Raw genomic sequence first — 41956 nt, 5'->3', positions numbered from 1 at the left:
TGATAGGTTCGAGGTGGAAGTGCAGCAATGCATGCAGCTGACGAATACTAATCGGTCGAGGGCTTAACCTAATATAGGGATCTTTGACGAAAGTCAAAGTCTCTCAGATTCGCCCAGAAAATCTAAGCAATCTAACTTTACGCAAGTTTCGTATCTAGTTTTCAAGGAATAAATCCTTGAATGAAGTATTGTTTCTATTCCCTGATAGCTCAGTTGGTAGAGCACTCGACTGTTAATCGAGTTGTCACAGGTTCGAGTCCTGTTCGGGGAGCCATATGGAGAGGTGTCCGAGCTGGCCTAAGGAGCACGATTGGAAATCGTGTAGGCGTCACAAGCGTCTCGAGGGTTCGAATCCCTCTCTCTCCGCCACTATCTTTCTAGTAAGGCCCGTTGGTCAAGTGGTTAAGACACCTCCCTTTCACGGAGGTAACAGGGGTTCGAGTCCCCTACGGGTCACCATAAATTTTTAGTTTTATCCCATGGAGGCTTAGCTCAGCTGGGAGAGCATCTGCCTTACAAGCAGAGGGTCGGCGGTTCGATCCCGTCAGCCTCCACCATGATTTCTTAAGCAAGACTTGCTTTGCTCGGATTCATCATATATGATTAATGACGCGGGGTGGAGCAGCCCGGTAGCTCGTCGGGCTCATAACCCGAAGGCCGCAGGTTCAAATCCTGCCCCCGCAACCAATCTTCTTAGCCGAAGATATTGTACTTAGCATGGAGCTGTGGTGTAGTGGCCTAACATGCCTGCCTGTCACGCAGGAGACCGCGGGTTCGAATCCCGTCAGCTCCGCCATTTTTTTCCGAATCAAGTAAGGCTTTGTAGCTCAGTCGGTAGAGCAGAGGACTGAAAATCCTCGTGTCGGCGGTTCGATTCCGTCCAAAGCCACCATTTTTCTAAATGAATAAGCCGTTGTAGCTCAACTGGTAGAGCAACTGACTTGTAATCAGTAGGTTGGGGGTTCAAGTCCTCTCGACGGCACCATTGCTTTGTGGAGGCTTAGTGAAGTGGCTAAACACGGCAGACTGTAAATCTGCTCTCTTCGAGTTCGGTGGTTCGAATCCATCAGCCTCCATTTACTTTTTCTAGGGGCATAGTTTAAGGGTAGAACAAAGGTCTCCAAAACCTTTGGTGTGGGTTCAATTCCTGCTGCCCCTGCCAAAAAAGTAAGAAACTTAATATTGTGGCGGTCGTGGCGAAGGGGTTAACGCACTGGTTTGTGGATCCAGCATTCGCGGGTTCAAGTCCCGTCGTCCGCCCATTATTACCCAAGTAACATAATGGGGATTAGCCAAGCGGTAAGGCAACGGACTTTGACTCCGTCATGCCAAGGTTCAAATCCTTGATCCCCAGTTTTATATGCGGAAGTGGCTCAGCGGTAGAGCATCGCCTTGCCAAGGCGAGGGTCGCGGGTTCGATCCCCGTCTTCCGCTCCATTATTACTAAGGCGCCATAGCCAAGTGGTAAGGCAGAGCTCTGCAAAAGCTTTACCCCCAGTTCGAATCTGGGTGGCGCCTCCACATTTATTAGCCGGAGTGGCGGAATCGGCAGACGCACAGGACTTAAAATCCTGCGGTAGGTGACTACCGTACCAGTTCAAGTCTGGTCTTCGGCACCATTATCTTTACAAGTTCATATGCCGGCATGGCGGAATGGCAGACGCGCTCGACTCAAAATCGAGTCCGAAAGGGTGGAGGTTCGAGTCCTCTTGCCGGTATAACGAATAGAAAAAGCTCATGAAATCTAATGATTTCATGAGCTTTTTCTATTTTACTTCCTAGCCTAAATATCAAAATGAAAACAGCTTTGTTAGACAAGACTATTGGTGAAAACAAACAGCTGGATGAATTCTAGCTCTGCGGAAAAATGAGAATTTCGAAAAAAAGTGATAGTTCGAGTAAAATGAATAATACGAGAACAACAGCAGAGGAAGAATAGCCTAAAAGAAGTTGAAAACATGCGCCTTTAGGCGAGCGCCTCTTTTTCCAAAAATGGCTCAAGAATCTGAACAAGAGGCGGCAGCCCTCCATATGGTAGAAAAGAGAATTGTATGCCATTGTGGAGGTGTAAGTGCTATCGAGTACTTAGATATGTTAGCCAAATTAGGAGTGGGCAATGCGCATCCCGGGGGTTTTGGAGAAACGATTGAGCAATTGAAAAAGTATCCCATTGAGAAAGGGAAGCGCGTGCTAGAGGTTGGCTGCGGAACTGGAAGAACGGCATGTTTCCTGGCCGAGCAAGGATGCGAAGTAACAGCGGTCGATATTCGTCCGGAAATGATTGCGAAAGCGATCATAAGAGCTGAGAAGCAGGGGGTACAGGTGAAATTCATGGTTGGGGATGTATGCCAGTTACCCTTTGAAGATCATACTTTTGATGTCGTGATGGTGGAGTCAGTGACGAATTTTGCAGATGCTCAGAAAGCAGTATCCGAGTATTATAGGGTGCTTAAATCCGAAGGCAAGCTCTATGATCGAGAAGTCATCCGAATCAAACAGATGTCACCGGGAGTTCAACGGGCGCTATGCAGCTTCTATGGGGTAAGTAAAATATATAGTATGGATGAATGGCGGGAGCTGTTAGAAAAGGGCAGGTTTAGCCCCGTGGACTTCTCAGGGATACATCCATTCCCGCTTACGATGTTCGAAGATCAAGTTCAACATCCAGATCCTGTTCACTTGTCTGATAAGCAATCTTTTATGGATCCGCGGATTTGGCAAATTACTGCAAAATACGATGAGCTTGTCAATAAATATCATCCCTATATGGGCTATACCCTCATGATTGGATCAAAGGAATAAGGGAAGACAAGGAAGGATTTTGGCTTTCCAATGGCGAAATATATGAGAAAGATTATCATTGGGGGCTGCTTCTTTGAATGTAGATGTCATAACGGAACGAATTCCGAATCGTAAGGCGAAAGAAATCTATGAGCGAATTTGTCGTCAAACAACGGTTTCCAAAACGGAGTTGTTAGAGCAAAGCGGGATGACGGTATCTACGTTGACGCGGCTTTTGGAGGAACTGACGGTTCAAGGGCTTATCCTTGAATCTGGTTTCGGTGCTTCAACAGGAGGGCGTAGGCCGATTCTGTATGAAAAGAATCCGGCCTATGCTTATGTATTTGGTTTGGAAATATCCAGAACGTTATCCAAGCTTGTCCTTGTCGATCTGGGAATGAAGAAAATGGATACACGGAGTTGGACGATGACGGCTGAGATGACGCCGGATGTGTTGATTCGTCTAATCGTGGACGAAGTACAAAAGATGTTATCCAAACACAACATAAATCCTTCATCGGTGCTGGGAATAGGGATTGGTGCGGTTGGTCCTGTGGATCGCTTGTCAGGAACCATCTTAGAGCCGTCTTATTTTCCAGCAAAAGGATGGAGAAATGTTGAGATTTGCAGGCAGTTAACGGAAGAATTAGGTATTCCCGCATTGCTGGATAATGGAGCTAACACGGCCATCCTAGCGGAATCATGGCATCAACGTACGCAGAGCTTTAAGCATCTGCTATATATTCATGCTGGAATTGGCTTACGTTCCTCCATGGTGTCGGAAGGAAAGGTTATTTATGGTGCCGTCGATATGGAAGGCTCTGTGGGTCAAATGATTATTCAAACGGATGGTGTTCCCCATCGTAATACGTCAGGCAATTACGGAGCATTGGAGTCATATGCTTCTTTATATGCCATCGAGAAAGCGGCTCGATCTGCATTAAAGAAGGGTCGATCCACGATTTTGTCCCATTTGGTTGATGACCCCGAGCATGTCACGTATCTGCATGTTATGGAGGCGCTCAAAAAAAATGATCCCCTAGTTGTGGAGATCATCACGGAAGCTGCTACCTATTTTGGTATTGGACTAGCTAACTTGCTCAATATTTTACATCCCGAGAAGGTAATCTTAGGGGGGCCGTTAATTGCGGGAGGGGAGTTATTTTTCCAAACCGCTACACAGGTAGCGATTCGGAAAACGTACTACTACCCCGCCTATCAGGTTGTCTTCAGCAAAGGGCAGCTTGGTGAGGAAGCTCTAGCGATTGGTGCAGCTGTGATGGTCATGGACCAGTTGGTTAGGCTTTAATGCCCTTCAGAAAATCAATCAGCAGCGCATTGAAAGCTTCCGGCTTTTCCATCGGCGTCAAATGTGAGGCAGCTGGTATGACATGATAGCTGGCACCTGTAATTTGGTCGGCCATTTTCTTCATGACATCCGGAGGCGCGATAGGGTCTTGTTCGCCAGCAATGACGAGCGTTGGCACCGAAATAGAGCTAAGCAAGTCTACAGAGTCTTCACGGAATGCCATCGCAAGACAAGCATGGACAAGTCCCTCTGCAGGCATCGATTCCATTACCATGCTCAAGGTATCGACGAGCTTAGGATGCGCTTCCTTTGAAGGTTCTGTAATAAGTTTAGGCAGCATAGCGTCTCTTGCCACTACGGAGCCTTTTTCATAGAGAGAGACTGCCATGTTTAAACGATTCTTACGAGCCTCTTGTTCATCTGCTTCAGGACGAGTATTGGCCAATATAAGACCTGTGAACCGTTTTGGAGCTTTGCGTAGAAGTGCAAACGCCACATAACCACCCATGGAGAAGCCGCCAAGTGCGGCTTTTTCTATGCCCATTTTATCCATTAAAGTTATAATGTCATCGGCATATTGGTTTATGGAAATATTAGATACGGGCACATCAGATTGCCCCATGCCGCGTAAATCAGGTGTAATGACACGATAGTTCGCTGACAACTCGTCTATCTGCGATTGCCACATGCGATGATCCAATGGAAAGCCGTGCAGTAAAATAACAGGTGCTCCAAGCCCTTTTTCTTCGACGAACTGTTCGGCTCCGTTAATATGATGTTTCATAGTTCTTCACTCTCCATTAGATAAATTTACCACACATAAAGTCCTAATTTGTTACCCGATCATAGTGCTATGGGCATAAAATAGGGAAAATTATCGAAATAGTTATGTCTTCATACTTTCATTATGGTTAACTCATACTTCTTTAACATTTCGTTGGTATTCTCTTATTATACCTTTAGTTAGTAACCATTAACAGGCAGAACGAAACATTCATTTTATCGAAGTGGGGTTATTCATATGACTAAAAAGCCTTGGTCCACACAGGAATTGGACAAGTTGATTCGCCTTTCCTCTGAGTGTCCTCCAGTTGTAATTGCCAGAGAATTATCTCGTCCTGTAACTTCTGTACGCAAAAAAATGCGCGAAATTGGAGTAAGTTATGTAACCGGGGAGCAATGGAAAAAAAGTCAAATTCAGTATCTCATTTCTGATGAGGGCACGACCTATAAAAATAAACATAACCTTACACAAGCACCCAAAGAAAATGAATTCGAATCTCCTGTTCTAGATGAATTCTGGACAACACTCGTGAAAATGGCCAGAGTCGCGAAAAAGAGGGGGAAAAGAGTAGATGTCCTCTCATTTATCGATACATACCGCAAAATTCGTATTGGCGGATAACTATATAGGTAATTATTCATAAAAGGTGAAATCCGTTATAACGAGATTTTACCTTTTTCTTTTGTCCAAATACCTCTAAACTGAGAAGACCAATAACATCTAGGAGGTTGTATGCACAGGATTCCTTTGTTTTCACTGATTAGCAAGTATGATACGGCGATATGGGTTCGAGTCGTTGGGACGATTCTAACTTCATTAGCTGGATTTATGATGAGACCCTATTTGGTTTTTTATTTGTATGACAAGTTGGATGGTTCTATTTTCTTATCTATGTTGATTGTCGGATTACAGCCGTTATGCGGAATTTTCGTGAATTTGTATGCAGGCAGCTTGAGCGATCGTTATGGACGGAAGCCTATGATACTGTCTGCGCTAATTATCCAAGCTTTCGCCATTGGCGGTTATATGTTTGCTAGTCACGTTTGGGAATTTGCTGTCATTTCGATCATTAACGGCATTGGTCATGCTATGTTTGGACCTGCTGCTAATGCACAGATTACGGATGTTGTCCCGCAGGAGAAGCGCGCTGAAGTGTTTGCTTTGCTGCATACGGCCTTAAATATGGGTTCAGCATTCGGACCGCTCCTTGGGCTGCTTCTTTTCACCTGGAATCCGACAATTATTTTCCTAACTTGCTCGATAGCTCTTCTTGCATACGCAGGGTTGGTCGTCTGGAAGGTTCCAGAGACAATGCCTGTAAAGAGCGCTGCGGAGCAGGAATTGTCTAAGACAAAGCCGAAAATCAGATGGCGGGATCATAAGCAGCTCCTTTGGATAACACTTCTAGCCATGCCGGTATCTCTGTTGTATGCACAAGTTGAATCTACGTTTCCGCTGCATTTGCAGCAGCAATTTGAGAATTACAAGACAGTTTTTGCTACGATCATTACCTTCAACGGTTGTATCGTTATTGCGCTGCAATTATGGATTGCTAAGCGAACTGAGCACATTTCCGCTTATATGGTAGTTGCTGCATCCTATCTGTTGTTTGCCATTGTGTCAGTTGGTTATGGATTTGTACCTATCTTTGCGATACTACTTTTTGTTGAATTTTTATTTACCATTGGTGAAATGTTAAACGGTCCTCATATTCAGAAGGTGATCTCCGTCATTGCACCTGAGGAGCATAGAGGTTGGTATTTCTCTGTGTTCGGTATGAATTGGCAGCTATCGCGCGCGATTGGGCCTATTCTAGGAGGCTTGCTATTCAGTCACTATGGCGGGAAGATGATGTTCGCCGTCTTAGCTGTGATCATACTGCTAGCCGGTATTGCTCAGTCGCGATATATTCGAAGTCTTAATCACAAAAAAGAGGAGCCTATTATTGAGGCTGCTTTGCAAACCTAAAGGAATGAAGCTCCCCGCAATCTAGGGAGCTTTTATACTTTTGTAATACATACGTAAGCTTCATTTCATGGCTCTGCGGTATAATAGAATGAATGCTTGAGGAGGTATGCCGTATGGGTTCACTGGTTCTCGTGGTGGATGATGAAACGAATATTATTGATGTGTGCACCGTCTATTTGCAGCGGGAGGGTTACCAGGTTATCTCGGCGGTGAGTGGCGACGAAGCCATCCGCTTATGGAGACTGCACAACCCGCAGTTGATTGTTCTTGACCTCATGATGCCGGGCAAAAACGGTTGGCAAGTGTGCGAAGAAATTCGAAACGAGCAGGACGTGCCCATCATCATGTTGACGGCTCTAGGCGATGAAATGGATCGCCTCATGGGCTTAACGATGGGCGCAGACGACTACTTGACGAAGCCTTTCTCGCCGCGAGAGCTGGTGCTGCGAGCGAAAGCGATTTTGCGGAGGCAGCAGCGCGGCCAAGCGGAAGGGGCTAACCGTGCAGGCGCTGTGCCACCTGCGCATATCATGAAGTTTCCGGGGCTAGAGCTCAATGTTCTGCACCGGAGTGTTCGGGTCAACGGGAAGGAAATCGAGCTGACCGTCAAGGAATTTGAACTGCTGCACCTGTTTGCAGGGCATCCGGAGCAAGTATTTTCACGCAATCAGCTGTTAAGTAAAGTGTGGGATATTGACTATTATGGCGATACAACAACGGTCACTGTCCACATTCGCAGGCTGAGAGAGAAGATTGAGCCCAATCCCTCTCAGCCTCGATACATTAAGACCGTATGGGGTATTGGCTATAAATTTGAGGGTAGGGAGCCATCATGAAGCTTCGTATTTATTTGCTCATTGCAAGTGGAGTGAGTACGAGTATGATTTTGCTCACCTTGTTTATTTGCTATCGATATATGTTATTGAACTGGAAAGACGTCGTGCTGTTGACGACGGTAACGCTTGGCGCAGCGAGTGTATCAATGCTCGTCCATTACTTCATGACGCGCCCTCTTGAGAAAGCCATTCATGCGATTACGGAGGAAACGACGCATATTTCGGAAGGGCATTTTGAGGGAAAAGTGCCTCAGATTGGACCTGCTGAATTCCAAAGACTGGCAGATCAATTCAATCGAATGACGGGCAAGTTGAATGAAAGCTTTCAGAAATTGCGAACAGCTGAGGCATCCCGTAAAGAACTCGTAGCGAATGTTTCACATGATTTGAGGACACCAATGGCTTCCATTCAAGCATTCGTAGAAGCTTTGCAGGACGATGTCATTCAAGATAAAGAAACGTTTGCCCGGTATCTACAAACCATCCGGCTTGAAACAGGACGATTAGACGGACTAATTCAAGAATTATTTAAGCTGTCGCAGCTGGATGCTGGAGGAACTGAATTTGCTCCTGAACGGTATCATGTCGATCATTTGCTGGTAGACGGCTTGCAAAGTTTGGCTTTTCAGTTGGAGGAAAAACAGCTGCAAGTCGACGTAGACTTGCCTGATCGATTGCCACCGGTGGCGATTATGCCCCAGGAAATGAAGCGGGTCCTTTCGAACATTTTGGATAACGCTATACGGCATTCACCTGTCGGCGGGACCATTGAAATTAAAGTTGAGCAGATCTCGGAGCAGTATGTGAAGCTTGATATTCAGGATCATGGTCAAGGGATCGACGAAGAGGATAGCAGTAAGATTTTCGATCGCTTCTATCGTGCGGATCCGTCCAGAACTCGTGCAAGCGGAGGCGCAGGTCTCGGACTTGCGATTGCCAAATCGATTGTTCACCTGCATGGAGGAGCGATTGGTGTTGATAGTCATACAGGCGATAAAGGGCGCGGCAGCCGATTCTGGTTTACGTTGCCGATTTATTAGTGGGGGAAGAGGCTGAAATTGGCAACTAGAGATTATTGCCGAGCAAGAATTGTAAGGATCGTAAGTAGGCAGATAGTAGTCCGCAAATAGAACACAAGTTGACCGCATATAAACCACATCTTGACTGCAAATGAAACACTTATTGATCGGATAGGCCGCAAGTGAAACAATTATGGACCGCAAGAGGGATTGTCCCTTCTTGTGGTTTTTTTGTGCGGGCGGATTTTCTTTTGGTTTTAGGCCAAGGGGGAGGAGGGGTCAGATTAGGATGCCTTTATGATCGCTTTTTTTGTTTGAAGGCGGGTAAATTGTACGGTGTACAACAATACGATTGGTTTCTACCTTCCTAGACAGAGATGTTGTATGTTGTACAACAATTTAGTCTTATTATTATCCTAAACGTCCAATTTGGGGCAGAAATATTGTATTTAGTACAACAATCGCAGAGGTAACGCTAGAATTGATTGATTAATGTTGTACTTAATACAACTTTGCTTGTGTTTGAGCACCGTTTGTGGGGAGATTTGATAGAGGGATTATCATCGTGACTTAGATCACCGTCGGGTCATGACCTTGCTCACCTTACAATCTTTTTTATATTAACGGGACAATAGGTACAATTTTGCCTCTAATTTCGCTAATTTTAATGATTTGGAAGCCTGGCATGTAAGGTTGCTGGGCTTTTTTTGTTAGTCTCTTGTAAGTATTTCGTAATGGTTACGTTAGTTCTTAAGCTTGGCACGTTAATTTAAGGAATAGAAAGACATGACCAAATCTTAGGAGGAATGAAACGATGAAAACATGGAAAAAAGCGATGGTTGTTTCACTGGCAGCTTGTACTCTAGCACTTCCAGGGTTGGCAAGTGCAGAGGAAATGAGTGCTAAGAAGTTTAACTACAGCGGTATTGAAATGATGATGAAGGAGGGGACGGAGCTCGTTCCTCTGCGCCAAATTGCTGAATCATTAGGATTTAAGGTGACATGGAATGGGGAAGCCCGCTCGGTTACTTTAATGAAGATGATGATGGAAGACAAAGGTATGATGGAAGATAAGACGTCGAAAGAAAACATGATGGAGATGGGGAACACGTTCGTGATTCAAATTGATAGTAAGACAATTAAGGTAGGTATGATGGATGATATGCTCATGATTGCACCGACCATTTTGAATGATATGACTTATGTGCCGAAGGAATTGGTTGATATTTATTTAGTGAAGTAGTCTAATATGTATAAACTAGCCCCCACCGCCACGATGAAAGTGGAGTTTGGGGGTTTCTTAGGTGGAGAGCTACTCGAAATATTAGCGGATTTGTAAGCCTTTTTTAATATTTATACGTTATGATAAGAATAACGTAAAGATCGTAAAAGAATGAAGGCGGTGACGGTATGGATTCAAAAAGAGGATGGCTGAAGCAATCTTTTGGGAAGCGATTGAACGCTATTCATAGCTGGAATGCTTGGATTTTGCTGCTGCTTACTGTGACGGGCATCGTGCTGAGTATAGGTGCGATTAGGGGAGATCTGGGGAGCTTCCGTGTGACGATCAAGCAGCTTCACATTTACTTGGGTGTCGCATCGATTCTGCTCATCGCGCTTTACGCGCCGATGATTCGTAAGCATTGGCACCAGATTCGCGCGCGCCGCAATCAACGCGCGAATCTGGTGTTCGTCCTTGCGCTCCTGATCGGCTGGGCCGGATCAGGGGTGATTTTGTGGCAGTTCCGCAATCTGCCACCAGCTTTGAACAATTCGGCACTCTTCGTGCATGACCTGCTCACCTGGGTCGGAGTGCCGTATGCTGTGTACCACGCCATCTCGCGCAGCAGATGGCTCAAGCGCCAGCAGCGGCTTGATCAAGCCGCTGCCACGGCAAGACCGCCCGCTGAGCAGGCGGTCCAAACCCCAGCCGCCGCCAGCGCTATCGCAGCGGCGCCGAACCAGGCCCCCGTGGCGACAGAGGACGCCACGGCAAGGCGCACAGCAGCGCAGGCGGTCATCGCCGCGCTGAAGGAGTCGCCGATCACACGCGCATCGTTCCTGCGGATAGCCGCAGGACTGCTGCTCGTGATCGCGATCGGTCCCGCCTTTTATCGGTGGATAAAAGGCGCATTCGATACCGGCGGCGCCGCGACCGCCGAATATATCGCAACTGACGGCAACCGGATGCTTCCGCCGCCGGCGCCACTGCCGGACTCCGCCGCTGTCGTGGGCGGAGGAGCGCAAGGGAATTTCCGGATATACACCGTGACGGAAATTCCGGCTTTTTCCTCGGATACGTGGAAATTCGCGATATCCGGTTTGGTCGATAATCCCAGTGTATGGAACTGGGAAGAGTTCTTGAAGTTGAAGAGGACTGTGCAGGTTAGTGATTTCCACTGTGTGACTGGCTGGTCAGTTTATAAATGTACATGGGAGGGCATCCCGCTTAAGCAATTATTAGCTGCTGCTGGAGTTCAAGCCAAAGGGAAATATGTGAAATTCTATTCAGGTGATAAGGTATATACGGATGCGTTGTCCCTAAGCCAGGCAAATGGGGATGATATTATGGTCGCTGTGCTCATGGATGGTAAGCCCATTCCGCAAAAATTAGGAGGCCCGGTCCGACTCATCGTTCCGCAAATGTATGCCTACAAATCCGTCAAATGGCTCCAAGGGATTGAGCTCATCGAGAAGGAGCACATGGGCTACTGGGAAGTAAGGGGTTATGATAACGACGCATGGGTAGATAGGTCAAAAGCGTAATTTACTTGTATTCACGTAAGCTGGTAACTGACTTTCCGGGAGGATTTTGGTATAGTGGATACTAAGAATTTTCTCGGAAATGAGGGACATTGTAATGGAAATCGTATCAGTGAACGTTGGTTTACCACAAACAATCATGTATCAAGGGAAAGAGCTGGTCACGGGTATTTTCAAATATCCGGTCAGCTCATCTTTGTATGTATCGAAGACACAGTTGGATGGGGATGGGCAAGCGGATTTGACTGTGCATGGAGGAGCCGACAAAGCGCTGTGTGTTTACCCGGAGGAGCATTATGCACACTGGGAGGAAGTGCTGGGTCAGAAATTGGAAGCAGGCACGTTCGGTGAGAATCTAACGGTACGCGGTCTGCTTGAAGATGAGGTCTGTATTGGTGACATCTACGCTATTGGTGACGTAATCGTTCAGGTCTCGCAGCCTCGTCAGCCTTGTCATAAACTTGCGAAACGTTTGGATTGGGCGGACGCGGCCTTTCAAGTCCAGGAAACTGGCTATACTGGCTACTATTTTAGGGTCCTTAAAGAAGGTGTAATCTCTAAGAATTCACAAGTGAGACTTATCGCCAAAGATGAAGCGGGATTAACTGTCGCCTATGCCAACCAAATCAAGTATCACGAAAAAACGAATATAGATGCTGCTCAGCGCATTGCAGCAATACAAGCGTTATCGGCAAGTTGGAAACAATCCTTCTTAAAAAGGTTGGCGGAGCTTGGAGCATGATCACAGGTGTTATTCTTGCCGGGGGCCTCAATCGCCGTATGGGAGGAAGGTTAAAGGCGCTTCTCCCCGTGCAAGGGCAGCCCTTACTTCTTAGGCAGTTGAAGGAAATGTCGAGCATCTGTCAGCAAGTCATTGTCGTAACCAATGAACCTGAGGTTTTGCTGCCTCACTTGTCTTCGGTTCCCGATTTAGACGTACAATGTGTCACTGACCATTATGTACAGAGAGGGCCCTTAAGCGGCATTCATGCTGCCTCTATGATTGCATCAGAGCAGCATATGTGGATTGTGGGCTGTGATATGCCTTTTATTTCAGCAGAAGCGGCAAAGGCAATGGCCATTTTATGCCAAGAAGCTAATTTGGATGCAGTTATCCCTGTGCTGGACGGTCGCGTTCATCCTCTACATGGCATATATTCAAGTTTGGTAGGCTCCGAAGCCGAGGTGTTATTGAAGAAAGAACAGTACCGGTTAATGGGGCTGCTGGATCATATAGACTGGAACGCTGTAGAGAATGATTTTTTTGAACGGCAAAATATCCCTATCCATTTTGCAACAAATGTGAATACTCCGGAAGAATATGAACGAATGTCAGATAATCTGCCATAGAAGTTGTTTTTTATTTAGTTCTCGCTAAGGAATCTAGGAATTTGTTATGAAATATGCCATAATGTACGTAGAGAGAGGTGAATTCCTATGCCGAAGCTGCTTATGGATCGATTCGGACGGATGCATGATTACTTGCGCATTTCTGTTACAGATCGTTGTAATCTACGCTGTGTATACTGCATGCCAGAAGACGGAATGGAATTTGAACCGGATGAAAAGTTGTTAACTTTCGAGGAAATTACTGAAGTCGTCCGTGTGCTTGCAGGGCTTGGTGTTCGTAAGTTGAGATTAACCGGCGGAGAGCCCCTTGTGCGCAAAAACTTGGAGCAATTGATCGGTATGCTTTCTCAAATTCCTGGAATTGAAGATATTGCTCTGACTACGAATGGGATATACTTTGCATCGAGAGCTGAAAAGCTTCGTGCTGCTGGGTTAACCCGTGTTAATATAAGCTTGGATTCTTTGAAAGCAGATCGGTTCTCTTTGATAACCAGAGGCGGCGATATTCATCGTGTTCTCGCTAGCATTGAAGAAGCTTACCGTGTGGGCATCACCCCGATTAAGCTCAATGTGGTCTTGATGAAAGGCATTAACGATGACGAAATTGAAGACTTTTTGCAAATGACGATTGACCGTCCTATTCAGGTTCGATTTATTGAATACATGCCAATCGGTCACCAAGACGAGAATTGGAAAAGCCGCTATTTATCCCTGACCACAGTCTTAGATCGCTGTAAAGCAAAGGGGTGGAATGCTGCTGCCTCGGATGCGGTTTATGGAAATGGTCCTTCACAGAACTTTCGAATTGACGGGGCGTTAGGCTCATTTGGGCTCATACACCCGATTAGCGATCATTTCTGTGAGACCTGTAATCGTCTGCGAATAACAGCGGATGGCAATGTGAAACCATGTCTATATTGGTCAGATGAATTTAATGTGCGAAAATATATTGGAGATGACGCTGCGATGGAAGATTTGTTCTTCCGCGCTTTGGATATCAAACCACAAAATCATGAGATGGCCCAGGCACTTATGAATGAAGAGCAATCCCATACACCAACACTTCGCCGGATGTCGCAAATTGGCGGTTGACCTTAGGAGGAACAGACGCTAGTGAGCAGTGATACTAAGCTTAAGTTTGGGCGCAAAGTGATTTCCGTTGAGGAAGCCCGAAGCATGCTTTTCGAATACGTTAAACACACCCCCATAGAGTCAGTTCCGCTATCTTCCGCTTTCGGTAGACGGCTGGCTGTGGACATAGTTGCCGATCATCCGGTGCCTCATTTTCGCAGATCAGGTGTTGATGGCTATGCCGTATGTTCAAAGGATATTGAACAGGCCACACCAGAAGCTCCTGTTGTATTGCGTGTTATAGAGCGAATTCCTAGCGGAACGGTTCCTCAGCATACCATCCAATCTGGTATGGCTGCTCGTATTATGACGGGAGCCCCAGTTCCTGATGGTGCGGATACTGTCGTTATGCTGGAGATGACGGATTCCTTGCAAGATAAGGGGACAAGCTCCTACCAGGTGAGTATCAAAAAAAACATAACCGCAGCAAGCAATATAACCCCAATAGCCGGTGAAATCGGTTTAGGGGATATATTGCTTGAGCGAGGAACACAGATTGGGCCTGGTGAAGCGGCGATATTAGCCACTTTCGGCTACTCGGATGTATCCGTTTATCGGCAGCCAAGGGTCGCCATTTTCTCAACAGGCTCTGAGTTGTTGAATGTGGCAGAAGCGCTGCAGCCGGGACGAATTCGTAACAGTAACAGCTACATGCTGGCGGCGCAGGTGGAGGCTGCTGGGGGATCGGCGGTTATTATGCAGGCGCTTTCGGATGATGTAGCAGAGGTAGAAGCGGCGCTGCAGGATACTTTCCCTAAAGTGGACTTAGTCCTCACCTCCGGCGGTGTTTCCGTTGGCGATTACGACGTGCTTGTTGATGTCTTTGAACGATTTGAGGGCAAACTGCTGTTCAACAAAGTGGCCATGCGGCCAGGTACTCCAACGAGTGCAGCCTTATGGAACAATCGGTTGCTCTTAGCTTTGTCTGGTAATCCGGGCGCCTCATTCGTTGGGTTTGAGCTGTTTGCCAAACCGCTGATTAAAGCGATGGCAGGGGATCACTCGCCTTATCCAGAAGCGGTCACGGCTCAGTTGGATGTAGATTATGATAAAGGCTCCGCTTACCCGCGTTATGTTAGAGGAACGACTCATGTGGACAACAACGGGAGTCTGAAGGTTAAGCCATCAGGTATTGATAAGTCCAGTATTATGGTTTCTATTAAAGACGCTGATTGTTTGATTTACTTACCTGCCGGAGGTAAGGGGTTCGTAAGAGACGAACGTGTAATTGTGTATCCTATAAAATAAAGATGGCCTACCTATCGCTGAACTTCCGTTAAGAAGTCATTGAGGGTAGGCCATTTTATGCTTGAACAGTCAATGCGAGTGAGTACCCATTACTATTGCTTTGGTTAATGTGATAGACCAGTCAGCATCATTCCAGGAGACATGAACTATTTTTATTTTTTTATATCATCCAATACAAGAGATTTTGCGAAGTATATAATAGTTAGGAGGCTTGGGAAAGGGGATCCTTCATGAATGGTACGCGTACCGACCAAGAATTAATGATACAAATCGTGGATAAAGATGCCGATGCGCTCAAATTTCTATAGGGGAAAGAAACCCCTGTGAATGCTGGCACTTTCATGACACATAACGGTGCAGGCGGGTTATATTACACCTTTAATCCGAATAATTATGACACGATTGCCATTACGTTAGAGCCCGATGCTCATGGCGTTATGCCCAGAGGAAAGCCAGTTCTGGCTGCTGCATTGTTAAAAAGCTAATCTATTCTAAATGAGGTGATTTGAGATGAATGAAATTCGCACATTACGACAAGAGGAGCTTCTAGAGAGTTTTTCTCTATCTGAATTTGCTTTTCAATATGAGCTTACCGCAGAGGAAAAGGCAGAGCGGATAGGCTCTACAGATCCTAATCAAGTGTGGGGTTATTTCGTTGACGGCGCTATGGCTGCAAAGCTCACCGTACTTAACTTTCGGACTTGGTTAAACGGGAAGAGCTTCGCAATGGGCGGTATTGCGGGCGTTGCAACATGGCCTGAGTACCGACGCAATGGGATGGTGGGGCAGCTTCTAGTTCAAGCGCTTAAAGCGATGAGAGAACAGGGGCAGACAATTTCCTTTCTTGCGCCGTTTAAGTTTGAATTTTATCGGAAATATGGCTGGGAAACCTACGTGGATTATTTGAAATATGAAATTCCTGTAGATAAGCTTCCTAAGTTTCAAGCTGCTGAGGGCAGCTCGATCTTACGTGTAGCGAAAAGCGGAGAGATTTTGGATCCGATCTACGCTAAGTTTGCAAAAGCATACAATGGTATGATGGAGCGGGATGCGGACTGGTGGAATAATCGCTATTTGAAGTTTAAAAAGGGTACAGCTGCTGTCTACACGAACGCTCAAGGGGAACAGCGGGGCTATGTATTTTACCAGATAAAGGACTCGTTGGCGACCATCCATGAGTTGGTTTTTCTTGACGAGGAAGCAAGACGCGGCTTATGGAAATTCATAGCAGATCATGATTCGATGATCACCAAAGTCGAAGTGAAAGCACCTGTAGATGACCAACTTCCATTTCTGTTGCACGATCCAAAGTTCAAACAAGAGAAGATTACTTATTTCTCGGCGAGAATTGTGGATGTAGAAGCTTTTCTGACGGAGTATGTGTTTGAAGCCCGCGATGGGGCGGAGACCATATATCTACATATTTCAGACACGCATGCGGATTGGAACAAAGGTGTCTATCGATTGCAGTTTACTGACAATGGGAAGGCGGCCGTTGTAGCGAAGTTATCTGAAGATGAAATACCTGCTGGCGACCATCTACTAAGCTGTAACATACAGACGTTGACGGCTTTGTTCATGGGTTATCAGAAAGCAGGATTTATGGCCCGAATCGAGCGTCTTCAAGGCTCTGAGGAACTTGTTAGCCGGTTGGAAGATGCGATTCCGCGGCGGATTACCTATTTAGCGGATTTCTTTTAAATAAATAAAAAAAGACGGCACCTTTGGTATAAAACCATAGGGGCCGTTTTTAGTTACGAGACCATTTCGGCGAAGTTTCTCTGTCCTTTACCGAATAAAGTGGCTTGCTACCTTTGGCGGTATTTCCAGAAAATCATGCAACTTCGGACTAAAGAGTGACTTAGAATGGTTGCATCGGATTGCTGCAAACTTTATCGTTGCCCCTCAACTGTTTCAGATCATCCAATTCTTCCGCCGATGAAATGTCCCGATAGGAAGGTCATGAATGGTCAGCCATTGTTCCAGCCAGCCCGGCTTGTTCAGTCGGTCTTCGGTGTAACTGCTGCCTCTTCAGTCGTGAAAATCGCTTTTCATAAAATCGTCCCATAACATTGTGCTTCATCTCCATTTCTTTTATGTGATGCGTCTGTGTTGTAACAACCAAAATATTATTTATCTAGTTACTTGCCAATCGTCATGGTTCATGATATAGTACATTTCGTAACCATCGTTATTAAAATAAATGGTTACGTAAATGAAGGAGGAATTCGTTGGCCCCATTATACCGGATGGAACATACGGTGAATCCAGAATTTCGCTGATAATTTAGTTATCCTATTATTCAAAGGAGGAGTTCACATTATGTATAACGCAATCGTGATAGGAACAGGTCCTGCAGGATTGACCGCTGCTATTTATTTAGCACGTGCCAATCTGGATCCACTTGTCATTGAAGGCCCCGAACCAGGCGGGCAGTTAACCACCACAACAGAGGTTGAAAACTTTCCAGGGTTCCCGGACGGAATTATGGGACCGGAACTCATGGCTAACATGCGAAAGCAAGCAGAGCGCTTTGGTGCTAGATTTCGTACAGGCTGGGTTAATAGCGTCGATTTATCTATTCGTCCATTTAAGCTGATGCTTTAAGGCAGAGAAGAGCTTATAACCAAAACATTGGTACTTTCGACCGGTGCTTCGGCTAAATATCTGGGTATTCCCGGCGAGAAAGAAAATATTGGGCATGGCGTGAGCACCTGTGCCACTTGTGACGGTTTCTTCTTCCGAGGGAAAAAGATCATCGTTGTAGGCGGTGGCGACTCCGCCATGGAGGAAGCTCATTTCCTTACGAAATTTACTTCCGAAGTACGTGTTGTCAATCGTCGCGAGGTGCTTAGAGCTTCGAAAATTATGCAGGACCGCGCTTGCAATAACAGTAGAATTACGTGGAGCTTGAACAAAACACCGCTTGAGGTAGTAGCAGGCAGCAACGGAGTAAACGGGTTGAAAGTAAGAAATAATACGACGGGTGAGGAAGAAATTATCGAGACGGATGGCATTTTCGTCACAATCGGTCACACGCCGAATACGAAATTCCTAAACGGACAATTGGAACTTGATGAAGTCGGTTATCTAATTGTTAAACCGGGCACTTCCGAAACAAGCATCCCTGGCGTGTTTGCATGTGGAGATGTCAAGGACAACAAATATCGTCAGGCGATTACGGCCGTGGGTAGCGGTGCAATGGCAGCTATCGATGTCGAGAAATTTTTGGAGCATAACGAAAACCATTAATTCACAATATATGGAGAAGGGATCGATAACCATGGAACGTATTCAAACACAACAGCAATTTCAGGAGAAAATCAACGGTGAAGGCTACACAATTATGAAATTCGATGCGACTTGGTGTCATGATTGTAAAAACTTGGAACTGTTTATCGGTGATATTATAAACGAACATTCGGATAAGCAATTCTATGCTGTAGATTCCGAGCAATTCGAAGAGCTTACCGAAAAATATGACGTCAGAGGAATTCCCAGCTTGCTCGTATTTAAGAGTGGGGAGAAATTAGCTCATCTGCACAGCAAATTTGCAAAGACCCCTGCACAAATCCGAGAGTATTTGGATACGATCAATTAATTCGTAACATTAACCCAATATCGAACGTTTTCTTATTTACCAATCCCCACTATTTGAAAGGTGATGAATACGATGTTTCCACTTCGCAATGTGAAACGCAGCTCGACGGATGCCGACAAAATCCAGCACTTTCTTAAACAAGCCCAGATTGGATTTCTCGGCCTATCTTCAGAAGATGTTCCTTATGTCATTCCACTCAATTTCTCTTGGCTGAACAACGCCATTTATTTTCATGGGGCGGAAGAAGGAAGAAAAATCACTTATATCAAGCAAAACCCTCGAGCCTGTTTCACCATCAGCGAAAATTACGGAACCATCACGAGCCCGATACCCGCTAAAACGGATACCGCCTTTATGAGTATCATCATCGAAGGCAACTTGGAACGCGTAACCGATTTAGACGAAGCTACGGCCGCCATGCAGGTCATGCTGGACAAATATGTGCCAGGCTATTATGATCGGCCGCTGGGGCGGAGTCATTTGGATCGGTACGTTTCCCCACTAGGTAGTAAAACCGCCATCTTTAAATTAAGCGCGGAGTCCTTGACAGCCAAAGAGAAAGAAGAAATCCCGGATCGCATGTTCTATGAAGGTAGAACAGTTCAGAACGACCGGGCGTAACTCCTCTGTTCAAAGAACCGCCCGAGATAGCCACAACGGTTGTTTCGGGAAAATCAGATTTCGATCGCGGCTCTTTTCGTGCTCGGAACCTTCAACCTTCATCAGGTTGTCGCAAGATTTCTCGTGGCAAAACCGTTTAGAGCGGTTCCGGGATACGCCGTAGTAACTTTATTTCATAAACAATCGAGGAGCGATACTAAATGAAAACAACTATTTTCGAAGAATTGATCAATATTAGAGCACAAACACTGGGAAAATTGGAAGGCCTAACTGAGGAACTCGCGGACCGCATTCCTGCTGGTTTTCGCAATAATATCCGTTGGCACCTTGGTCACATCTATTTCGTTACGGATTACTTGGCGCTATCGCAGCTGAATATCCCGCTTCATCTGCCAGAAGGGTTTACTGATCGGTTCGTTTCCGGAAAGTCGCCATTGGACACGTACCCCGCTTCGCTTCCTAATCCGACATTGCCAGAACTGAAAACCCTGCTGACAGAACAGCTGGATAGAATTCGCAAGCAGTATCCGATGGACCGCTTGAACGAAAATGTAGCTGCGATTAATACGTCCACGGGACTCGCTCTAGTAACTCCAGAGCAATCGCTCCGCTATAACCTATACCATGAAGGATTGCACTTCGGAATCCTTTCCACTTATAAAAGATTATTGTCCCAAGAATAGCAAAAGCGAAAAATAGCCTCAAAATGAGAGGTTCCTGATAAAATTCGTCGGAATAGAAAAAGGTACAATCACTTCCAAAGAAGAAGCGATTGTACCTTTTTTCTATCTATTTTCCATTGATCCGGCTAACCGGCAAAGTAAACTATTGCTGAAAGGCGATGAATAGCCTGTCAATGGTATGCAGCGAAGCCATTTCCGATGGAGCCCATTCGCGCTGATGCGAACAAAAATACATTTAACACGAAATAAGAAAAACAAAAACCCTCGAGGGTAGTTCAGTCAAATAAGGGGCAGCACCAGATCCAGATAACTGGGATAGAATGCAAGCCACCTTCTCATACTAACTATGAGACAATGGAGGTGAACGCTATGCCCAAAAATGACGCCGATCCCAAGTATGACCGTGAAGATAACAAAGCAGATAAGAAAAACAATCAGCAAAATAACGCTAATTTCATGGAAGAAGCTCAAACGCTATCGAGCAACGAGGCACCTGATTACGTCCCAAGTTTAAATGGTATCCCCAAGAATCAAGTTTAAGTAACTGCAGGCTGCTCTTCTCATCCCAATAGGATGGAGAGCAGCCTTTCTAGTTTTTTTCTGGTTGTTCTGCCCTAAATAAAAAAAGCTGATTTCTTGAGAAGTAAATCTCAGAAATCAAGCTTTTTCTTATAAGCTATTTTAATTGGATAGTTTGTAAACTTTAATGGTTTGGATACCAAACTTCTGCAAGGATTTCTTGGATCCTGGGATAAAGATATCAACACGTTTGCCTTTGATTGCACCGCCTGTGTCTGTTGCATAAGCATACATGCCGCCTGCAGGTAGGCCATTGAAATTATAACCTTCTATATAGAGCTTAGATCCAAGAGGAATCACCGAGGGATCAACAGCAACGGTTCCAATACCTAATGGATTCCCCATATAATCAAAAGCTCCGTAGCCGCCATTCTCAGATGGATCTGCTGAATAGGCAGTAGATTGAAACAATTCATAATCTGGCGCATGCTTATTGCCATCTTTACTTAGAATAGCTAATTTGCTGCTAGCGTCCCACTGAACGGGAATATCGGATGCTTTGCTTAAAAAACGAAGAGGAACGTATACGCGTCCATTTTGGAATTCCGCATGTGTGTCCATCTCGACACGGTTGCTATCGATTTCAGCTTCCTTTTGTCCCGATACTAAGGTAATCGAATGTTTGTCGTTATTTAGCGTGACCTTGATCTCATCGCCTTCTCTTTGCCACTTCACGTCATAACCAAGCTTCTCCGTTACGAAACGAATCGGTACTTGGGTAGAATGATTGTCATCTAGAAATGGTTGAGCATCCGGAAATTGAACCAAGTCATCATTGACTTGCACTTTCACGTCCATCTCAGCGGCATGCGCCGTAAATGGGGAAAGAAAGCCTCCTGCCAACACTGTTAAAGACACAGCAAGGCTAGTTAACCCTTTAGTAATTGTATGCAATTGGTAATCCTCCTTCAATGAGCCTTCGAGGTTAGTTGACGGGTTCGGGAAGAAGGTTCTCCCTAGTCTGCTCCTTTGAAGAGCAAATATTCACCCCATGTAAATCGTCCCCCGTACCGGCACTTTGTCTGTGCACCGGACTCGGCTTCAAATAGTTTAGCATTCGAGGCTCGGCGGGACAACGACCAAAATATGGATGGAGGTCTTAGCACGTACTGGACTTAGGTCTAGGTACAAAAACAGTCGCGAGTCCGTTTTGACGTATAGCTGTTTCAGGTACGATAGAAGCATGAAGAACACGTGAAGGGCGGTAAACAGAATGAGTATGGATCGATCAAAAGGGTTGGCACTAGTTTTAATCACGGCAGGTTTACTTATTTGTCTGCATCATTTGGGTGGTCATGTTCATTTAATGGGCTTTTTATTCCCGGCAGCTATGCTTGGATTAGGCTATGTAGGGATTAAGAATGGGAAGAAAATTGGATGGTTTTTCGCCGGCTTGGGCGGCTTGATACTGACTATTAAACTATCGGGCTTCATCGCGATTGCGTTCGCAGCATGTTTAGTGGTGTATGGTATTCATTTATTGAAGAAACGAAATGAATTTTAAATCAACAGTAATGGGGGTGTAACAACATGAGTATATTGGATCGCATTGGAAAGATGGCAGAAGCAGCATGGCATGAAACGGCCGGCAAGCTTGATCACCATGATCGGGGGAGCAGCATGATCGAGAAGCTGGAACAGCGCTATCAGGATGCGCTGCAGCGAACTATTGAACTGCGAAGCCACAGTGTGAACGCAGAGGAGATGGCGCAGCTGCGCGGCGAGCAGGCCGAGCTGGCGATGCGCGCCGGCGATGAAGAGCTCGCGCGGCTAGCGCTGCAAGAGAAGCAGCGCGAGGAAGCCGCTTGCGAGCACTACCGCGCGCAGTACGCGAGCAGCCAGGACGTGTGCCTGGCGCTCGCGGATGAACTGCGCGGGCTGCGTGCGGGGCACGCAGCCGAGGGGGTGCAGCCGCCGAGCGGCGGGCTGCACGAGAAAGAGGCTCGCGATACTTGGCGCGAGCTGGAAGTGACCGGCCGCGAGCTCGGCCGGGAAGCGCTTCAGGGGCTCCGCGAAGCGGGCCGCCTGTCGCAAGAGACGCTGAAGGAAGCCGGCGGCAACCTTCAGCAGGAACTGCGCACGCTGCGCGGCAAGTTCCAGCAAGAGTGGCAGCAGCATCGCTCAAGTGATGATACCGATCCGCGCGGCAAGAAATAGCCGCGTGTTATCCCTCCAGCGCCTGATAAGTAGGCGCTGAGGAGCCCTTGACCTCCATGATTCATACGGAAGCCTTGCCGCGCAAGGATTTGCATCTTGGAGGTCGTCCATTCTTATGGTATGCTAGGAATCTATATGAACTAATTAAAAGTCAGCCAGAGGAGGTGCAGCGATGGGAGAAGAAACTAAAAGCAACCGTAACCGCAATACAGCACTAGTGCTGATTGGAGCCGGTCTTTTTTTGCTTCTAGATCATACGATAGGCTTTTTCCCCATTCTTGCCATTATCCTCATCTTGCTAGGCATTCATCGGGTCCGTTCACGCAAAGAGCGCAAAGGTTATGTACTGATCGGCGTAGGGGCAGTGATTTTATTCGGTGATCACATTACTATCGTGTTCTCTATTGTTTTAATTTCGCTAGGTTTGTTTTTCATACGATCTAAGCAAGTACACAAAGACGATACGTACATGCAAAAGCAGAAATTGGTGGATAGCGTCCGTTTAGGCCGTGAGCCTTGGATTTTACGGAACAGTTCAACTTGGTACATTATTGGAGAAACCTACATTGATCTTTCACTTGCGATTTTGGAGCAAAAGGAAACCACGGTCATCCTGCAAGGCGTTGTAGGGGATGTAGATATAAAAGTGCCGGAGGATATCGGTGTCGCTGTGACGGCTTCCATCTCATTTGGGCAGATTCAAGTTGCGAATGAGCGTGAGTCAGGGGTTATGAACAAGCTGATTTGGCAGTCCCCTAACTATGAACTTTGCGATCACCGCGTGAAACTTGTGCTTTCTTACATCATAGGAGATATCAAGATCAAAGTATTGTGAGAATGTGCGCTTAGGCACGCGTAAAGATCTCGAGGAGGTTCATCACCAATTGGACGGCTATAAACGGCGATTAACGAATATGATATGGCGCAGCATGAGTGAATCGATCATCTTTAGTTTCGTTGTGTTTGGCGCGATCATTTATTTTTTGAATTCACGCAATCTGATATTGCCCTTTGCGAGTTGGCAAGAGGGCGTTAAATTTACATTCATGGCGATTTTGGTAATAGGCGGCATTGGCGCTGTGTATGGCTTCTGGAATAGCAACCGAATTACTCGGAGGCTTGAGCCGATGATGGAAACGATGATTTTGCTCGAAAAAGGGACGTTTGCCCGCGGCGGCTTCCAACACGGTGAAGATGAAATCGGACGCCTAGGGGATCAGTTAGGCCGTATTATGAAAAGGTGGGAAGAGCAGGTTACTTCCCTACAACGCTTATCCAATGATAATGCGGAGCTTGCGGAGAAAGCAAAGCTGTCTGCCGTAATTGAAGAAAGACAGCGATTGGCGCGTGAGCTTCATGATGCAGTGAGCCAGCAATTATTTGCGATATCGATGACGGCAACAGCAGTAGGGCGGACCTTGGATAAAGATTTCGAGAAGGCTAAACGGCAAATTCATCTCATCGAGGAGATGGCTTCTGTTGCCCAATCGGAAATGAGAGCCTTGCTTTTGCATTTAAGACCTATCCACCTGGAAGGAAAACGACTGTCCGAAGGACTTGTCGAGCTTCTGAAGGAGCTTGCGGCTAAAGTACCCATGGCGATTACTTGGGATATGGACGAGGATATCCGCTTGAATAAGGGGATTGAGGACCATCTGTTCCGTATTGTACAGGAGGCGCTTTCTAATGCTCTGCGTCATTCTAAGGCGAATAAGCTGGAAGTGAAGCTGCTGCATCGTCCTGACGGTGTTCGGCTTGCGATACGCGATGACGGGGTCGGATTTGAATTAGATGCTAAGAAGCTTACATCGTATGGTATAGTGTCCATGAAGGAGCGGGTTAATGAAATTGGCGGCTCTGTGGATATCATTACGGCGCCTGATCGAGGTACGCGTATTGAAATTCGTGTGCCTATACTGGCTACTGAATATTCGGTTGAAAGTTAATCCATTATCATAGATTGCCTGGTAAAAATAGTTTCTATCGAGAGGAGAAGCAAATGGAAGACGCGTTGATCAAGGTTTTACTTGTCGATGACCACGAGATGGTCAGGATCGGACTGGCAGCTGTACTAGGGACAGAGGATGGTATTGAAGTGGTCGGGGAAGCCAGTAATGGTCATGATGGCATTCGGCTAGCACAGGAATATCGACCGGATGTCGTGCTCATGGATTTGGTCATGGAAGGCATGGACGGTATCGAAACGACAAGGAAGCTGCTGCAACTTTACCCGGATTGCAAAGTCATTGTGTTGACGAGCTTCTTAGATGATGAGAAAATGTATCCAGTGATTGAAGCAGGGGCTTTCAGCTATTTGCTCAAAACATCACGTGCCTCCGAGATCGCCCAAGCGATCAGAGCGGCGGCTAAAGGGCAGTCCATTCTGGAGTCACAGGTCGCCTCCAAGATCATGAATCGTTTTCGTCAGCCTAAGCCGGCTGCAGAACCGCATGAGGAGTTAACCGATCGTGAAATGGAAGTGCTTCGCTTGATTGCGAAAGGTAAATCCAATCAAGAGCTGGCGGATGATTTGTTTATCGGTGTGAAGACGGTAAAGTTTCACGTCACCAATGTTCTGGCCAAGCTAGGTGTAGAAGATCGAACACAAGCCGCCATCTATGCCTTTAAACATGGTTTGGCTGAATAGCAAATAGTCACAAGGGAGCGATACGAATGAATTTATTAAAGCAAATTTGGAGCTGGTTTGGTTCCATTGCCATTTCGTTTATTTTAGTCGTATTTCTTGGTGTTTTCGTGTTCCAATCCACAAAGGTAATGGGACATTCCATGGATCCGACGCTGCATGACAGTCAACGCGTGTATGTATCAAAGCTTTCTCATACGTTTAAATATGAACCTAACTATGAGGATATTGTTATTATCGACTCTAGAGTCGATCTTAAGAGAACATTCAAGAACGACTTGTTAGACAGCCCATTGCTCAGTTTATTTACGAGTGGTGATGATAAACATGTCTGGATCAAACGGGTGATTGGTAAGCCGGGAGATCAATTGGAGCTTAAGGACGATAAGATGTACCGCAACGGCGTGCCCCTTGATGAGCCTTACATTAACGAGGCAATGAGAGCTAATGGGAACAAGAAATGGACAGTGCCTGCCGATCATATTTTCGTGATGGGAGATAACCGAAATAATAGTATGGATAGCAGAGTGATCGGATACATCCCTCTTGATCATGTATTAGGTAAGAAGCTATTCTAATAAAAGCGACCCTCTGGGTGAGCATGCATGTGCATGGGCTCATTCGAGGGTTGTTTTTTGTTTATATCAGAAAGTATAAAATCAGGGTTGTTTTTTTGAGAAATTGATATAATTTAATAATATGATAGGCATAGCATTCGGTAAGTAAGTATTGCTTCTCTAGCGTTTAGTTTCTGATTTTTAAAAATTGGAAAGATAAGTTGTACTGCGTACAACAATTTGCGCGCCTAAAGGCGATTTTGCAACTTGAAGTTGCAGTTTGTACAACATTTTGAGCCCATTTCTTGCAAAATGACCTTTATAGGACTAAATTGTTGTACATGATGCAACAATAGAGGGGAAAAGGAGAGATTTAGGCAGTAATTGTTGCATTTTCTACAACATCAATCAACGGCAAATAGGGATTCTCATTGCGGTCGATCATCTTCGAACGACATCAATAGAGGTTTATCTCGACACGATCAAGTGTACCTGTGTACCATCCAGAACATTTCTAATAAGATTTATACAATTCTGAATTGTCACTCACATCTGAATATCAAGCAGCAATCCACTCATCGGTACCGGCAGATAAGCTTGGAGCTGAGATCGATATTGGCCGTAAGGCTTAAGCTGTGAACGAGACATTTGGAACAACGACTCCGATGGCAATTGCTGCAATTGTCCTATCGAATTCGAGAGTGTGGCGGCGAAGTTTGTAATACTGCCAAGACTTTTTAACGTAGAGCTAGATTGGTTCTTAATTTGATCTTGAAGTTGATCTTCTTTGAGTTCTAAGCTTCCGTCATCCAGCTTTGTTATCCCAATCTCTTTCAGAGAATAGGGCTTAGCGGCTTGCTCTAGTCCTATGAGAAGAGAACGATTCAAATACTCAGGAGAATCCCGCAAACTGTCCTGAAATTCATTATATGTATGTACGAATTGACGTATAGGTTCAATGATGGATTCGCTATCGGCTTCTGACGAAAGTGGTGTTGCCTTGTAAGCAATAGCAGAAAGTCGAGACTCCACCAAGGATTGTGCCGATTGTTTAACGTTCTGTGCAGATTGAACAAATTCGGCTACACCTTTCGCGGCAGACTGAGCGTGTTGTTTATAGGCTAACTCTTCATAAGGCATGTCAAGAGGACGTCGAATGGTACTTGATTTACCTCCAGCAATACCGCTTACCGCGCTTACCCGGTAGTAGTCTTTGTGAGTTTGATAGCTGTTCAAAGCCATGATTGGAGGATACGCATAAATCATGGAGATCACCTCATTTTCGCTTAATCATAGTATAGCATTCGTAAGGGCTGGGGTAAATTGGTACTTGCTTTGTTAGAATAGTTAAAAAAAGCTGCCTAATCAAGCGGAGTCATTTGCAGTCTTGCCAACATAAGATAGCATTATTGCTTCTTGTGGAGGCGGTGCCAAGTGATACGCAAACGAATGGCTTCCATTGACGATCGAGCGATTCATCGATTAGTCGTTGAACAGTTAGTACCTTTTTCTAGACTTTATGACACAGGTACTTCTGTAACATTTTCAGAAATACGGAAGAGACTGAATCAGAACAAAACGTTTGTTACTGCCAAAGGGTATAAACAGCCGTTCGGATTCATCACGATGATTCGTAAATCGAGTGTGTTATTCATTGATATGCTAGCCATCGATTCTCGTGAGCAAGGGAGAGGCTGGGGGCAGCAGCTTATGAAGGTCGCCGAAGAGTACGGGAAAAGTGAGCGCTGTGTGACTGCTGAACTTTTTGTTGATGAAAGCAATCCTAAAGCGATTCAATTTTACTTACGCAAAGGTTACGAAGTCCATTCGTTTATTCCCGAGCTAAGCTGCTATAAAATGAGTAAGAAATTGAGAAGATAAGACAAAGGGCTGCAGATGATGGTTTCATCCACAGCCCTTTCATCATTCACTGAACATAGCTGCAACGTTTTCGAGTTGAATATCGATTGCGCCTCGATAGCCAGGGGCCGCGCCACCGAAGCTTAAGAGAGGAAGGCCAAAGGAAGAATACCCCTCTGCTGCTGTACCCGAGAATGAGGTTTGATCTGGTGATTTTGCTTGCTTCGCTTTAACTGTTTTTGATTTGGAAATGTTTTTTTTGGTTTTCTTCGTTGTCGTGTTGAGCTTTGGAGTGGCATCATCATTCAGAATCAGCTTGTTTTTTTCAATACGACTTAATACACCAAAGATTTCGGAGCCATCGTTTAAAAATATTAGAACAGGCTTTCCGTAAAAGCTTTGACAAGTTTTATCAGTAATCGGATATATAGGCTGCATCGTATCTTAGCACCTCCGTGTTATTGTGTACTTTCAGCCTATTCATGGCCGGGCGGAACGGTATAGACGAATGTCTATATTCTCATAAGAAAAAGTTATGAGAGAAAGTTCTCAGAAAAGTTGAATAGCTTGACTATTTTAGGTATGCTAAGCATATTAACTAATCCTAATAGAGAAAGAATGATGCATAGATGAGTGGAGCTGTGTTTTATATTTTCGGAGCAACGGGCGATTTGGCGAAAAGAAAACTGTTTCCTGCTTTTTATAGCCTATATCGTGAAGGAAAGTTAGGAGAAAATTTTGCCGTAGTTGGTTTGGCTAGAAGACCTCGTACGAATGAACAATTTCGTGATGATGTAAAGCATTCGATTGAGGATTTTGCCCGTTATAAAGTGACGGATGAGGCGGAATGGGATCGATTCGCGCAGCGTTTTGAATACATGTCATTGGATATCAATAATGTTGCTGGTTTCCATGAACTTAATGTACTGACAGCTAAACTGGATGAGAAGTATCAGACCGGCGGGAACCGCTTGTTCTACCTGGCTCTGGCTCCAGAGCTTTTCGGTAACGTATCGTACAACTTAAGTGAAGGTGGATTGCTCAAAACCAATGGCTGGCACCGTCTCGTTATTGAGAAGCCGTTCGGTTACGACCTGCCATCTGCTGAGCGCTTGAATGGACAACTTCGTCAAGTATTTGAAGAGCAAGATATTTACCGCATTGATCACTACTTAGGTAAAGAAATGGTACAAAATATTGAGTTCGTTCGTTTCGCGAATGCCTTCTTTGAACCACTTTGGAACAACAGATACATAGCTAACATTCAAATTACGTTAAGTGAAACTGTCGGCGTTGAAGAACGCGGCGGTTATTATGATCACTCTGGCGCCCTGCGAGACATGGGTCAGAATCATATGCTGCAAATGCTGATGATGATGGCAATGGAACCGCCAAGCCGTCTGCATCCGGAAGATATCCGTGATGAGAAGGTGAAGGTCCTGCGTTCCCTCCGCTTATTCGAATCCGGCGAAGATGTCCGTGCGAATGTGGTCCGCGGTCAATATGCGGGTGGCTCGTCCAAAGGCAAAGGACTGCCAGCTTACCGCGAAGAAGATTCGGTGAATCCGCAATCGACAACAGAGACTTATTTCGCAGCCAGGGTTCACGTGGATAATTTCCGCTGGGCAGGTGTACCTTTTTACATTCGTACGGGTAAAAGGCTGCCAGTTAAAACGACGGAGGTCGTTGTAGAATTTAAGAATATCCCGAATAATGTGTATTTGGCTAAGAAGCATGAGTTGGAGCCGAATTTGCTTGTTTTCCGTGTGAATCCGATGGAAGGCATCTATCTGAAAATGAATGCGAAGCAGCCAGGGTCGGAAGGCGTCATCGTACCAGTAGCGATGGATTTCTGCCAAAGCTGTCAGATCGGTATCAATACACCGGAGGCTTACGAACGTTTGCTTTATGATGCAACGCGTGGAGATTCCACGTACTTTACCCGCTGGGATGAAGTGGCGCTTGCTTGGTCCTATGTGGATCGTATTGCAGCAGCATGGAGTGAGAAGACGGAAGATCTGAAACACTACCCAGCCGGATCTTGGGGGCCTGAAGAGGCATCGAAACTCCTAAGCGATGACGGCTTCAAGTGGTGGCCGATTAACGGTCAAAATGAAGGTGAAGTTGATTGGGAAGCCGTTCAAAAAACAACGGTTTTAACCTAGTTGATTCAACCTTGACAAACGCGCTCGTTATGGACGGCGTAAGCCGTTTATCCTTGAGGTAACAAGCTTAACATCCAACTGGCGACTCTGCCTGTTGGATTTTTTTTGTGGTATAATAAATATTACGGAGTAAATTTTACTATTCATTACATGAGGTGCGTATATGTCACGAAGAGCTTTTATCAGATGGCTGCTGGCAATAGGGGCTGCACTCGTTGGTTTAAGTGCGATTTTTAGTCAAATGGTGAAGAAAAAGTTTATTCCAGATGCTCAGCCCGCCCTATCATCTGTGAAACCAGAGCCTTCTCAATCCGTGGCACAATCTTCGGCAGAACCCTTGCCGACAGGTCCCCTCATGTCTTATTTTATATTAAGCGACCTTCATATCAGTATAGGTGATGCACTTACGGGTAAGAAATTAAGACAAGCGCTTGATGATATTACACATTTTGACGGACCTGTTGATGCTATCATGCTAACAGGCGATCTGACGGACACAGGAACGGAACAAGATTATAAGGAGCTGCGTACCATTGTAAGTGAATATAAACTTCCGCCTGTTCATGCGAACATGGGAAATCACGATTATTACTCCATCTGGATTAATAAAGCGAATAACTGGGATCAAGCAGCTGTTCCTAACGGCAAAAGTGACGCGATGAGCCGAGAGTCGTTCAAGAAGTTTTTTGGTTACAAGCAACTCTACAATGATTTTACGACCAAGGGTCACTCCATCTTGCTGCTTTCACAAGAAGCGTACGTGCAGGAGAAGCCAGAGGTCGGTGAGGGAGCTTGGTATTCCGATGAGCAGCTGGAATGGTTCAAAGAACGGGTAAAAAGCCTCTATCAACCAGGAAGACCACTGTTCGTGATGACGCATCAACCGCTGCCGGCCAGTGGCACAGATGGGGGATCACATCAATTAATACGTGCAATCAAGTTCCGCGAGACGTTAAAGCCTTATAAGAATGTGTTCGTGTTCTGCGGACATCGCCACCAAGATTTCCAGAATGGGACACCGCATTATGTGAAGGAATCTTTCCATTATTTCCACAATGCTTCGGTTGGAAGAACGCTTAACCGTGCGTACCAGCAAGAAGCCAAAAATAAAGCACAGGGCATCTATGTGCAAGTATTTGCGGATAAGGTCGTCGTGCGCGGCCGAGAGTTTAGCAATCGAACTTTCCTAGATGAAGCGAATTGGAGTATTGATTTGCAGAAAGTTCAAGCCTGATTCATAGTAAGCTATTATATGCGTGTTTAAAAAGCTCGCTTTCAGAACCGAGAAGGTTGGACGAAGTCCGGAGAAGGAGGAACGGAGCGTAGAGATTTGCTACGTGAGTACCGGACTTCCCGGTTTCGTTCAAGATTCGATGCCGAGATGCTTCCTGAATAACTTCGTTATCAAAGTGAACTTTTTAAACTACCTCTATATGTAAAACAAGAAGGGAATAATCTAACAGATGACAACTCAACTCACTAAACTTCTCGCAACAGAAGTCGCTAAGCGACGTACGTTCGCGATTATTTCTCACCCGGATGCGGGTAAAACAACATTAACCGAGAAACTGCTGTTATTCGGAGGCGCGATTCGCTTAGCCGGAACGGTCAAAGGACGTAAGGCTAGCAAACATGCGACATCCGACTGGATGGAAATCGAGAAGCAGCGTGGAATTTCGGTAACGTCCAGCGTTATGCAGTTCGACTACGAAGGGCATCGCGTGAATATTCTGGATACACCTGGTCACCAAGACTTCAGTGAGGATACGTACCGAACACTTACCGCTGCAGATAGCGCGGTGATGCTGATCGACGTAGCCAAAGGGGTCGAGATGCAGACGAAGAAGCTATTCCAGGTGTGTAGAATGCGCGGAATTCCGATCTTCACGTTTATTAACAAAATGGATCGCGAGGGCCGCGATCCGTTTGAACTCTTAGAGGAATTAGAAGAAGTACTGGGTATTCGTTCGTATCCAATGAACTGGCCGATTGGTTCGGGTAAACAGTTCTGTGGGGTTTACGACCGCGGGAAATCACAATTAGAGCTGTATCAAGGTGAAGACCACAAAGAGATTCAAGTGCGCAAGGTGGATGGTGTTGATGATCCATTAGTGAAGCAAATTGCCGGCGAATTCTTGCACAAACAATTAAGCCAGGATATCGAGCTGCTCGATATAGCCGGTGATCCGTTTGATATGGAGAAAGTGCTGCAAGGCGAGCTTACACCTGTTTTCTTCGGCAGTGCCGTGAACAACTTTGGTGTGCAGACGTTTCTAGAGAACTTCCTTCAGCTTGCGCCAGCGCCTGAGCCGCGCAACAGCACAGTAGGCATCATAGAGCCTACCAAAGAGAAATTCTCAGGTTATGTATTCAAGATTCAAGCGAATATGAATCCAGCTCACCGCGACCGTGTGGCTTTCTTGCGTATCGTTTCTGGTAAGTTCGAGCGTGGTATGTCCGTGAAACATGTTCGACTTGGCAAAGACATTAAGTTAGCTCAGCCGCAGCAATTTTTGGCGCAAGACCGTGACATCGTTGAAGAGGCATTCCCGGGCGATATCATCGGCTTGTTTGATCCCGGTATTTTCCGGATCGGGGATTCCTTAAGTGAAGGGGAAGCGGTCGTTTTCGACGAGCTGCCTACGTTCTCTCCGGAGCTGTTCAGCAAAGTTTCGATCAAGAATGCTTTGAAGCAAAAGCAGTTCCTCAAAGGGATTGATCAATTGACCGAAGAAGGTATGATTCAAGTATTTACCACGATTGGTTTCGAGGATATGATTCTTGGCGTAGTCGGTCAACTGCAATTCGAAGTGCTTGAACACCGGATGAAATCCGAATATGGCGTAGACATTTTACTACAACGTCAGAACTATCAGTTCGCTCGTTGGATTATAGACGAGAAGCTGGATCCGAGTAAATTCCGCATTAACTCACAGCTGGTAAAAGATAAAAAAGGGAATTTCGTAGGCTTGTTCGAGAGCGAGTATGCGCTGCGATCTTCGATCGAGAAAAACCCGACTGCTAAATTTTTAACTAGCGCTCCATAAGTGTTGTAATTGAAGAAGAGGCTGTTTCCAGAACTTAATCTGGGAACAGCCTCTTCTTTCAATTTTGTCGCCAATGGATGGTTTGCTTCATACAATAGGTACGGGTTAATAAGTTGTCATTAAGCTAGCCCTAAGGAAGTGAATTAGAGACGTGCACCTCTTAATCATTGCTCCTGAACAAATTCCAGTACCGCCAATTCTAGGTGGTTCCGTCGAAATATGCATTCATTCCATTGCACGGGAGCTTGCCAAAATGCATCAAGTTACCGTTATTTCGCGGCAGCATCCTAGGTATAGCCATATTTCGCGGCGAGGTCAACTTACGATAATAAGAGTACCTACGGGAAGCTCTCATACGTACTTGAAGGAAGTGCTTAAGGCAACCAAAGGAAAGACATTTGATTGGATTCAAGTCGATAACAGACCCCAGTATGCTGCCGTCATCAAACGCCATTTTCCGAAAACGCCAGTATCTTTATTCTTACATTCCTTAACTTTCGTAAAGCCGCCCTATGCTTCTGTTCGTAGATGCTCCAAGCATTTGAATAAAGTGGATTGGATTATAACTAACAGCAGTTCACTCGCAGAGGAGCTAACAAGACTGTATCCGAAACAGCGAGATCAGCTTCACAAGATTTACCTCGGGACCGAATTGGCTAGATTTTGCCCAAAATCGGAGAAAGCGAGGAGACGTTTAAGAAGAAAGTATCGGGTTAGCAATAACGGTTTTCAGATCCTTTATGTCGGCCGACTTATCCAGCGCAAAGGCATCCCTACTTTAATTCGTGCTGTTCATCTGGCTAGAAAATCGATCCCTGGGTTGAAGCTGTTGATTGCTGGGGGCGAGCAAGGTAAGGGTTTCAAGGAGCTGCTTAAAAGGAAGGCTAATACGCTTGGAGTGCCAACAAAGTTTCTAGGTAATATTCCGCATCGAAAGATACATGAAGTATATGGACTCGCGAATTGTTTCGTTTGTCCTTCACAAAAGCATGAGGCATTTGGATTGGTGAATGTGGAAGCGATGGCTTCTGGACTTCCAGTTATCGCCTCGGATATTGGAGGAATTAAAGAGGTCATTCAGCATGAACATAACGGGGTTCTGATTAAAGAATTTCGAGATCCTCGCGCATTCGCACGGAGTATTGTGGCGGTGGCCGAACGGAAAGAATGGGCAGAGGGTTTAGCCAAACAGGCGCGGAGCGATGTCAAAAAGCAATTCAGCTGGCAGGCCACAGCACAATCTTTGGCCGACTTCTATAGACTGAAGCTGGAGGCAAAACATGAAAAATACGTCAAGGAAACCGGTTCGTCTTAGTAGAGCAAGGTACGTCACTAGCAAAATTGGCAAAACAAAAGCAATTGAATCAAAGGAAAAGCTGCGTCAATATGTTCCGACCACTAAACGAATGAATCAAGAGACACTAAGGGAAATGCTTAACCAATACAAAATGGTGTATATTAAACCCAATGTAGGTATGTTTGGAAACGGTGTTATACGTGTGGAAATGGCGGAGGAGGGGGCAGAAAAGCCATATTCGTATCAGTCAGGCGTTCGATTAAAACAGTTTAGAACATTTGATGAGATGTATGCATCCATCAGTAAAGTGACGAAAAAACGGCATTATTTAGTACAAAAAGGGATTCATCTGCTCAAATACAAAGGAAACCGGTTCGATCTTCGTGTTATGGTTCAACAAACGCCTCTTCACAAATGGGAGACTACGGGTGTAATAGGCAGAGTAGCCCATCCTAAAAAAGTGGTTACTAATTTCCACAATGGGGGAACATTGAAGCCGGTGGAAACGCTGCTCCACAAGTATTTGCCTTCAAGTAAGCGAAAGGTTTATGTCAAGAAGCTGCATGTTCTGGGGTTGCAGATTGCTAAGGCGATTAACACGCGTTATAAAGGGGTTAAGGAGATCGGTGTCGATGTTGCCTTGGACGATAAGCTGCATCCATGGATTCTTGAAGTAAATACGAGTCCTGATCCCTATATTTTTCGAAGATTGAGCGACAAACGTATTTTTGCCAAAATGAGACGTTATGCCAAAGCTTACAGCCGGTTATGAAATCATAACCGGTCTGTTGTTATTCCTATGAAAGGTTTGCTCAATTTCTATAGCGGATACGGGAGGACTTAATAAATAGCCTTGAATCGTCGTGCAGGTTGTTTCTTTCAATATTTCAAGCTGGCTCCATTCTTCTACGCCTTCTGCAACCACCTGCACTTCAAGAGCATGGCCGAGATGGATAATAGCATTTGTAATGGCCCAATCATCTTTATTGCTATGTATATTTTTAACGAAAGAACGGTCAATTTTCAGACAATGGATAGGGAATTGTTTCAAGTAATTAAGTGATGAATAGCCAATTCCGAAGTCATCGATCGAGATCGAAATCCCTTTCGTACATAGCTTATCCAGTACCGCGACGGTTGTATCCATATTTTGCATAATGGAGCTTTCGGTAATTTCAAATTCAAGAAAGGCAGGGTCGACGCCGGTTTGCTCAATAATCTGAATGGCCTTATCAGAAAAGGACTCATCTTGAAATTGACAAGGGGAGATATTTACAGCAATTTGATAGTTCAAAATACCGGCCTCCAGCCATCTCGCTTTTTGGAGACAAGCCTCGCGGAGCACCCATTCACCAAGCTGTAAAATCAAACCGCTCTCTTCAGCAAGCGGAATAAACTCGTTTGGAGCAATTAAGCCGAGCTTCGGGTGATTCCAGCGCACCAACGCTTCCAAACAAATAATGTTTCCAGTGGAGAGTTCAAGACGTGGTTGATAGTATAAGATGAGTTGATTCTCAAGTATAGCCTTCCTCAGCTCAGTTTCCATCTGAACCTGATTGGAGAACCGCTGCACGTGCGATGAATGATAGGTGACAAGCTTGTTCTTACCTGTACGCTTAGCGGCTAGGAGAGCTTGATCAGCTTGATGCAAGGCTTGTTCGATCGTAGCAAGCGATATGTCGACAGCACTCATACCTATACTCACGGTAATATAACATTCTTGATCCATTACGATGAAGGATGTAACAAAAACGTGCTGGATGCTTTGAATGGTTTGGGAAAGCTGATCTTGGGTATTAGCATGTATAAGGAGAGCAAATTCATCATCTCCTGATTGAACAACAAGATCACAGCCGTGTATGGTCCGCAGACGATTGCCCACTGCTTCCAAAAGGAGATCGCCAGACTTGTATCCGAGCGAGAAATTAACTTGGCGAAACCGGTCAATATCAAGGATGAGAAGAGAACGTAAAAGGGCTGTGCGCTTAACATGATATTGACTTTCAATAGCCTGCTTTAATAATGCTTGAAGTCGCTGTCGATGGTGAATGCGAGTGATTATTTTCTTACCCCTAAGAATACCTAATGCTGCCGATGCGGCGAAGTGAAAAAGGCGCCAGACTGCTTTCATTGCTATCACTCATTCCCACATCATAGTTGTCCACTGTACCCCTTATCATAAGTCCAAATGCGAACAGTAGACAAGATTATAAATTAGTTATTTTTACAAATAATAGCAAATTTCTTGGTTAACTTTATGTAAAATTGATGAAAATGTCGAATTCTGTTGAATAAAATACTCAATAATTTTGTATTGACATGAATGGCTGTTGAATGAGAAAATGTACGCGTGTACATTGTTAGTTTAATGAATGAATTATCGGAGGCTTATGCATGGTGACGAGAAAAGAGGTTGCTGAACTAGCAGGTGTTTCAGAGGCGACCGTATCCCGTGTATTCAATGGGTTAGGCCCCATGAAGCCTGCTACGAAAGAGCGTGTACTTGAATCTGCTAAACAGCTCAACTATCATCCAAATGCTATTGCGCAAAGCTTCGCTCGGAGGCGCAGTGGTAATCTTGGCGTTGTGCTGCCCTATATGCCCAAAGTGCATCTCTTCTCAGCCTTTTATTTCGCGGAAATATTAAGCGGCATAGGGGAACAAGTAAGGGAGCAGGGCTACGACATGCTGCTGTCACTTTTAACACCGGATGAGAGTTTGGATTACACCCGACTTTATCGCTCGCAGAAGGTGGATGCTTGTGTCATCCTGGGTTCAAGGGATACTCCTCAGCAGCGGGAATCGCTAATGCAGCTGCAGGCGCAGGGATTACCTTTTTGTTTGGTCAATCAAAGCTTCGAGGGGTTAACCTTTCATGAGGTGGATGCGGATCATGTAGAAGGCAGTTATAGCGCTGTTCGGCATTTACAGGAAGAGGGCTATCGGAAGATTGCTTTTCTGAACGGTTCGCCCCAGTATTCGAACTCTGGCGATAGACTTCAGGGCTATAGGAAAGCAATGAGTGAAGCAGGATTAGCAGTTCCGCCTGAGCTGCTTCTTGAAGGCAATTACAGCCGTAAAAGCGGTTATGAAGCGGCATCAGGGCTATGGGAACATCGGGATCAGGTGGAAGCGGTATTTGCGGCCAATGATCGGATGGCGATCGGTTTGATGCAAGGGCTCCGTGAGCGTGGTTGGATCGCTGGGCGCGATTTCGCTATTATTGGCTGCGATGATTCGGATGCTGCTAAGCTCAGCGATCCACCGCTAAGCAGCATCAATGTGCCTTTCTACGAGATGGGCAAAGAGGCGGCACGCAGTGTGCTGGCGGGTTTGCTGCATGGGGAAGGCACGAAGGAAACACGAATCAAGCTGCCAACCCGATTGGTTGTGCGAAAATCATCGAGAGCAATCATCATAAATGATTAATTGTTATAAGGATGAAAGAACTCAAGTTAATGCTTAGCTAGTTTTGCTAAGGCATCACTCTAAGGAGGCGCACTTTTATGAAATCATTCAATATCGGTATGGTTGGCTATAAGTTTATGGGTAAAGCACATAGTCATGCTTATAAGGATTTGCATATGTTTTTCCCGCAGACAGCGGTACCGAAGATGAAGCTAATCTGCGGTAGAGATGAAAGCGGTGTCAGCAGTGCAGCCGAACAATTCGGCTGGGACGGGTATGTCACCGACTGGCGCGAGCTGGTCACGCATCCCGATATCGACATCGTCGATATCAATGCGCCCAGTGATGCGCACAAGGAAATCGCGATTGCTGCGGCGAAGGCCGGCAAGCATCTATTCTGTGAGAAGCCGCTGGCGCTGACCCTTGCCGATTCAAGGGAAATGCTGGAGGCGGCTGAAGCAGCCGGGGTGAAGCACATGGTGGGCTTCAACTACAGGTTTGCACCTGCGGTGCAGCTCGCGAAGAAGCTCGTCGAGAGCGGCCGCCTCGGAGACATCTATCACTTCCGCGCTTGGTTCCTGCAGGACTGGATCGTAGATCCAACGTTCCCGCTGGTCTGGCGGTTGCAGAAGGAGATTGCCGGCTCTGGGTCGCACGGCGACTTAGGCGCGCATCTGATCGATCTCGCGCACTTCTTAGTCGGTGACATGACGGAGGTTATCGGCATGAGTGAGACTTTCATTAAGGAGCGGCCACTGCCGACTTCGATGACGGGGCTTAGCGCCAAAGGCAGCAAGGATGCACCGCACGGACCAGTCACGGTCGATGATGCGACGCTGTTCATGGCACGCTTCGCGAACGGGGCGCTCGGCAGCTTCGAGGCCACTCGTTTTGCGCCAGGGCACCGGTGCACGAATTCTTTTGAAATTAATGGCAGTAAGGGCAGTGTGAAGTTTGATTTTGAACGGTTGAATGAATTGCAGGTTTATTTTACAAGCGATGATGAGGATGTACAGGGTTTCAGACGCGTTCTGGCGACGGATCCGTCCCATGCTTATATGGATGCATGGTGGCCTGCAGGACATACGATTGGGTATGAGCACACATTTGTCCACGAAGTCGTTGAGCTGATGAACGCACTTTCGGAAGACCGTCAGCCGGTTCCGAATTTCGTAGATGGTGTGAAGTGTCAAGAGGTGCTGGAAGCGGTGGATCAATCCATTGCGCAGCGTCGTTGGGTGAGTATTAGCGAAGTCTAAGGATAGATAAGTAGGGAGAGGGGATTTGGGCAGTGAGTAAACAAGCATTGATTGTGTGGGGTGGCTGGGACGGTCATCAGCCTGAAGAGGTGGCTGGTATTTTCGCAGGGTTACTGCGTGAGGAAGGCTTTGGCGTAGAAGTTTCGGATACACTGGACAGCTTCAAAGATGCAGAGCGCTTGGCGGGCGTTGATCTTATCGTTCCAGTATGGACCATGGGTAAAATCGAAAGTGAGCAGTTGAATCCGTTAATCGCTGCGGTAAAAGAAGGCGGAACTGGCATTGCAGGTTGTCATGGCGGCATGGGAGATTCCTTCCGTAATGAAGTGGAATATCAATACATGGTTGGCGGTCAATGGGTAGCGCATCCTGGGAATGACGGCGTTACGTATACGGTTCGAATCAAGGATCGGGGGCATCTATTGACGGAGGGCATGGAAGATTTCGTTGTTGTCTCGGAAAAGTATTACATGCATGTGGATCCAGCCATTCACGTACATGCGGTTACAGACTTTGACGATGTGGAGATGCCGGTTGTTTGGACCAAAACCTATGGAGCGGGCAAGGTATATTATAACTCGCTGGGTCACCAAGCTAACATCGTTCGGATGCCAGAAACACTAGAATTAATGCGTCGCGGCTTACTGTGGGCAACACGATAATGATTAGGGGGAAGTAAGAGATGAGTAAGAAGAAAGTTGGTATTATCGGTTGCGGAAATATTAGTGCAGCCTATATGAAAAATATTCCTAACTTTGAGCATTTGGAGCTGCTCGCGTGTGCCGATATTGATTTGGACAGAGCAAAGGCTCGTGCGGAGGAATTCAGCATTCCTCATGCGTACACGGTTCAAGAGCTATTGAATGATTCGAATATTGATATTGTGATTAATTTGACGATTCCGGCAGCGCATGCCGAAGTCTGTATTCAAGTGTTGGAAGCGGGTAAACACGTGTATGTGGAGAAGCCGCTTGCTGTTACCCGTGAAGAAGGTTTGCAGATCCTAGAAGTTGCGCGCCGTAAGGGATTACTGGTTGGCAGTGCACCGGATACATTCCTCGGAGGAGGTATCCAAACGTGTGTGAAGCTGATAAATGACGGCTGGATTGGCACACCAATTGCAGCAACGGCATTCATGATGGGTAAAGGCCATGAGCATTGGCATCCGGATCCTGAATTTTATTATGCAAAAGGCGGCGGCCCTATGTTCGATATGGGTCCTTACTACTTAACTGCGCTTGTGGCTTTGCTGGGTCCTATCCGCCGAGTAACCGGATCGGCTGCCGCTAGTTTCCCGGAGCGCACCATTTCTAGTGAGAAGAAACGTGGGCAAAAAATAACGGTAGAAACACCAACGCATATTGCGGGTGTACTGGATTTCCATAGCGGAGCGATTGCAACGCTTGTAACAAGCTTTGATATTATGGGCGGCACTCAGCTGCCGAACATTGAAATCTACGGCAGTCAAGGGTCTTTACGTGTTCCGGATCCGAATACATTCGGCGGTCAGGTGCTTATTCGCAAAGGAGGTTCAGATTGGGAGCCGATTCCTCTGTCGCACGGTTACAAAGAAAACCACCGCGGTTTAGGTGTTGCAGCCATGGCTGAGGCCCTGATAAGCGGCCAAAGTGATGCACATCGCGCGAATGGGGAGCTGGCGTACCACGTGCTCGAAGCAATGCATGGCTTCCACGACGCGTCTGACTCTGGGAAGCATTATGTGATGCAAAGCAGCTGTGAAAGACCAGCCCCGCTGTCACCTGATTCGGTACTATAAAAAGTTTTAGATGCGGGACTGTTCCTATGTCATATTTGGAAAATTCAGCTCCTACTTATAAATTTCTCAGTCTGCTGCTACTTCTATTGGAGTTAATCCAGTGGAAGTAGGGTTTTAGCGCCCTAAACGTCGATTTCATTGGGGTTACTCCAATAGAAGCACGAATTTTGAAGCCTGAAGATCAATTCCATTGGAAAAAATCCAATGGAAGTATGAGCTTCGTTTGAATACTGCTTCGAATGTCCCAAAAGTTCAATGACTATAAGTGGCTGTCCCAGGTAGATTTATCTACACTTGGGACAGCCACTTTTTTTGTGTTGACACGAAGGTAAAAGTTTTGGGATATGTGAATGCAAAAGCGCCTCAACCGATTATCGGTGAGGGAGGAATGGACGGGAACGGAGGGATTGATTCCACACGTAGAGAAAGTTCAACACAATATTTTACAAAGAAACCGTAGACGACGATCCCGTCTATACGTCATATCCCTTATCACAAGAGAATTCCATTCTTCGAGCCGTTTTGATTGGGGATTCGAAGACTATTTTGTCATCATTAAAAGCATTTAACGAGGCACTAAAACCGGAAAGCACCTCAAAAGAGCATGTTCTGAAATCAACGCTTGCTTTGGTTTTTGCCTTGTATAGATTCTGCATCGAAAAAAACATTAACACAAATGAAGTTTTCGGGCAAAACTTGGCAGAACTAACGCAGGTGGCGCGTGAAGTCTTCATCACACCAGGGTATTTAAATCTATTGTTTAAACAGGAATTAAAAACAAATTTTTTGGAGTATTTGCATAAAATCCGCATGGAGCATGCTTGTGAAAGGCTGAATAATCGCAGTCAAAAATTAAGCGATATTGCACATGAGGTCGGTTACAACGACGAGAAGTACTTTTTTCAGGTTTTTAAAAAGTACATGGGTATGACTCCCAGCCAATATCGGAACAATCTTGACGGTTAATGTCATAGAGAAAGAGAAAGCTGCCTAATGATGGGCAGCTTTTTTGGATTGTCGGTACTGCAAGGGGCTCATCCCACTCCACCGTTTAAATTGTCTACTGAAATGTGATAAATGAGAATAACCCAATAAGGAGGCGATTTTTTTGA

At 45.8% G+C, this 41956-nt stretch carries 41 protein-coding genes, 16 tRNA genes, 1 pseudogene and 1 riboswitch (1 of these 59 only partly in view); of the genes and pseudogenes, 52 read left to right on the top strand and 6 right to left on the bottom strand.

The window, feature by feature from the left end; genetic code table 11:
- The first annotated feature begins 198 nt into the window (after positions 1 to 198).
- The 18 genes from ASD40_RS34985 (at position 199) to ASD40_RS34900 (ending at position 4090) form a co-directional block, all read left to right on the top strand.
- Positions 199 to 274, top strand: a tRNA-Asn gene (locus tag ASD40_RS34985).
- A 3-nt stretch (positions 275 to 277) separates the two neighbouring features.
- Positions 278 to 369: transfer RNA gene (locus tag ASD40_RS34980), tRNA-Ser, on the top strand.
- Positions 370 to 384: 15 nt separating this feature from the next.
- Positions 385 to 459, top strand: a tRNA-Glu gene (locus tag ASD40_RS34975).
- A gap of 22 nt (positions 460 to 481) precedes the next feature.
- Positions 482 to 557: transfer RNA gene (locus tag ASD40_RS34970), tRNA-Val, on the top strand.
- 53 nt (positions 558 to 610) lie between these two features.
- Positions 611 to 687: transfer RNA gene (locus ASD40_RS34965), tRNA-Met, on the top strand.
- Positions 688 to 719: 32 nt separating this feature from the next.
- A tRNA-Asp gene (locus ASD40_RS34960) sits at positions 720 to 796 on the top strand.
- Positions 797 to 816: 20 nt separating this feature from the next.
- A tRNA-Phe gene (locus ASD40_RS34955) sits at positions 817 to 892 on the top strand.
- Between the two features lie 17 nt (positions 893 to 909).
- Positions 910 to 985 (top strand) — tRNA-Thr (locus tag ASD40_RS34950).
- Between the two features lie 9 nt (positions 986 to 994).
- A tRNA-Tyr gene (locus ASD40_RS34945) sits at positions 995 to 1076 on the top strand.
- Positions 1077 to 1088: 12 nt separating this feature from the next.
- Positions 1089 to 1162, top strand: a tRNA-Trp gene (locus ASD40_RS34940).
- A gap of 25 nt (positions 1163 to 1187) precedes the next feature.
- Positions 1188 to 1260 (top strand) — tRNA-His (locus tag ASD40_RS34935).
- 22 nt (positions 1261 to 1282) lie between these two features.
- Positions 1283 to 1354 (top strand) — tRNA-Gln (locus ASD40_RS34930).
- A gap of 8 nt (positions 1355 to 1362) precedes the next feature.
- Positions 1363 to 1437: transfer RNA gene (locus ASD40_RS34925), tRNA-Gly, on the top strand.
- A 10-nt stretch (positions 1438 to 1447) separates the two neighbouring features.
- Positions 1448 to 1521: transfer RNA gene (locus ASD40_RS34920), tRNA-Cys, on the top strand.
- 9 nt (positions 1522 to 1530) lie between these two features.
- Positions 1531 to 1619, top strand: a tRNA-Leu gene (locus ASD40_RS34915).
- Positions 1620 to 1639: 20 nt separating this feature from the next.
- Positions 1640 to 1718, top strand: a tRNA-Leu gene (locus ASD40_RS34910).
- A 313-nt stretch (positions 1719 to 2031) separates the two neighbouring features.
- Complete coding sequence (locus ASD40_RS34905; RefSeq protein ID WP_235549501.1) at positions 2032 to 2802, top strand: class I SAM-dependent methyltransferase; 771 nt, start codon at positions 2032 to 2034, stop codon at positions 2800 to 2802.
- Positions 2803 to 2875: 73 nt separating this feature from the next.
- Entirely contained in the window at positions 2876 to 4090 is a 1215-nt protein-coding gene (locus tag ASD40_RS34900) for an ROK family protein (RefSeq protein ID WP_057307728.1), read from the top strand.
- On the opposite strand, the gene ASD40_RS34895 is transcribed toward ASD40_RS34900, so the two are convergent.
- Positions 4080 to 4874 (bottom strand): alpha/beta fold hydrolase, encoded by a 795-nt coding sequence (locus ASD40_RS34895; protein WP_057307727.1) that lies wholly within the window; start codon positions 4872 to 4874, stop codon positions 4080 to 4082. The genes ASD40_RS34900 and ASD40_RS34895 overlap by 11 nt on opposite strands.
- Before the next feature lie 237 nt (positions 4875 to 5111).
- Here ASD40_RS34895 and ASD40_RS34890 point away from each other — a divergent pair, with 237 nt between their 5' ends.
- The 17 genes and pseudogenes from ASD40_RS34890 (at position 5112) to ASD40_RS38360 (ending at position 20634) form a co-directional block, all read left to right on the top strand.
- On the top strand, positions 5112 to 5495 hold the full coding sequence (locus ASD40_RS34890; RefSeq protein ID WP_057307726.1) for a hypothetical protein: 384 nt from the start codon (positions 5112 to 5114) through the stop codon (positions 5493 to 5495).
- Positions 5496 to 5606: 111 nt separating this feature from the next.
- On the top strand, positions 5607 to 6842 hold the full coding sequence (locus ASD40_RS34885) for an MDR family MFS transporter (protein WP_057307725.1): 1236 nt from the start codon (positions 5607 to 5609) through the stop codon (positions 6840 to 6842).
- Positions 6843 to 6955: 113 nt separating this feature from the next.
- A complete protein-coding gene (locus ASD40_RS34880; RefSeq protein WP_057307724.1) occupies positions 6956 to 7678 on the top strand; it encodes a response regulator transcription factor in 723 nt (240 codons plus the stop codon).
- On the top strand, positions 7675 to 8718 hold the full coding sequence (locus tag ASD40_RS34875; protein ID WP_057307723.1) for a HAMP domain-containing sensor histidine kinase: 1044 nt from the start codon (positions 7675 to 7677) through the stop codon (positions 8716 to 8718). The genes ASD40_RS34880 and ASD40_RS34875 overlap by 4 nt, the downstream gene beginning before the upstream one ends.
- A 793-nt stretch (positions 8719 to 9511) precedes the next feature.
- Entirely contained in the window at positions 9512 to 9940 is a 429-nt protein-coding gene (locus ASD40_RS34870) for a copper amine oxidase N-terminal domain-containing protein (RefSeq protein ID WP_057307722.1), read from the top strand.
- A 167-nt stretch (positions 9941 to 10107) separates the two neighbouring features.
- Entirely contained in the window at positions 10108 to 11463 is a 1356-nt protein-coding gene (locus tag ASD40_RS34865; RefSeq protein ID WP_057307721.1) for a molybdopterin-dependent oxidoreductase, read from the top strand.
- A gap of 94 nt (positions 11464 to 11557) precedes the next feature.
- Positions 11558 to 12202: an MOSC domain-containing protein gene (locus ASD40_RS34860; protein ID WP_235549500.1), complete on the top strand. Its 645-nt coding sequence runs from the start codon at positions 11558 to 11560 to the stop codon at positions 12200 to 12202.
- Complete coding sequence (gene mobA / locus ASD40_RS34855; RefSeq protein WP_057307719.1) at positions 12199 to 12810, top strand: molybdenum cofactor guanylyltransferase; 612 nt, start codon at positions 12199 to 12201, stop codon at positions 12808 to 12810. Before ASD40_RS34860 ends, mobA begins: the two co-directional genes overlap by 4 nt.
- 87 nt (positions 12811 to 12897) lie before the next feature.
- Positions 12898 to 13902, top strand: coding sequence for a GTP 3',8-cyclase MoaA (gene moaA / locus ASD40_RS34850; RefSeq protein ID WP_057307718.1), 1005 nt, complete (start codon positions 12898 to 12900; stop codon positions 13900 to 13902).
- A gap of 21 nt (positions 13903 to 13923) precedes the next feature.
- Entirely contained in the window at positions 13924 to 15189 is a 1266-nt protein-coding gene (locus ASD40_RS34845) for a molybdopterin molybdotransferase MoeA (protein ID WP_235549499.1), read from the top strand.
- 323 nt (positions 15190 to 15512) lie between these two features.
- Complete coding sequence (locus ASD40_RS37665; RefSeq protein WP_156390277.1) at positions 15513 to 15674, top strand: hypothetical protein; 162 nt, start codon at positions 15513 to 15515, stop codon at positions 15672 to 15674.
- A gap of 25 nt (positions 15675 to 15699) precedes the next feature.
- Positions 15700 to 16890 carry a GNAT family N-acetyltransferase gene (locus ASD40_RS34840; RefSeq protein ID WP_057307717.1) on the top strand — a complete coding sequence of 397 codons (1191 nt, stop codon included), beginning with the start codon at positions 15700 to 15702 and terminating at the stop codon, positions 16888 to 16890.
- Between the two features lie 621 nt (positions 16891 to 17511).
- A pseudogene (gene trxB / locus ASD40_RS34835) lies at positions 17512 to 18441 on the top strand (thioredoxin-disulfide reductase).
- A gap of 31 nt (positions 18442 to 18472) precedes the next feature.
- Positions 18473 to 18790 carry a thioredoxin family protein gene (locus ASD40_RS34830; RefSeq protein WP_057307716.1) on the top strand — a complete coding sequence of 106 codons (318 nt, stop codon included), beginning with the start codon at positions 18473 to 18475 and terminating at the stop codon, positions 18788 to 18790.
- A gap of 72 nt (positions 18791 to 18862) precedes the next feature.
- Positions 18863 to 19411: a pyridoxamine 5'-phosphate oxidase family protein gene (locus tag ASD40_RS34825; protein ID WP_057307715.1), complete on the top strand. Its 549-nt coding sequence runs from the start codon at positions 18863 to 18865 to the stop codon at positions 19409 to 19411.
- 200 nt (positions 19412 to 19611) lie between these two features.
- Positions 19612 to 20094, top strand: coding sequence for a DinB family protein (locus ASD40_RS34820; protein WP_057307714.1), 483 nt, complete (start codon positions 19612 to 19614; stop codon positions 20092 to 20094).
- A 369-nt stretch (positions 20095 to 20463) separates the two neighbouring features.
- Complete coding sequence (locus ASD40_RS38360; RefSeq protein ID WP_164484175.1) at positions 20464 to 20634, top strand: hypothetical protein; 171 nt, start codon at positions 20464 to 20466, stop codon at positions 20632 to 20634.
- 141 nt (positions 20635 to 20775) lie between these two features.
- Here the strand turns inward: ASD40_RS38360 and ASD40_RS39300 are convergent, their stop codons facing one another.
- Positions 20776 to 21567 carry a stalk domain-containing protein gene (locus ASD40_RS39300; RefSeq protein ID WP_057307713.1) on the bottom strand — a complete coding sequence of 264 codons (792 nt, stop codon included), beginning with the start codon at positions 21565 to 21567 and terminating at the stop codon, positions 20776 to 20778.
- Positions 21568 to 21571: 4 nt separating this feature from the next.
- Positions 21572 to 21724: riboswitch (cyclic di-AMP (ydaO/yuaA leader) on the bottom strand.
- A gap of 162 nt (positions 21725 to 21886) precedes the next feature.
- Here ASD40_RS39300 and ASD40_RS34810 point away from each other — a divergent pair.
- The 6 genes from ASD40_RS34810 to lepB all read left to right on the top strand — a co-directional run bounded on the left by ASD40_RS34810 (position 21887) and on the right by lepB (position 26052).
- On the top strand, positions 21887 to 22177 hold the full coding sequence (locus ASD40_RS34810) for a hypothetical protein (RefSeq protein WP_057307712.1): 291 nt from the start codon (positions 21887 to 21889) through the stop codon (positions 22175 to 22177).
- Positions 22178 to 22203: 26 nt separating this feature from the next.
- Positions 22204 to 22830 (top strand): PspA/IM30 family protein, encoded by a 627-nt coding sequence (locus ASD40_RS34805; protein WP_057307711.1) that lies wholly within the window; start codon positions 22204 to 22206, stop codon positions 22828 to 22830.
- A gap of 172 nt (positions 22831 to 23002) precedes the next feature.
- Positions 23003 to 23665, top strand: a complete 663-nt coding sequence (gene liaF / locus ASD40_RS34800) for a cell wall-active antibiotics response protein LiaF (protein WP_057307710.1) — start codon at positions 23003 to 23005, stop codon at positions 23663 to 23665.
- A 49-nt stretch (positions 23666 to 23714) separates the two neighbouring features.
- A complete protein-coding gene (locus ASD40_RS34795; RefSeq protein ID WP_057307709.1) occupies positions 23715 to 24776 on the top strand; it encodes a sensor histidine kinase in 1062 nt (353 codons plus the stop codon).
- A 53-nt stretch (positions 24777 to 24829) separates the two neighbouring features.
- On the top strand, positions 24830 to 25477 hold the full coding sequence (locus ASD40_RS34790; protein WP_056835817.1) for a response regulator: 648 nt from the start codon (positions 24830 to 24832) through the stop codon (positions 25475 to 25477).
- A 26-nt stretch (positions 25478 to 25503) separates the two neighbouring features.
- On the top strand, positions 25504 to 26052 hold the full coding sequence (gene lepB / locus ASD40_RS34785; protein ID WP_057307708.1) for a signal peptidase I: 549 nt from the start codon (positions 25504 to 25506) through the stop codon (positions 26050 to 26052).
- A gap of 525 nt (positions 26053 to 26577) precedes the next feature.
- Here the strand turns inward: lepB and ASD40_RS34780 are convergent.
- Complete coding sequence (locus tag ASD40_RS34780; protein WP_057307707.1) at positions 26578 to 27297, bottom strand: hypothetical protein; 720 nt, start codon at positions 27295 to 27297, stop codon at positions 26578 to 26580.
- 168 nt (positions 27298 to 27465) lie between these two features.
- Here ASD40_RS34780 and ASD40_RS34775 point away from each other — a divergent pair, with 168 nt between their 5' ends.
- Positions 27466 to 27912 carry a GNAT family N-acetyltransferase gene (locus tag ASD40_RS34775; RefSeq protein WP_057307706.1) on the top strand — a complete coding sequence of 149 codons (447 nt, stop codon included), beginning with the start codon at positions 27466 to 27468 and terminating at the stop codon, positions 27910 to 27912.
- 42 nt (positions 27913 to 27954) lie between these two features.
- Here the strand turns inward: ASD40_RS34775 and ASD40_RS34770 are convergent, their stop codons facing one another.
- On the bottom strand, positions 27955 to 28329 hold the full coding sequence (locus tag ASD40_RS34770; RefSeq protein ID WP_057307705.1) for a hypothetical protein: 375 nt from the start codon (positions 28327 to 28329) through the stop codon (positions 27955 to 27957).
- A gap of 191 nt (positions 28330 to 28520) precedes the next feature.
- On the opposite strand from ASD40_RS34770, the gene zwf reads away from it, so the two are divergent.
- From zwf to ASD40_RS34745, 5 genes are all read left to right on the top strand, one after another.
- On the top strand, positions 28521 to 30056 hold the full coding sequence (zwf, locus tag ASD40_RS34765) for a glucose-6-phosphate dehydrogenase (protein ID WP_057307704.1): 1536 nt from the start codon (positions 28521 to 28523) through the stop codon (positions 30054 to 30056).
- A gap of 163 nt (positions 30057 to 30219) precedes the next feature.
- On the top strand, positions 30220 to 31290 hold the full coding sequence (locus ASD40_RS34760) for a metallophosphoesterase family protein (RefSeq protein WP_057307703.1): 1071 nt from the start codon (positions 30220 to 30222) through the stop codon (positions 31288 to 31290).
- Between the two features lie 229 nt (positions 31291 to 31519).
- Entirely contained in the window at positions 31520 to 33103 is a 1584-nt protein-coding gene (locus ASD40_RS34755) for a peptide chain release factor 3 (protein ID WP_057307702.1), read from the top strand.
- A 151-nt stretch (positions 33104 to 33254) separates the two neighbouring features.
- Positions 33255 to 34418, top strand: coding sequence for a glycosyltransferase family 4 protein (locus ASD40_RS34750; protein WP_057307701.1), 1164 nt, complete (start codon positions 33255 to 33257; stop codon positions 34416 to 34418).
- Entirely contained in the window at positions 34384 to 35172 is a 789-nt protein-coding gene (locus ASD40_RS34745; RefSeq protein ID WP_057307700.1) for a YheC/YheD family protein, read from the top strand. The genes ASD40_RS34750 and ASD40_RS34745 overlap by 35 nt, the downstream gene beginning before the upstream one ends.
- Here the strand turns inward: ASD40_RS34745 and ASD40_RS34740 are convergent.
- A complete protein-coding gene (locus ASD40_RS34740; RefSeq protein WP_057307699.1) occupies positions 35167 to 36531 on the bottom strand; it encodes a putative bifunctional diguanylate cyclase/phosphodiesterase in 1365 nt (454 codons plus the stop codon). The two genes, ASD40_RS34745 and ASD40_RS34740, sit on opposite strands and share 6 nt — an antisense overlap.
- Before the next feature lie 263 nt (positions 36532 to 36794).
- On the opposite strand from ASD40_RS34740, the gene ASD40_RS34735 reads away from it, so the two are divergent.
- From ASD40_RS34735 to ASD40_RS34715, 5 genes are all read left to right on the top strand, one after another.
- Complete coding sequence (locus ASD40_RS34735; protein ID WP_057307698.1) at positions 36795 to 37829, top strand: LacI family DNA-binding transcriptional regulator; 1035 nt, start codon at positions 36795 to 36797, stop codon at positions 37827 to 37829.
- Between the two features lie 77 nt (positions 37830 to 37906).
- On the top strand, positions 37907 to 39067 hold the full coding sequence (locus ASD40_RS34730; RefSeq protein WP_057307697.1) for a Gfo/Idh/MocA family protein: 1161 nt from the start codon (positions 37907 to 37909) through the stop codon (positions 39065 to 39067).
- Positions 39068 to 39099: 32 nt separating this feature from the next.
- Positions 39100 to 39729 carry a ThuA domain-containing protein gene (locus ASD40_RS34725; RefSeq protein WP_057307696.1) on the top strand — a complete coding sequence of 210 codons (630 nt, stop codon included), beginning with the start codon at positions 39100 to 39102 and terminating at the stop codon, positions 39727 to 39729.
- A 20-nt stretch (positions 39730 to 39749) separates the two neighbouring features.
- Positions 39750 to 40844, top strand: a complete 1095-nt coding sequence (locus tag ASD40_RS34720; protein WP_057307695.1) for a Gfo/Idh/MocA family protein — start codon at positions 39750 to 39752, stop codon at positions 40842 to 40844.
- Between the two features lie 546 nt (positions 40845 to 41390).
- Positions 41391 to 41810, top strand: coding sequence for a helix-turn-helix transcriptional regulator (locus tag ASD40_RS34715; RefSeq protein ID WP_057307694.1), 420 nt, complete (start codon positions 41391 to 41393; stop codon positions 41808 to 41810).
- 24 nt (positions 41811 to 41834) lie between these two features.
- Here ASD40_RS34715 and ASD40_RS34710 read toward each other — a convergent pair whose 3' ends face one another.
- On the bottom strand, positions 41835 to 41956 hold the 3' end of the coding sequence (locus tag ASD40_RS34710; RefSeq protein WP_057307693.1) for an AraC family transcriptional regulator. The gene runs 793 nt beyond the window's last position; the window shows 122 of its 915 coding nt (coding positions 794-915); its start codon lies beyond the right edge, outside the window — the gene reads right to left on this strand; its stop codon occupies positions 41835 to 41837.

Origin of the sequence: Paenibacillus sp. Root444D2 (assembly GCF_001426375.1) — a bacterium.
GTDB lineage: Bacteria > Bacillota > Bacilli > Paenibacillales > NBRC-103111 > Paenibacillus_E.
Note: the sequence above shows the minus strand (reverse complement) of the source record. Positions and strands in the feature narration are given on the sequence as shown.

What these genes read in the sequence shown, in the direction of transcription:
- ASD40_RS34905 (WP_235549501.1), top strand. Translation starts at nt 2,032, where the DNA reads ATGGTAGAAAAGAGAATTGTATGCCATTGTGGAGGTGTAAGTGCTATC.
- ASD40_RS34895 (WP_057307727.1), bottom strand. Translation starts at nt 4,874, where the DNA reads ATGAAACATCATATTAACGGAGCCGAACAGTTCGTCGAAGAAAAAGGG.
- ASD40_RS34890 (WP_057307726.1), top strand. Translation starts at nt 5,112, where the DNA reads ATGACTAAAAAGCCTTGGTCCACACAGGAATTGGACAAGTTGATTCGC.
- ASD40_RS34885 (WP_057307725.1), top strand. Translation starts at nt 5,607, where the DNA reads ATGCACAGGATTCCTTTGTTTTCACTGATTAGCAAGTATGATACGGCG.
- ASD40_RS34880 (WP_057307724.1), top strand. Translation starts at nt 6,956, where the DNA reads ATGGGTTCACTGGTTCTCGTGGTGGATGATGAAACGAATATTATTGAT.
- ASD40_RS34875 (WP_057307723.1), top strand. Translation starts at nt 7,675, where the DNA reads ATGAAGCTTCGTATTTATTTGCTCATTGCAAGTGGAGTGAGTACGAGT.
- ASD40_RS34870 (WP_057307722.1), top strand. Translation starts at nt 9,512, where the DNA reads ATGAAAACATGGAAAAAAGCGATGGTTGTTTCACTGGCAGCTTGTACT.
- ASD40_RS34865 (WP_057307721.1), top strand. Translation starts at nt 10,108, where the DNA reads ATGGATTCAAAAAGAGGATGGCTGAAGCAATCTTTTGGGAAGCGATTG.
- ASD40_RS34860 (WP_235549500.1), top strand. Translation starts at nt 11,558, where the DNA reads ATGGAAATCGTATCAGTGAACGTTGGTTTACCACAAACAATCATGTAT.
- mobA (WP_057307719.1), top strand. Translation starts at nt 12,199, where the DNA reads ATGATCACAGGTGTTATTCTTGCCGGGGGCCTCAATCGCCGTATGGGA.
- moaA (WP_057307718.1), top strand. Translation starts at nt 12,898, where the DNA reads ATGCCGAAGCTGCTTATGGATCGATTCGGACGGATGCATGATTACTTG.
- ASD40_RS34840 (WP_057307717.1), top strand. Translation starts at nt 15,700, where the DNA reads ATGAATGAAATTCGCACATTACGACAAGAGGAGCTTCTAGAGAGTTTT.
- ASD40_RS34830 (WP_057307716.1), top strand. Translation starts at nt 18,473, where the DNA reads ATGGAACGTATTCAAACACAACAGCAATTTCAGGAGAAAATCAACGGT.
- ASD40_RS34825 (WP_057307715.1), top strand. Translation starts at nt 18,863, where the DNA reads ATGTTTCCACTTCGCAATGTGAAACGCAGCTCGACGGATGCCGACAAA.
- ASD40_RS34820 (WP_057307714.1), top strand. Translation starts at nt 19,612, where the DNA reads ATGAAAACAACTATTTTCGAAGAATTGATCAATATTAGAGCACAAACA.
- ASD40_RS38360 (WP_164484175.1), top strand. Translation starts at nt 20,464, where the DNA reads ATGCCCAAAAATGACGCCGATCCCAAGTATGACCGTGAAGATAACAAA.
- ASD40_RS34810 (WP_057307712.1), top strand. Translation starts at nt 21,887, where the DNA reads ATGAGTATGGATCGATCAAAAGGGTTGGCACTAGTTTTAATCACGGCA.
- ASD40_RS34805 (WP_057307711.1), top strand. Translation starts at nt 22,204, where the DNA reads ATGAGTATATTGGATCGCATTGGAAAGATGGCAGAAGCAGCATGGCAT.
- liaF (WP_057307710.1), top strand. Translation starts at nt 23,003, where the DNA reads ATGGGAGAAGAAACTAAAAGCAACCGTAACCGCAATACAGCACTAGTG.
- ASD40_RS34790 (WP_056835817.1), top strand. Translation starts at nt 24,830, where the DNA reads ATGGAAGACGCGTTGATCAAGGTTTTACTTGTCGATGACCACGAGATG.
- lepB (WP_057307708.1), top strand. Translation starts at nt 25,504, where the DNA reads ATGAATTTATTAAAGCAAATTTGGAGCTGGTTTGGTTCCATTGCCATT.
- ASD40_RS34780 (WP_057307707.1), bottom strand. Translation starts at nt 27,297, where the DNA reads ATGATTTATGCGTATCCTCCAATCATGGCTTTGAACAGCTATCAAACT.
- ASD40_RS34770 (WP_057307705.1), bottom strand. Translation starts at nt 28,329, where the DNA reads ATGCAGCCTATATATCCGATTACTGATAAAACTTGTCAAAGCTTTTAC.
- zwf (WP_057307704.1), top strand. Translation starts at nt 28,521, where the DNA reads ATGAGTGGAGCTGTGTTTTATATTTTCGGAGCAACGGGCGATTTGGCG.
- ASD40_RS34760 (WP_057307703.1), top strand. Translation starts at nt 30,220, where the DNA reads ATGTCACGAAGAGCTTTTATCAGATGGCTGCTGGCAATAGGGGCTGCA.
- ASD40_RS34755 (WP_057307702.1), top strand. Translation starts at nt 31,520, where the DNA reads ATGACAACTCAACTCACTAAACTTCTCGCAACAGAAGTCGCTAAGCGA.
- ASD40_RS34745 (WP_057307700.1), top strand. Translation starts at nt 34,384, where the DNA reads ATGAAAAATACGTCAAGGAAACCGGTTCGTCTTAGTAGAGCAAGGTAC.
- ASD40_RS34740 (WP_057307699.1), bottom strand. Translation starts at nt 36,531, where the DNA reads ATGAAAGCAGTCTGGCGCCTTTTTCACTTCGCCGCATCGGCAGCATTA.
- ASD40_RS34735 (WP_057307698.1), top strand. Translation starts at nt 36,795, where the DNA reads ATGGTGACGAGAAAAGAGGTTGCTGAACTAGCAGGTGTTTCAGAGGCG.
- ASD40_RS34730 (WP_057307697.1), top strand. Translation starts at nt 37,907, where the DNA reads ATGAAATCATTCAATATCGGTATGGTTGGCTATAAGTTTATGGGTAAA.
- ASD40_RS34720 (WP_057307695.1), top strand. Translation starts at nt 39,750, where the DNA reads ATGAGTAAGAAGAAAGTTGGTATTATCGGTTGCGGAAATATTAGTGCA.